This window comes from Pseudomonas taiwanensis DSM 21245, assembly GCF_000425785.1.
Taxonomy (GTDB): Bacteria; Pseudomonadota; Gammaproteobacteria; order Pseudomonadales; family Pseudomonadaceae; genus Aquipseudomonas; species Aquipseudomonas taiwanensis.
The window spans coordinates 1-56,527 of record NZ_AUEC01000033.1 but is presented as its reverse complement, the minus strand read 5'-3'; the positions used below and the strand labels follow the sequence as shown (position 1 = coordinate 56,527).

Below are 56,527 nucleotides of genomic sequence, written 5' to 3'. Positions count from 1 at the left end.
GCGTCGCCGATGTCTTTGTCGAAGCCAACCACGTTACCGCTGGCATCCTTGTTGTTGAAGGGTGGGTAGGCCGCTTCGATACCCATGCGCAGTTTTTCCGCGGCCATGGCGTTTGCCGACATCACCAGGGTGGCAGCAGCTGCCAGTAGGAACTTCTTGTAGGTCTGCATGTATTGCTCCGTTAGCGGTGGCTGGACATGAATTGCTTGCAACGCGCCGAGGTCGGGTTCTCGAAGACCTGCTGCGGCGATCCTTGCTCTTCGACCAGGCCCTGGTGCAGGAAGACGACTTCACTGGACACCTGGCGGGCAAAGTTCATCTCGTGCGTCACCAGCAGCATGGTACGGCCTTCTTCGGCCAATGCGCGGATAACGTTAAGCACTTCCTGGACCATTTCCGGATCGAGCGCCGAGGTCGGCTCGTCGAACAGGATGACTTTGGGCTTCATGGCCAGCGTGCGGGCGATGGCCGCGCGTTGTTGCTGGCCACCGGAAAGCTGGGCGGGGTAGCTGTGACGCTTGTCGTAGATGCCGACCTTGTTCAGCAGCGCTTCGGCGGATTCGATGGCTTCGGCCTTGCTCTGGCCAAGCACGCGGCGCGGCGCCTCGATGATGTTGTCGAGGATCGACATGTGCGGCCACAGGTTGAAATTCTGGAAGACAAAGCCGATTTCGCTGCGCAGGCGGTTGATCTGGCGATTGTCGGCGGCGATCAGGTCGCCATTCTTGGCAGCCTTGAGCTTGAGCGACTCACCGGCGACCAGGATTTCACCCTGGTGCGGGTTCTCCAGCAGGTTGATGCAGCGCAGCAGCGTGGACTTGCCGGAACCGGACGACCCCAGGATGGAGATCACGTCACCGTCGCGGGCGGTCAGCGAAATGCCCTTGAGAATTTCCTGATCGCCGTAGCGTTTATGCAGATTGCGGATTTCCAGCGCGGGCGTGGCCTGAGCCATGTGCGGTCCTCATGTGTACGGGTGCGTTCCCAGCTGTTGGCGGCCTTCCTGGCGAGCGCCACGCTAGCATAGCGGCAATATGGCGGCCAACCGGGTTGCAGGGGGCTTGGGGTGCTGGCGGGGCGGTTTGTCGCATCGTTGCAGTGCAACGTCGCGCAGATGTCCGCATAGGTTTTGTCCAGCACCGGAGCCTTGATGAAAAAAGGCGCGATGGTGCCAGCTTTGGACAGCCCTGAAAAGCCGTTTTTGGCCGGGTGGCGCTTTGCCGCCAGTTGTGTCTCGGTGCGGTTGCGCCTTCCGGTTGCGCTTTTGCCTGCCGCATTTTTGTGCACAGGTGTTACCGAGGAGCACCTCTGGTGCATTTGTAAGTGGGTATTTCAGTAATCCAGAAGTCGTATGGAAATTTGGCGGCCTTTCGGCCATTGGCTGGCCGAAGGGCCTGCAACCCGCGTTCTATACGGGTGCAACGGACGATCGGACGAATGCCTGGTGTACCTGGCCCGCTTATTGCCCTGGGGAAACCGCCGATTGCAGCGACGCCTAAATCAACCCCGGGCGCGCTTCGTTACAGCAATCGGGTGGTCCACTCCTTACAAAGGTAGTTTTATGAGCGGTAAGCACAATTCCAATGACCTCGCTCAGGGGCTCAAACAACGGCATGTGACCATGCTGTCCATTGCTGGCGTGATCGGCGCCGGTTTGTTCGTGGGCTCCGGCCATGCCATCGCTGCAGCCGGCCCGGCCGTGCTGCTGGCTTATGCCGCTGCCGGTACCCTGGTGGTGCTGGTGATGCGCATGTTGGGCGAAATGGCCGTCGCCTCGCCTGACACGGGTTCTTTCTCGACATACGCCGACCGCGCCATTGGCCGCTGGGCCGGTTTCACCATCGGTTGGCTGTACTGGTGGTTCTGGGTGCTGGTCATTCCACTGGAAGCCAACGCCGCTGCGGCAATCCTGCATGCCTGGTTCCCGGCTGTGGACCTGTGGGCCTTCTCGCTGGTCATTACCCTGGCGCTGACCCTGACCAACCTGTGCAGCGTCAAGAACTATGGCGAGTTCGAGTTCTGGTTCGCCCTGCTCAAGGTGCTGGCGATCATCGGCTTCATCGTCGTGGGCTGCGCGGCCCTGTTCGGCATGGTACCGAGCAGCCAGGTCAGCGGTGCCAGCCACCTGTTCGACACCCAGGGCTTCATGCCTAACGGCCTGGGCGCCGTGCTCGCAGCGATGCTGACTACCATGTTCTCCTTCATGGGTACCGAAATCGTCACTATCGCCGCTGCCGAGTCGAAAGACCCAGGCAAGCAGATCAGCCGTGCCACCAACTCGGTCATCTGGCGTATCTGCCTGTTCTACCTGGTGTCGATCTTCCTGGTCGTGGCCCTGGTACCGTGGAACGATCCAGCGTTGGCTGAACTGGGCTCTTACCAGACCGTGCTGAGCCGCATCGGCGTGCCGAACGCCAAGCTGATCGTCGACATCGTCGTGCTGATCGCGGTGACCAGTTGCCTGAACTCGGCGCTGTACACCTCGTCGCGCATGCTGTTCTCGCTGAGCAAGCGTGGGGATGCACCTGCCGTAGCGCAGCGCACCACCAAGGCCGGCACCCCGCACTGGGCGGTGCTGCTGTCTACCGCCGCAGCGTTCCTTTGCGTGTTCGCCAACTTCGTCGCGCCGGCCCAGGTGTTCGAATTCCTGCTGGCCAGCTCGGGCGCCATCGCGTTGCTGGTGTACCTGGTGATCGCCGTGTCGCAACTGCGCATGCGCAGCCAGCGTGAAGCCCGCGGCGAGAAGATCTCCTTCAAGATGTGGCTGTTCCCTGGGCTGACCTGGGCGACCATCGCGTTCATCATCGCCATTCTGGTGGTGATGGGGCTGCGTGAGGATCACCGTGTCGAGATCCTCGCGACTGCACTGTTGAGCATTGGTGTGGTGGCGGCTGGTTTGCTGGTGCATCGCAAGCGCGAAGCGGCTGGGCGAGTGGCGCTGGATAACTGATCCGGGCTGCTTGACATAAAAAGGCCGCGTCCTGTGAAGGGCGCGGCCTTTTTATTGGGCGCATCGCGAGCAAGGCTCGCTCCTACGTCTATCATCGGCGTTACTGTAGGAGCGAGCCTTGCTCGCGATGCGCCGCTCGGTCTCAACCAAACTGCTTCTGCTGCTGTTGCTGCTTGGCCACCAGCTCGGAAGCGGCGATGTACGCCTCCTGGAACTCGTCGCTCTCCAGCCAGGCCATGGTGGTGTCTTCGTCGGCGCCATCGAGCCAGGTGCGGTAGGCGTTGAACACCAGCACGATGTAGTCGGTGGCGTGCTCTTCCTTGTGGCCCTTGAGCACCAATGCCAGCAGCGGGTCGACCAGGAACACCGAGATCATCGCCACCAGGCTGGTTTCCTGCGCCACCTTCATCTTGGCGAACAGCTCCTTGTAGCTGTCCGACTCCATGGCCTTGTTGAACACCTGTTCGATGCTGGCGCTGTCACCGGCGCTGGCCTTCACGGCCTGGCCGCTGCGCACCATGCGGTTCTGCTTGGCCTTGGTGGCGGCGCGTTTGGCGCGTTTCTGTTGCTTGGTATTGGAGGCCATGGGGCGAATCCTTGGGTATGTCCGGAAATTGCGCGTATTGAAACGCAGACCCCCTAGGTATTCAACTGAGCCGGCTCATCCTCTTCGAAGCCCTTGGAGGCTTTGCCCACCAGCAAGGGATCTGGGGCGTGCGCGACGCTGTGGTCCTTGCCGGGGTAATCCAGTGAATGCAGGAAATGGCGGATGCAGTTGATGCGTGCGCGTTTCTTGTCGTCGGACTTGATCACCGTCCATGGCGCATCGGCTGTGTCGGTATGGAAGAACATCGCCTCCTTGGCGGCGGTGTAGTCCTCCCACTTGTCCAGCGACTTGATGTCGATCGGCGACAGCTTCCAGTGCTTGAGCGGGTCGTCGCGGCGTGAGATGAAGCGGCGTAGCTGTTCCTCGCGGTTTACCGAGAACCAGTACTTGAACAGCAGGATGCCGCTGTTGCACAGCATGCGTTCAAGGTCGGGCGCCTGGCGCATGAACTCCAGGTATTGCAGCGGTGTGCAGAAATCCATGACCTTCTCGACCCCGGCGCGGTTGTACCAGGAGCGGTCGAAGAACACCATTTCGCCTGCCGTGGGCAGGTGCTGGATGTAACGCTGGAAGTACCACTGGCCCTTTTCCTGTTCCGAAGGCTTCTCCAGTGCGACGATCCGGGCACCCCGTGGGTTGAGGTGCTCCATGAAGCGCTTGATGGTGCCGCCCTTGCCTGCCGCGTCCCGACCCTCGAACAGGATCACCACGCGCTGGCCGGTTTCCTTCACCCAGCTTTGTACCTTCAGCAACTCGATCTGCAGCGCGTGCTTGGCCTTCTCATAGTCCTGGCGGCGCAGGCGGGTGCGGTACGGGTAGGTGGCCGGCAGGCGCGCTGAAGTGCTGTCCTCGTTGCTGCCCTTGGGGGCCGTCGCCACCTCAAGCGCGGCGGGCTGCTGGCTGACACGGGTAATGGTGGGTTCGGGCTTGCGCTGGCGTGGCCGGCGGGGGCGAGGTGTCGGTTTGGCGCTTGGGGCGGATTCGCTGGGGGCGGGAAGGAGGAGGGGGGATTCTTCGCTCATGGAGGTCCTTGCGGGTCGACTCGGAGGGTTGAACCGCAGTGTAGGGATGAGCAATTGCTGGCGACTTGATACTGATCAAGGCTTACTGCCAGCTTGGCGAGCGCACTGCATCAGGCGCGTACAACAAGCGCTGCCTTTATCGGAGAAAATCCCAGACAACAAAAAACCCGCACTAGGCGGGTTTCTTGTTGTCGCTTCGGGTAACTTTGCAACCACCAGAAGCTTTAAGGTGGTGCCCAGAGACGGAGTCGAACCGCCGACACGAGGATTTTCAATCCTCTGCTCTACCGACTGAGCTATCTGGGCGACGAGGTGCATTAAATAGATTTCCAGACCGTCCGTCAACGACTTTTTGAAAAAATTTTAAATTAATTCCGTCGCTTACGTTTTCTGGGGTCATTCGGCCGGCGGAACGTAGCCTTCGGCCTGGGCGTATTCTTCGCCGGCGAAAAACTTGTCCATTTCGCCCTGGAGGTACTTGCGGTCTTCACCGTTCATCATGTTCAGGCGCTTTTCGTTGATCAGCATGGTCTGGTGCTTCTGCCAGTCGGCCCAGGCCTTCTGCGAGATGTGTTCGAAAATGTCCTGGCCTTTGGCGCCGGGGTAGGGCGGGCGGTCCAGGCCTGGCAGTTCTTCTTTGTATTTGCGGCACATCACGGTGCGGGTCATCGTGCTTCTCCTGCAATCAGTTCGTCGGCCGCGCGTTTGAGCAGCTTCTTGACCGGGGCGGCGAGGCCCAGGCGCGGCGGGGTGGCGAGGTTATACCAGAGCCAGTCGGCCTCGGCCACGGGCTGGCCGACCGGGTCGACGCGGACCAGCCAAGGCTCGATCGCCAGCTGGAAATGGCTGAAAGTGTGAGTCAGGCCTTCTAGCGCGCGGCTGTCGGCCAGGCGCAAGCCGTGTTGGTAGGCCAGGTCGTCGAGCTGTTCGATGTCGTCCAGTTCGGGCAGGCTCCACAGGCCACCCCACAGGCCGCTGGAGGGGCGGCGATACAGCAGAATGGCGCCTTCGTGGTTGGCCAGCAGCGGCATCAGCGTGCGGCGCTGGGGCAGGGCTTTGCGCGGCTTGGGTTCGGGGTAGCGGGTTTCTTCGCCGTGCAGGTGCGCCTCGCAGCCGCGCTGCAATGGGCAGATCAGGCAACTGGGCTTGCTGCGGGTGCACAGCGTTGCGCCCATGTCCATCATCGCCTGGGTGTAGTGGTTGGCGCGCTGCTGCGGGGTGAAGCGCTCGGCGGTGGCCCACAGTGCATTGGCCACTTTTGGCTCGCCTGGGTAGCCAGCTTGAGCGGTGTAGCGGGCGAGCACGCGCTTGACGTTGCCATCGAGGATCGGTGCGCGGATGCCCATGCTGATGCTGGCGATGGCGCCGGCCGTCGAGCGGCCGATACCCGGCAACTCGGTGAGCTGCTCGACGCTGCGCGGGAACTCGCCGCCGTACTGCTCGACCACCATTTTCGCGGCTTTCTGCAAGTTGCGGGCGCGGGTGTAGTAGCCCAGGCCCGTCCATAGGTGCAGCACTTCGTCCTCCGGCGCGGCCGCCAGGGCCTGCACGGTGGGCAGGGCCTGCATGAAGCGGTCGAAGTAGTTGAGCACGGTGCTCACCTGGGTCTGTTGCAACATGATTTCCGACACCCACACCCGATACGGGGTGATGCCCTGTTGCCAGGGCAGGTCATGCCGACCGTGCTGGTCGTACCAATCCAGCACGGCGCTGGAGAACTGCTCGGGGCTCATCGCTTGAACAGCCCCTTGAGCGCGTCTTTGAGTTCTGGGCTCACCTTGTCTCCGAGTTTTTCGTCAATCTTGTCTTTAAGGCGGTTACCGGCCAGCTTGGCGGCGACCTTGCCCAGGCCTTCCTGATCGAGGCGGCAGGCTTTGGCGCCCAGCTCCAGCGGGCCACGGCAACGCAACGGCACTTCAATGCCCACGAAACGCTCGTTGACCTGGCAGGCAGGGTCCGGCATGGCGCGCTGGTCACCTTCCACGATCACGCCAACGTTGTAGTCCATGCCCAGCACACGCAGGTCGAGGTCGCCCTGGCCATTGACGGTCAGGCCGGGAATGCGGGCCTTGAGGTCCGGGTTGCTGGCCACGCCGTTGCGTATCACCAGGCTGCCGCGCAGTTCTTCGAACGGGGTGTCCTTGCCGCGTGGCTCGCCGCTGAGCGACTTGCGGTTCAGCGTGGCGATGGCTTGGCACAGTTGCTGTTCGAGGTTGGCATTGACCAGCACACCGTCATTGATGGTGAAGTTGGCGGCGCCGTTGAGGGTGTCGATCAGCGCTTTCTGGCTGTTGCCGGTGGCGGTCAGGTCGCTGGACAGGGTGAGCAGCCCCTTGACTGGAGGTGCCTGTTCCTTGCCTTCAGCCTTGATGAAATGCTCGACCGGCACCCGGTTGATCTTGGTGCTGATGCCGATTTGCGGCACAGCGGGGCGCACGTCGACGGTGCCTTTGGCGTCGAAGCTGCCGTTGTACAGGCCGCCGCGCAGGGTCTGCAGAGTGACCAAGCCACCCTGGCCGGTGACGGCCAGCTGGGCGTCGCTGATGGGCAGCTTGTCCAGGGTCAGCGAGCCGAACGCAATGTCAGCCTGCAGGTCCAGGGCACGCAGGCGGTCCACCGGCAACAGTTTGTCGTTGCTCCAGGCTACCTGGGTCGGGGCATTGGGCAGCGGCGAGGTGCCGGCACCTGCGACGGCGCTGGCCTCCTGCTGCTTGACCTCGGCCTGGCGGGCGGCGGTGGCGCCCTTGGCCTCTTCGCTCTTGGCCGGCAAGTAGCGGTCGGCGTCGAAGGTGTCGCCTTTGAGTTGCAGGCGCAGGGCCTGCTTGGCGAAGTCTTCGATGGCCACCCGACCACTGAAGCCGCTGTCGTCGAGCTTCACCGCCAGGTCTTCCAGGGTCAGGCTATTGGGCGTGCCTTGCAGGCGGCTGACCAGTTCCAGCTTGCCGAAGACGGTCGGGTCGTTGGTGGCTGGCAGCGGGTGGCCGATGCCGTCGAGGAAGGTGCGCAGGTCGAACTGGGCGATGGACAGGCCGCCACTGAGCTGCGGTGTCTTGTCCAGGTCACGCACGTTCAGCTCGCCGAGCGCGCGCATCTGGTTGGCCGAGACCTTGAGCCCGCTCCAGGAGGCCACGTTGGCCGCCAGGTCCACCAGCAGCTGGCCTTGCGCGGAGAAGGTCATGGTTTTGCCGGCCAGGGGCTCGCCCGACGTTTCGCCAGAAAGTCGCATGTCCTCGAAGTTGTAACGCTTGAGCTTGCGATCGAAGCGCAGTTCACCCGCCAACTCGGTGCGGGCCTTGATATTCGGTTGGCTGGCACTGAGGAAGGCGCTGGCCTTGAGCGGGATGTTCGCGCCTTCGTGAACGGGGCCGGTGCTCAACTGGATGCTTTCGGCGCTGAAGGCCTGGCCGCTCTTGGCATCGGTGTACTGCACGCGCGCGTTGTTCACGGTCAGGCTGTCGATGTCGAGTTTGACCGAGCGTTCGCTACCGCTGTCCGAGGGTGTCGAGGTGGGTTCGGCGGGAGCTTGCGCAGGCGCGTCGGCGGGGGCGCCGGTCTGTGCGGGCAGGGGTTTGCCGATGTCTTCCCAGTTGCCGTGGCCGTGCTCGTCGCGGGCCAGGGTCAGGTTCAGGCCTTCTACACGGACATCGCTCATTTGTACTTCGCGGCGCAGCAGCGGCAGCACACGTACCGACAGGCCCAGCATCTGCAGGTCGGCGAACGGTTGCTTCGGCGCCGTGAGCGTAGCGATGCTGGCATCGTGCAGCTCCAGGCCCAACCAGGGGAACAGGCTCCAGCCGATGTCGCCATTGAGGGTCAGTTCAACGTGCGCCTTGTCGCGCGCCAGCTGGCGAATCTCGTCTTTATAGTCGTTGGGATCGAAGAGGTGGGTCAGGGCGAAGCCCAGCGCCACGATGATCAGCAGCAACCCGAGTAACCCAAGCCCCAGGATTTTGCCGAACGCTTTCATGGGCGAGTCCTTGTAGTCCGATTTTTGAATTCAAGCGGCAGAGTATAGCGCCGCACGGGTTGTGCCTGCGTATTCGACAAGAGGCACAGGGTATTTCCTACGAAGGAAGGGTGCAGCAATACCGATTCAGCGGTTCAAAAAATAACGATATCAGATTGCTTTCATGTCACTTGATCCTGTTAACCTTGCGCCGCTTCCACGGAGCGCCGCGACGGATTGTCGCGGACGTTGCCGCAAATGGCCGGGCCTTGCCTTGTGTGCAGCCAGAAGAGCCGGGCATTCAATCCGCGAGCATCGTCTACCTACAAAAGGATCGAATCCATGAACAGCAGTATCACGGCAGGAGCGGTCGCCACTGCGCCGAGCTTCCTGTCGAAGGAGCGCATCATCGCCCGTCCGGGCTTCAACCGCTGGCTGGTACCCCCGGCAGCCCTGGCCATTCACCTGTGCATCGGCATGGCCTATGGCTTCTCGGTATTCTGGTTGCCACTGTCCCAGGCCATCGGTATCAGTGCCCCAGTCGCCTGTTCGGCCGACATGGGCTTCATCGCCAAGTTGTTCACCGCTGAGTGCGATTGGCCTATCTCGATGTTGAGCTGGATCTACACCCTGTTCTTCGTTTTCCTCGGCTGCTCGGCCGCTGTGCTTGGCGGTTGGCTGGAACACGCCGGTCCGCGCAAGGCTGGCCTGGTATCGGCGCTGTGCTGGTGTGGTGGCATGCTGATCTCGGCGATTGGCGTGAAGACCCACCAATTGTGGCTGATGTGGCTGGGGTCCGGCGTCATCGGTGGCATCGGCCTGGGCCTGGGTTATATCTCTCCCGTGTCGACCCTGATCAAGTGGTTCCCGGACAAGCGTGGCATGGCGACCGGCATGGCGATCATGGGCTTTGGCGGTGGTGCGATGGTTGGCGCCCCGCTGGCGACTGCATTGATGGGCCACTTCGGCAACGCGCAGGAAGTGGGCGTATGGCAGAGTTTCGTGGCGATGGCCGCGATCTACTTCGTGTTCATGACCGCTGGCGCCCTGGCCTACCGCGTGCCGCCGACCGGCTGGAAGCCTGAGGGCTGGACCGCGCCGGTGAAGAAAGCCAACGCGATGGTCACCGACCGCCACGTTCACGTCAGCGTGGCCTGGAAGACCCCGCAGTTCGCGCTGATCTGGCTGGTGCTGTGCCTGAATGTTTCGGCGGGCATTGGCATCCTGGGCATGGCTTCGCCACTGCTGCAGGAAGTCTTCGCCGGCAAGCTGCTGGGCAACCAGCTCAGCTTCAGCGAACTCAATGCCGCGCAACTGGCGCAGATCGCCGCCATTGCCGCTGGCTTCACTGGTTTGCTGAGCCTGTTCAACATCGGTGGTCGCTTCTTCTGGGCTTCGTTCTCCGACTACATCGGCCGCAAGAACACCTATTTTGCCTTCTTCGCCCTGGGCGTGGGCCTCTACAGCCTGGTGCCGAACATGGGCCACCTGGGCAACGTGGCACTGTTCGTAGCGGCGTTCTGTATCATTCTGTCGATGTACGGTGGTGGTTTCGCCACGGTGCCGGCTTACCTGGCCGACCTGTTCGGTACACAGATGGTGGGTGCCATTCACGGTCGCCTGCTGACTGCCTGGGCGGCGGCGGGCGTGCTGGGGCCAGTGCTGATCACCTACCTGCGCGAATATCAGCTGGCAGCGGGTGTCGAACGTGCAGCGGCGTATGACATGACCCTGTACATCCTTGCCGGCCTGCTGGTGCTGGGTTTCATCTGCAACCTGCTGGTACGTCCGGTGGCGGACAAGCACTTCATGACCGACGCCGAGTTGGCCGCAGAGCGTGCGTTGAGCCATGACAAAGGCGCCGATGGCGCTCGCTCGCTGGAATGGCATGCGGCACCGGGCAGCCTGCCGCTGGTGCTGTTCGCCTGGGCGGTGGTGGTGATTCCGTTGGCCTGGGGGGTGTGGATCACCCTGCAGAAGACGGCCGTTCTGTTCCACTGATCGTCCGGCCGCTATCGCCGGCAAGCCGCCGCCTACCGGTGTCTGGTGGAGGCGTCGGCTTGCTGGTGATAGGGGCAACACAGCTTGTATAGACCTGTAGCGCATTCGGCCTTGCGAAATTGCTTTGCCTGCCATATGTCATCCGCGTTTCAAGCTGGCGCGTCTTGGGCCTATAATAGAGCCCTTTTCGCCCAATGATTTTGCGGAGCTGGTGATGGTCGAACGTAAGGCTTCCGTCGAGCGCAATACCCTGGAAACCCAGGTCAAGTGCTCGATCAACCTCGATGGCAGTGGCAAGGCCCGATTCGATATCGGCGTGCCTTTCCTTGAACACATGCTCGACCAGATCGCCCGACACGGGCTGATCGATCTGGATATCGAGTGCAAGGGTGACCTGCATATCGACGATCATCATACCGTCGAAGACGTCGGCATTACCCTGGGCCAGGCATTCGCCCAGGCCATCGGTGACAAGAAGGGTATCTTCCGCTACGGCCATGCCTACGTGCCGCTGGACGAAGCCCTGTCGCGCGTGGTCATCGACTTCTCGGGCCGTCCAGGCCTGCAGATGCATGTGCCCTATACCCGCGCCACCGTTGGCGGTTTCGACGTCGACCTGTTCCAGGAGTTCTTCCAGGGCTTCGTCAACCATGCCTTGGTGACCCTGCACATCGACAACCTGCGGGGCCATAACACCCACCACCAGATCGAAACCGTGTTCAAGGCCTTCGGCCGCGCGCTGCGCATGGCGGTGACGCTGGACGAGCGCATGGCCGGACAGATGCCTTCCACCAAGGGATGCCTGTAAATGCAGACGGTAGCCGTAATCGACTATGGCATGGGCAACTTGCACTCGGTGGCCAAGGCGCTTGAACACGTCGGCGCCGGCAAGGTGCTGGTGACCAGCGACGCCGCAGTCATCCGCGAGGCGGACCGCGTGGTGTTCCCGGGTGTGGGCGCGATTCGCGACTGCATGGCCGAAATCCGCCGCCTGGGCTTCGACAGCCTGGTGCGCGAGGTCAGCCAGGACCGCCCGTTCCTCGGGATCTGCGTCGGCATGCAAGCGCTGCTGGACCACAGCGAGGAAAACGACGGTGTCGACTGCATCGGCCTGTTCCCCGGCCAGGTGCGCTTTTTCGGCAAAGACCTGCAAGAAGACGGCGAGCACCTGAAGGTGCCGCACATGGGTTGGAACGAAGTCAGCCAGACCATCGACCACCCGCTGTGGCATGACATTCCCGACCGCGCACGGTTCTACTTCGTGCACAGCTATTACATCAACGCCGGCAAGCCCGGCCAGGTGGTCGGTCGTGGCCACTATGGCGTCGACTTCGCCGCAGCATTGGCTGATGGTTCGCGCTTTGCCGTGCAGTTCCACCCGGAGAAGAGCCACACCCACGGTCTGCAGCTGCTGCAGAACTTCGTGGCCTGGGACGGGCGCTGGTAAATGAGCAGGTCGCGGACCAAGGCCCCGGTCATCACCCTGGCACCCGAGCAGGAGCGCGAAGCGCTCGATACCTTGAAGCGCTTCCTTGAAGACCGCTTCGAGCTGGAGCTGGGGTCGTTCGAGGTGGCTGAGGTCCTCGAGCTGTTCAGCAAAGAAATTGCACCCCTTTACTACAACAGGGCGATTGCCGATGTTCAGCTGCACCTCAAGGAGCGGTTCGAGAGCATCGAAAGCGACCTGTGGGCGCTCGAGAAGCCCTGAACTCCACCGAATAGACAGGTTTCCAAGATGCTGATTATCCCCGCTATCGATCTCAAGGACGGTGCCTGCGTACGTCTGCGCCAGGGCCGTATGGAAGACTCCACGGTATTTTCCGACGACCCGGTGAGCATGGCCGCCAAGTGGGTCGAAGGTGGCTGCCGCCGCCTGCACCTGGTTGACCTCAACGGCGCCTTCGAAGGCCAGCCGGTCAATGGCGAGGTGGTGACTGCCATCGCCAAGCGTTACCCGAACCTGCCGATCCAGATCGGCGGTGGCATCCGCTCGCTGGAAACCATCGAGCATTACGTCAAGGCTGGCGTCAGCTACGTGATCATCGGCACCAAGGCGGTCAAGCAGCCTGAGTTCGTCGCCGAGGCCTGCAAGGCCTTCCCGGGCAAGGTCATCGTCGGCCTGGACGCCAAGGACGGTTTCGTCGCCACCGATGGCTGGGCAGAAGTCAGCTCGGTGCAGGTCATCGACCTGGCCAAGCGTTTCGAGGCCGATGGCGTCTCGGCGATCGTCTACACCGACATCGCCAAGGACGGCATGATGCAGGGCTGCAACGTGCCCTTCACCAAGGCCCTGGCCGAAGCCACGTCGATCCCGGTCATCGCTTCGGGTGGCATTCACAACCTGGGCGACATCAAGGCCCTGCTGGATGCCAAGGCCCCTGGCATCATTGGCGCCATCACCGGCCGTGCCATCTACGAAGGCACCCTCGATGTCGCCGAGGCCCAGGCCTTCTGCGACAACTACCAAGGCTGAGGACTGAACCATGGCACTGGCCAAGCGCATCATCCCTTGCCTGGACGTGGACAACGGCCGGGTGGTCAAGGGCGTCAAGTTCGAGAACATTCGGGATGCCGGCGACCCGGTGGAAATCGCCCGTCGCTACAATGAGCAAGGTGCCGACGAGATCACCTTCCTCGACATCACCGCCAGCGTCGACGGTCGCGACACCACCCTGCATACCGTCGAGCGCATGGCCAGCCAGGTGTTCATTCCGCTGACCGTGGGCGGTGGCGTGCGCACCGTGCAGGACATCCGCAACCTGCTCAATGCCGGTGCCGACAAGGTCTCGATCAACACCGCGGCGGTGTTCAACCCCGAGTTCGTCGGTGAAGCTGCCGACCGTTTCGGTTCGCAGTGCATCGTCGTCGCCATCGACGCGAAGAAGGTTTCCGGCCCCGGCGAAGCGCCGCGTTGGGAGATCTTCACCCACGGTGGCCGCAAGCCGACCGGCCTGGATGCCGTCGAGTGGGCGAAGAAGATGGAAGGTCTGGGGGCCGGCGAAATCCTGCTGACCAGCATGGATCAGGACGGCATGAAGAACGGTTTCGACCTGGGTGTGACCCGGGCCATCAGCGATGCGCTGGGGATTCCGGTGATCGCTTCGGGTGGTGTGGGTAACCTGCAGCACCTGGCCGACGGCATTCTGGAAGGGCATGCCAGTGCGGTTCTGGCGGCCAGTATCTTCCACTTCGGTGAGTACACGGTACCGGAAGCCAAGGCCTACATGGCTTCGCGCGGGATTGTGGTGCGCTGAACAATGATTGGGGCCGCTTTGCGGCCCATCTGCCGTAGCCGGCCCTCCAGAGGAGCCCGCTCGCCGGCGATGGGCCGCAAGGCGGCCCCAATTGCATCATCCGTGGGTCTTGCCCAGCAACGCGTGATACAACTCGGTATCCCCGAGAATCCCTACCACTTTGTCGTTATCCTGCAGCACCAGCTTGTTGCCCGTCTGATAACGAATCTGCAGCGCCTCACGCATGCCGATATCGGCGTGCACCACAGTTGGCCTGCGTTCGAGCAGCTCTACATCCTGCCCCGGTGCCCATTTCTGCATGTCCAGGCCGTTCTGGCCCTGGCGTGCGCGCTTGAGCGAGCCTCCTTCGCCAAGGTCCAGCCACGAGTCGATACCTGGGTCCAGGCAAACCGAGCCGTTGACCCGTTTGCAGTTGTCCAGGCTGCGCATCAGGCTGCGGCCGCACAGCACGTTGAGCGGGTTGGTGTGGGCGACGAAGGTGCGCACATACTCATCCGCCGGGTTGAGGACGATTTCCTCGGGCTTGCTGTACTGGATGATCCGGCCATCTTTCATGATGGCGATGCGGCTGCCCAGTTTCAGCGCCTCGTCCAGGTCGTGGCTGACGAACACGATGGTCTTGCTCAACTTGCTTTGCAGCGCCAGCAGCTCGTCCTGCAGGCCCTGGCGGATCAGCGGGTCAAGCGCGGAGAAGGGTTCGTCCATCAGCAGGATGTCGGCATCCATGGCCAGTGCGCGGGCCAGACCCACACGTTGCTGCATGCCGCCTGACAGTTCGTCCGGCTTCTTGTTGCGCCATTGGGTCAGGCCCACCAGTTCAAGCTTTTCGTCCACCAGCTTGCGCCGTTCCTTCTCCGGACGGCCCTGCATTTCGAGGCCGAAGCTGATGTTCTCGCGCACCGTCAGCCAAGGCATCAGGGCAAACTTCTGGAACACCATGGCGATGCGCTTGGTGCGCATCATTTTCAGCTCGGCCGGGGTGCAGTGGGCAATGTCGATGTTCCGGCCTTCATGCTCGACGAACAGTTTGCCGCGGCTGACGGTGTTCAGGCCGTTGATGCAGCGCAGCAGGCTCGACTTGCCCGAGCCCGACAGGCCCATGAGCACGCAGATCTCGCCTTTGTTGATATCCAGGTTGGCCTTTTCCACGCCCACCACGAGGCCGGTCTGCTTGAGGATCTGCTCGCGGGTCTTGCCCTGGTCGAGCAGGGCCAGCGCCTCGCGTGGCTTGTTGGAGAAGATGACGTCGACGTCTTCGAATCGAATGATGCTCATGCTTCACCCCTTACCGGCAGCTCCGGTTGCTTGCAGATACGGTCGAGCATGATCGCCAGCAGCACGATCGCCAGGCCCGCTTCGAAGCCCAGGGAAATATCAGCGGTGTTCAGTGCGTTGACCACAGGTTTGCCCAGGCCATCGGCCCCTACCAGTGCAGCGATCACCACCATCGACAGCGACAGCATGATGCACTGGGTCACGCCGGCGGCGATGCTCGGCATCGCGTGCGGCAGCTCGATGCGGGTCAGCAGTTGGCGGCGTGAGCAGCCGAATGCCTTGCCGGCGTCCATCAGCTCTTGCGGCACGTCGCAAATGCCCAGGTAAGTGAGGCGGATGGGGGCGGCGATGGCGAACACCACCGTCGAGATCAGCCCCGGCACCACTCCCAGCCCGAACAAGGTCAGGGTCGGGATCAGGTAAACGAAGGTGGGCACGGTCTGCATCAGGTCGAGGACCGGGCGCATGGCGGTATAGAACATTGGCTTGTGCGCGGCGACGATGCCCAGCGGCACGCCGATGGCCACGCAGACCACTGTGGCGAAGGTGACCTGTGCCAGGGTCTCCATGGTTTCCTGCCAGTACCCCAGGTTAAGGATCAGCAGGAAGGAAAGGGCAACGAAAGCGGTCAGCGCCCACTTGCGCTGAATCAGGTGCGCGAGGGCGGCGAATACAGCCACCAGAACGAACGGGTTGAACCACGTCAGGGCGCTGGTGACGCCGTGGATCATGAATTCCAGGCCTTGGGCGATGGCGTCGAAGTAGCTGGCGCCGTTCTGGGTCAACCATTCGACGAATGAGGCGATGTACTGCCCCAGGGGTATTTTCTGATCGATAAGCATGATAGCGAGCTTCCACCTGCAAAGATTGAAATCAGTCCGGGGCGGGAAGGTTCCCGCCCCGGCGGTGTTGCCATAGCGTCTTGCGTTATTGCGTCAGTTTGGCCTTGGCCGCCTCAAGGCCGGGTTTGCCATCAACGGTGGTAACGCCGGCCAGCCAGTTATCCAACTTGCCGGGGTTGGCCTTGAGCCATTTCTTGGCGGCGTCCTCGGGCTTCATCTTGTCGTCCAGGACATAGCCCATCATGGTGCTTTCATCCTTGAGCTCGAACGACAGGTTCTTCAACAGTTGCCCGACGTTGCTGCATTCCTGCGTATAGCCTTTGCGCGTATTGGTCAGCACGGTGGCCTTGCCGAAATCGGGACCGAAGAATTCGTCCCCTCCGGTCAGGTACTGCATCTTGAAGCGGGTATTCATCGGGTGCGGTTCCCAGCCCAGGAACACGATCGCTTCGCCGCGCTTCTGTGCCCTGTCTACTTGCGACAGCATGCCGGCCTCGCTGGACTGCACGATCTTGAAGCCTGCGTCCTTCAGGCCGAAGGCGTTCTTGTCGATCATGCTCTGGATGGTGCGGTTACCGTCGTTACCCGGCTCGATGCCGTAGATCTTGCCGTCCAGCTCTTTCTTGAACTTGGGGATGTCGGAGAAATCCTTCAGGCCCTTGTCATAGAGCGCCTGGGGGACGGCCAAGGTGTACTTGGCGTTCTCCAGGTTGGCGCGCACCGTTTCCACGGTACCGGCATCGCGGTACTGCTTGATGTCGTTTTCCATGGTCGGCATCCAGTTGCCGAGAAACACGTCCAGGTCCTTGCCGGTGGCCAGCGACTTGTAGGTCACCGGTACCGAGATCATGGTGGTGTGGGTCTTGTAACCCAGTGCTTCGAGCACAACGCTGGTGGTAGCGGTGGTTACGGTGATGTCAGTCCAGCCGACGTCGGAAAAACGTACCGTCTGGCACTGCTCAGGCTCTGCAGCCTGGGCCAGCATCGGTGCGGACAGCAACGCAACCAGCAACAGCGAGGGTGAACCTTTCATGGATGGACTCCTGTGATTTTATCTTCGGGTTCGCGTGGGTCTCCGGGCTTTCTGAGGGTCCGGTAGACCAGGCCTGCAGAGGGCAGGATGCGAGGCCGTGCAAAACGAGTCGCTTTCGATAATCCTCCAGCGCCGGTTAATCGCCTACTGGTAGGGTCGTAACCAGTACGGAACGGGTCGCATCCAGTATCGGCGACGTCGTTTATGGATTTCTCCACCCCGTCGGCCGCGTTTTTGCGTCACAAGGTCGCTTGAAAACGGCGCACGTGTGGCCGGATCGACAGCGGCGCTGCTGAGCAAAAGTACGTCGGTTGCAGACGGCGAGGGGAGGCATAAAAGCCCGATGATGCGTGCATTCGTGGCGGCTCGCAGCTTCAGCCTAGCAGTTGCCCCGCCCTGCGCATGGCGCGCAGAGACAAGCCCAGCAAGAGGTGAAGCGACAATGGCCATCAGCGTGTTCGACCTGTTCAAGATTGGTGTCGGGCCTTCCAGCTCCCACACCGTTGGCCCCATGCGTGCCGGCGCCCTGTTCGTCCAAGGGCTGCGCGAGCGCGGCGAGCTGGAACAGGTAAAACGGATCGAGGTGAGGCTGTACGGCTCGCTGTCGGCCACCGGTATCGGCCACGGCACCGACAACGCCACCATCATGGGCCTGATGGGCGAATGGCCTGACGCCATCGACCCCACCCAGATCGTCCCGCGCATCGCCGACCTGCGTGAAACCAACACCCTGCAGCTGGACGGGCGCCTGCCCATCGAGTTCGTCTGGGCCCGCGACATGCTGCTGCTGGATGAGAACCTGCCGTACCACCCCAACGCCATGACCCTGATCGCCGAAGGCGCGCAGGGCGAGCTGCACCGCGATACCTATTACTCGGTAGGCGGCGGCTTCGTGGTCGATGCAGCCCAGGCCGCCAGCGGTGTGCTGGACGCCGACCAGACGGTGTTGCCATACGATTTCAACAGCGCGGCCGAACTGCTGCGCCTGTGCAAACAAAACGACATGAGCGTGTCGCAATTGATGATGGCCAACGAGAAGGTCTGGCGCAGCGAAGAAGAGATTCGCGCCGGCTTGCACAAGCTCTGGGATGCCATGCAGGAATGCGTCAACAACGGCCTGAAATACGAAGGCACGCTGCCCGGCGGGCTCAACGTCCGCCGTCGCGCCGCCAAGCTGCATCGCAGCTTGAAGGAGATCGGCAAGCCCAACGTGATCGGCTCGACCATGAGCGCGATGGAGTGGGTCAACCTGTTCGCCCTGGCGGTCAATGAAGAGAACGCCGCAGGCGGGCGCATGGTCACGGCGCCCACCAACGGCGCCGCGGGCATCATTCCGGCAGTGTTGCACTACTACATGCGCTTCAGCGATGCGGTGAACGAGTCCAGCGTGGTCGACTTCTTCCTCGCCGCGGCAGCCGTGGGCATCCTGTGCAAGAAGAACGCTTCCATCTCTGGTGCCGAGGTCGGCTGCCAGGGCGAGGTGGGCTCGGCGTGCGCCATGGCGGCGGCAGGCCTTGCCGAAGTGCTGGGGGCAACGCCTCCACAAGTGGAGAACGCGGCGGAAATCGCCCTGGAGCATAACCTTGGCCTGACTTGCGACCCGGTTGGTGGGCTGGTGCAGGTGCCGTGCATCGAGCGCAACGCCATTGCCGCGGTGAAGGCGATCAACGCCGTGCAGATGGCTTTGCGTGGGGATGGCGAGCACTTCATTTCCCTCGACCAGGTGATCCGCACCATGCGAGACACCGGCGCCGACATGCACGACAAATACAAGGAAACCTCGCGTGGTGGCCTGGCGGTCAGTGCCATCGAATGCTGATGCGCTGATTTCGAACTGATGTGAGCTCTGCGCCCCTTTTTGGGGCGCTGTTTTTGGAAGTACCGGCTGTCGGCTGTCGCACTCAGTGTGGGTATTGTCGGTGACACTCAAATGTGTCGCTTCTGGGCATCCTTCCCAACCGTGCTACCGTTCTGCTCAGCAGTTACACGCAAAGGCGCTGGCGCGCCTGTTTGCGTTTTTCCGCAAGCGCGTACGAAACGCTTGATTTGCCGAAAGAAGACGTCGTTTTTGGTTTTTTTTGGATGCGCGTTCAATTTCCGGCACGCCGTTTGCGTTGAGATTGGCAAAGCCCCTGCATAACGAACGGGGGCACTAACAAGAAATCAGTGTCCGCCTGAGGCACACCCTGCATTTGTGTGAGGAGAAATCGCGATGACGTCGTACACCTCCGGGAACCCAACCCAGAACCGCACAGCCCCACAGTCCATCGGTTTTCTCCTGCTGGACAATTTCACCCTGATTTCCCTGGCATCGGCCGTCGAGCCGCTGCGCATGGCCAACCAGCTCTCCGGTCGTGAGCTGTACCGCTGGCATACGCTGACAGTCGATGGCGGCCAGGTATGGGCCAGCGATGGTCTGCAGATCACCCCGGATGCAGCCATCAACAACGCACCGCCCATGGACACCGTGATCGTCTGCGGTGGCGTGGGCATCCAGCGTTCGGTCACCCGCGAGCATGTCACCTGGCTGCAGGCCCAGGCCCGCCAGTCGCGCAGGCTTGGCGCGGTATGCACCGGCAGCTGGGCTCTGGCATGTGCCGGCCTGCTCGACGGCTTCGATTGCAGCGTGCACTGGGAATGTCTGGCGGCGATGCAGGAAGCCTTCCCTCGCGTGAACATGAGCACCCGTCTGTTCACCCTGGACCGTAACCGCTTCACCAGCTCGGGTGGCACTGCGCCGCTGGATATGATGCTGCACCTGATCAGCCGCGATCATGGTCGTGAACTGTCGGCAGCGATTTCCGAAATGTTCGTCTACGAGCGCATCCGCAACGAGCAGGATCACCAGCGCGTGCCGCTCAAGCACATGCTTGGTACCAACCAGCCGAAGCTGCAAGAGATCGTCGCGCTGATGGAAGCCAACCTGGAAGAGCCGATCGACCTGGACGAGTTGGCTGTTTATGTGTCGGTGTCGCGGCGCCAGCTCGAGCGCCTGTTCCAGAAATACCTGCACTGCTCGCCGTCGCGCTATTACCTCAAGCTGAGACTGATTCGTGCGCGGCAGTTGCTCAAGCAGACGCCGATGTCGATCATCGAAGTGGCGTCGGTGTGCGGCTTCGTTTCCACACCGCACTTCTCCAAGTGCTACCGCGAATACTTCGGTATTCCGCCGCGTGACGAGCGTGTCGGTTCCAACACCGCTCAGCAGGTAGCGATGATGCCGATCCCGCAGGCCATGACCCTGTCGCCGCACAGCGGGCCGATGGCCGCCCTGAGCCAGGCGCGCAACGAGTCGACGTTCGCCAGTGTGAGGATCTGACGCTCAATCGCCGGTCAGCCGGCGCCTACAGGTAACCCGCTAACCTGTAGGCGCCGGCTGGCCGGCGATGGGCGTGGGTGAAATCAGGTGCGCTTGTTGAACTGCGCCAACGCAGGCAGCAATTGCTTGTCGATCGCCTGGCGCACGGCCGGCAGAATCGTTGCGCTACCGGTATACATCTGTTCGACCATACCCTTCAGGGCACGGGCGTTGGGCTCGGTCAACCCGCGAACCACCACCTCGCACGCCTGCTCGGCGCTGGCACCGGCCGGAATGTCGAATCCCCGTGCGCGCAGGTGGCCCAACAGGTCGTCCTGATCAATCAAATCCGCATGCATCATGGCTGTTGTCCTTGTTTGCTGCTGTGATCGTCAGCCGATTCTGTGACGTGCCAGGCAAGGCGGCAAGGACAGAATGTCGCAATGGCTGCTTTGGCTAAGAACAGGTCGTTCCCGACTAAATCTGCGAGCGGGGAAGTCAGCACACTGAACTCATTCACGGTACCAGGGGGTTTGGTCACCCTCGCTCACACAGTGGATGTTTGCTCGCTCTTGGCCCCGGATGCTCACGGCTTTCCGGGGTTATTTTTTTGCGTCCAAGGGCCATTCGCGGAAAAACCCGCTCCTCTAGATACCCGCTGCTCTCGTGAGCCGTGGAACACCTGTAGGAGCGGGTTCAGCCGCGAGCGGGCAATGGAATCTATGCAGGAAGACCAATCACACGCCCGGCGAATTCAGGCGCTGGCAGGTCGCGCTGGTTCTCTACCCAGTCGTTGAGCAATGCCACGCTGCGCTCCCCGAACGGCGCCGATTTAGGCCCCGCCAGGTCTACATGCAGCAGCATCTGCTCGCTTGCCGCCAATGCTTCGTCGAACCCCGCCCGGTGCAGGCTGTGGTAAAGGTGCAGGCGCTTGCGGTCGAAACCGATGATCTGCGTCTGCACCCACACTTCGGTGCCCAGCTTCACTTCATGCAGGTAGTTGATGTGCGCCTCGAGGGTGAACAGCGAATGTCCGCTTTGCCCGCGGCTGTCGGCATCCAGGCCGATGCGCTCCATCAATGCGTCGGTGGCGTAGCTGAAGATCAGCAGGTAATAGGCATCGCGCAGATGCCCGTTGTAGTCGACCCAGTCCTCCTGGACCGGGGTACGGTAGGTGATCGAAGCGGGCATTGCGGTCTCCTCACTCGCCAAACGCCAGGCCGTGGCTGGCTTTGCTGTTTTTCACAGCTTCCAGTACTGCCAGCAGGGTGTCATCACGATAGCGCTCCAGCGCGGCGATGCTGCGCTCGCCCAGTTGCTCCGAGGTGCCTTCGACCACGTCGTCGATCAGTTTGTCCGTCAGCTCCGGTGCTGGCAGGTAGGTCCAGGGCAGCTTCAGCGCCGGGCCGAACTGGGACATGAAGTGGCGCATGCCAGCATCGCCGCCCGCCAGGGTGTAAGTGAGGAAGGTGCCCATGAACGACCAGCGCAGACCGGCACCGAAGCGGATGGCGTCGTCGATCTCGCCCGTCGTGGCTACGCCGTCGTTGACCAGGTGCAGGGCTTCGCGCCACAGCGCTTCGAGCAGGCGGTCGGCGATGAAGCCGGGGACTTCCTTGCGTACGTGCAGCGGGCGCATGCCCAAGGCCGTGTAGAAGGTCTTCGCGGCCTCGATGGCGTCCGGGGAAGTGCGGTTGCCACCGACGATCTCGACCAACGGCAGCAGGTACACCGGGTTGAACGGGTGGCCGACCACGCAGCGCTCGGGGTGGGTGGCCGACTCGTAGAACTCACTGGGCAGCAGCCCCGAGGTGCTGGAACCGATGATGGCGTTCGGTTTGGCCGCGGCGCTGATCTTGGCGTGCAGGTCGAGCTTGAGGTCGAGGCGTTCCGGGGCGCTTTCCTGGATGAAATCGGCGTCGCGAACGCATTCTTCGATGGTCGCGACGAACTTCAGCCGCTGCTGCGAAGCACCGGGCGCCAGGCCTTGTTTCTCAAGGGCCGGCCAGGCATTGGCGATGCGCTTGCGAAGCGCCTGTTCGGCACCGGGGGCCGGGTCCCAGGCGATGACATCCAGGCCATGGGCGAGGGCGCGGGCGACCCAGCCGCTGCCAATCACGCCGCTACCGAGGGCGGCGAAGGTCTTGATTTCGGTGATGAAGGGCATGTCGATCTCCTTGGCTCGGTATCAGCGGCGCTTGAGGTTCATTTTTTCCCGGCCTTCTGCCGGGGTGAGCACGCGGGCGCCCATGCGGGTGATGATTTCCGCTGCCCGCTCGACCAGCTGGCCGTTGCTCGCCAGTACGCCACGGTCCAGGTACAGGTTGTCTTCCAGGCCCACGCGAACGTTGCCGCCGAGCAGTACCGCCTGCGCCGCCATGGGCATCTGCATGCGGCCGATGCCGAAGCCTGCCCAGGTCACGTTCGCCGGCAGGTTGTCGACCATCGCCTTCATGGTGGTGGTGTCGGCCGGTGCCCCCCACGGGATGCCCAGGCACAGCTGGAACAGCGGGTCCTCTAGCAGGCCCTCCTTCATCATCTGCTTGGCGAACCACAGGTGGCCTGTGTCGAAGATCTCCAGCTCGGCTTTCACGCCCAGCTCGGTAATGCGCTTGGCGCCGGCACGCAGTTGCGCGGGGGTCGAGACGTAGATGGCGTTGCCATCGCCGAAGTTGAGGGTGCCGCAGTCGAGGGTGCAGATTTCCGGCAACAGTGCCTCGACGTGGGCCAGGCGTTCCAGCGGGCCGATCAGGTCGGTGCCTGGGCCGAATTCCATTGGCGACTCGCCTGGGCCGATTTCAAGGTCGCCGCCCATGCCGGCAGTGAGGTTGACGATGATGTCCACGTCGGCTTCGCGGATGCGTTCCATCACTTCGCGGTACAACGCTACATCGCGGCTGAAGCGGCCGGTTTGCGGGTCGCGGACGTGGCAGTGGACCACGGTGGCGCCAGCCTTGGCGGCTTCGACGGCGGATTCGGCGATCTGTTTGGGGGTGACCGGGACCAAGTGGCTCTTGGCAACGGTGTCGCCGGCACCGGTGAGGGCGCAGGTGATGATGACGTCATGGTTCATGGCGTGGTTCCTGGTGATATCGGGGGTGGATTTTTCGCGGGCAAGCCTGCTCCCACAGGATCGACGTGACCCTGAATGTAGCGCTGTACCTGTAGGCGCGAGCTTGCTGGCGAAGAGGCCGGATCAGTTGGCGCTGAGCTTGAGGTTCTCGGCAGCTGGCTGGCCGTCGAAGGTGGTCACACCCTCAAGCCAGCGGGCCTTGTCTTCGGGGTGGTCCTTGAGCCACTGGCGGGCCGATTCCAGGGCGTCCTTGTGGTCGAGCAACGGCTGCATCATGCGGCTCTCGTCCTCGGCACTGAAGTTCAGGTTGGTCAGCAGGCGGTGGGCATTGGGACAGCGTTGGGCGTAGTCTGGCGCCGTGACCGTCCACACCGTCGCCCGGCCTTCGTCAGGGCCCAGGGCATCCTGGCTGTCGCCCAGGTAGGCCATCTCGATGTTCACATTCATCGGGTGCGGCGCCCAGCCAAAGAACACTACCGCTTCCTTGCGCCGTACGGCGCGGTCGACAGCGGCGAGCATGCCTGCCTCACTCGATTCGACCAGCTGGAACTTGCCCAGGTCGAACTGGTTCTTGGTGATCATCGCCTTGATCTGGGTATTGGCGCCGGAACCCGGTTCAATGCCATAGATCTTGCCGCCCAGTTCTTTCTCGAACTTGTGGATGTCGGCGAAGGTTTTCAGGCCTTTGTCATAGAGGTATTTCGGCACGGCCAGGGTGGCGCGGGCGTCCTCCAGGCTTGGCTTGTCCAAGACCTTGACCTGGTTGGCATCGACGAACGGGGTGATGGTTTGGGTCATGAGCGGGTTCCAGTAACCCAGGAACATGTCCAGGCGCTTGTCGCGGATACCGGCGAAGATGATCTGCTGCGAGGCGCTGGTCTGCTTGGTCTGGTAACCCAGCCCATCGAGCAGCACCTGCGCCATGGCGCTGGTGGCGATGACGTCGGTCCAGTTGACCACGCCCAGGCGCACGTCCTTGCAGACGGCGGGTTCGGCGGCGAATACGGGGCTTGCAAGGGTGGTGCTCAGAGCGAGGGAAAACAGGCTGCGGCGGATCAAGCTGTGCATGGTGGCTCTCCAACGGCAGTGCATATTGTTATAGGGGCCGGTCTCTCTGGACCGTGTGTTTAAGCTACGCGGGTGGCACACTGGAAAATCGCACGCTGGCGACTCACACTTGCACCCTGGCGACCTGTCCTCATCAGAGAAACCTCGATGTCGCAAACTATCCAGTTCCTCCTGCTTCCAGGCTTTTCGGCCATGGGCTTCATCAGCGCCTTGGAGCCGCTGCGCGTGGCCAACCGCTTCCGTGGGCCACAGTACCGTTGGCAGGTTCTGAGCCTGGATGGCGGGGCGGTGCAGGCGAGCAACGGTATGTCGGTCAACGCCGATGGCGCGTTGGGCGATGAGCCGCACGGGCAGATGCTGCTGGTGGTCGCAGGGTTCGATCCGTTGGCCAGTTATGGCCATGGCTTGCAACAAGCGCTACGTCGTCTCGACCACGAGGGGGTGATTCTGGGCGGCATCGATACCGGCGCGATGGTATTGGCCGAAGCGGGCCTGCTGGATGGGCATCGGGCGACCTTGCATTGGGAGGCGCTGGAGGCTTTCAAGGAGCGTTATCCACGGTTGCAGGCGACGCAGGAGCTGTTCGAGATCGACCGCCGAAGAATTACCTGCGCGGGTGGCACGGCGTCGATCGACCTGATGCTCGACCTGATCGGCCAGGCCCATGGTAGCGAGTTGGCGGTGCAGGTTTCCGAGCAGTTCGTGCTGGGGCGTATCCGTCCGCGACAGGATCACCAGCGCATGCAGATCGCCTCCCGCTACGGCATCAGCAACAAGAAGCTGGTGAAGGTCATTGGCGAGATGGAGCGCAACACCGAGCAGCCGCTCAATACCCAGGTGCTGGCCGATGCCGTGCAGGTGACCCGGCGGCAGCTCGAGCGGTTGTTTCGCCTGTACCTGAACGACACGCCCAGTGGCTTCTATTTGCGGCTGCGCTTGGACAAGGCGCGGCAGTTGTTGCGTCAGACCGACATGAGCGTGCTGGAGGTCGGCGTGGCATGCGGGTTCGAGTCTGCGTCGTACTTTACCCGCTGCTACCGAACGCGGTTCGAGCGCTGCCCGCGGGAGGACCGGTTGGCTCGGGTGGTCTGAGGTCTTCCTGCGCTGGCCTCTTTGCGGGGTTGCCCGCGAAGAGGCCGTTACAGGGCTACTGCTGACCGATGGATTGCAGGTACTCCGAGCGGTCATCGCTGCGCTGTGCAACGCAGGTATCCCAGGCCGCCTGGAACGCTTTGCTGCCGGGTTTCTCGGCATAGGTTTCGACCTTGCAGTCGGCATCGCGCAGCTGCGTCCACAGTTTTTCGGCGGCATCCATGCGCCCGACCAGGGCTGTGGCCTTGTCGCCTTCATCGGCATATTGGTCGCGAATGCGCTGAATCAGGTCGTCATACGCCGACTTCAACTCGCGCTCGGCGGTCTGTTTATTGAACGCCGCGCAAGCGAAGGCCTGCTGGTCGCTCTCGACGTTATCGCAGGGCGTGCTTTCTTCCTCGCCGGCCTGGGCGCCCATCGCAAAGGCCATCAGAACCAGCCATGCCATTGATTTCATCCGTTATCTCCTCGAACCGGCTGACGAATCGCCGCGATTCTCGCTCAGCCCACGTCTGTGCGGTAGCTCCCTGACGAAATGTTCATAAACGCCTGGCGAATGTCGTTATCGAGACTGGCTCTCATCGGCGGATGGCGCGCCAGAGCGTGCCATGTCGCGCATTGACGCTTTCGGCAAACCCCCTGTCGTTTTTGCATCGGGGCGCCTCGGGGCACAGGCATATGCTGGCTCCAAAGCGCCGGCACAAGGTTTGGCGCGAGCCAACTCGATAAAAGGGGACAGCCTGATGAGCCCAGCCGAACTTCACGCCGACAGCATCGTCATCGACGGTCTGATCATTGCCAAATGGAACCGCGAGCTGTTCGAGGACATGCGCAAGGGCGGGCTGACCGCGGCCAACTGCACGGTGTCGGTGTGGGAGGGCTTCAAGGCCACCGTCGATAACATCGCCGCCAGCCAGAAGCTGATCCGCGAGAACAGCGACCTGGTAATGCCGGTACGTACCACCGCCGACATTCGCAAGGCCAAGGAACTGGGCAAGACCGGCATCCTCTTCGGTTTCCAGAACGCCCATGCGTTCGAAGACCAGATCGCCTACGTCGACGTGTTCAAGCAGCTGGGCGTGGGCATCGTGCAGATGTGCTACAACACCCAGAACCTGGTTGGCACCGGCTGCTACGAGCGTGACGGCGGCCTGTCGGGCTTCGGTCGCGAAATCGTCGCCGAGATGAACCGCGTCGGCATCATGTGCGACCTGTCCCACGTGGGCTCCAAGACCTCCGAGGAAGTCATCCTCGAATCGAAAAAGCCGGTCTGCTACTCCCACTGCCTGCCTTCTGGCCTGAAGGAGCACCCGCGCAACAAGTCGGACGAAGAGCTGAAGTTCATCGCCGACCACGGCGGCTTCGTCGGCGTGACCATGTTCGCACCGTTCCTGGCCAAGGGCATCGACTCGACCATCGACGACTACGCCGAGGCCATCGAGTACACCATGAACATCGTCGGCGAAGACGCTATCGGTATCGGTACCGACTTCACCCAAGGCCACGGCCAGGATTTCTTCGAATACCTGACCCATGACAAGGGCTACGCCCGTCGCCTGACCAACTTCGGCAAGATCATCAACCCGCTCGGCATTCGCACTGTCGGCGAGTTCCCCAACCTCACCGAAACCCTGCTCAAGCGCGGCCACTCCGAACGTGTGGTGCGCAAGATCATGGGCGAGAACTGGGTCAACGTCCTCAAGGATGTCTGGGGCGAGTAAGCCGCTCTCCAAGCCTGATAGCCCCTGCCAGCAACGCCGGGGCACCCACATAAAAATTTTTATGGAGTTGAGTTTCCATGGCCAAGATCGCCCCGCAATTGCCAATCGAAGTCGACAGCGAGACCGGTGTCTGGACCAGCGACGCCCTGCCGATGCTGTACGTGCCGCGCCATTTCTTCGTTAACAACCACATCGGCATCGAGGAAGTGCTGGGCGCCGAAGCCTACGCCGAGATTCTGTACAAGGCCGGCTACAAGTCCGCCTGGCACTGGTGTGAAAAAGAAGCCGAATGCCATGGCCTGGAAGGCGTCGCGGTGTTCGAGCACTACATGAAGCGCCTGTCCCAGCGTGGTTGGGGCCTGTTCGAAATCCAGGACATCGACCTCGACAAAGGCACCTGCAGCGTCAAGCTCAAGCACTCGGCGTTCGTGTACGTCTATGGCAAGTGCGGCCGCAAGGTCGACTACATGTTCACTGGCTGGTTCGCCGGTGCCATGGACCAGATTCTCGCCGCCCGTGGCAGTTCGATCCGCACCGTGGCCGAGCAGGTCTACGGCGGTTCGGAAGAAGGTCACGATGACGGCCTGTTCGTCGTCAAGCCGTTGTAAGTCGGAGAGAGCGTCATGGCATTCGAAGCAATGTTCCAGCCGATCCAGATCGGCAAACTGACCATCCGCAACCGCGTGCTCAGCACCGCGCATGCCGAGGTCTACGCCACCGACGGCGGCATGACTACCGACCGTTACGTGAAGTACTACGAAGAGAAGGCCAAGGGCGGCATCGGCCTGGCCATCTGCGGTGGCTCGTCGGTGGTCGCCATCGACAGCCCGCAGGAGTGGTGGTCGTCGGTGAACCTGTCCACCGACCGGATCATCCCGCACTTCCAGAACTTGGCCGACGCCATGCACAAGCATGGCGCCAAGATCATGATCCAGATTACCCACATGGGTCGTCGTTCGCGTTGGGACGGCTTCAACTGGCCGACCCTGATGTCGCCGTCGGGCATCCGTGAACCGGTGCACCGCGCTACCTGCAAGACCATCGAGGTGGAAGAGATCTGGCGCGTGATCGGCAACTACGCGCAAGCTGCGCGTCGTGCCAAGGAAGGTGGTCTGGACGGCGTCGAACTGTCGGCCGTGCACCAGCACATGATCGACCAGTTCTGGAGCCCTCGGGTCAACAAACGTACCGACGAATGGGGCGGTACCTTCGAAGGCCGCATGAAGTTCGGCCTGGAAGTGCTCAAGGCCGTGCGCAAGGAAGTCGGCGACGACTTCTGCGTGGGCATGCGTATCTGTGGCGACGAGTTCCACCCTGATGGCCTGAGCCACGAGGACATGAAGCAGATCGCTGCCTACTACGACGCCACTGGCATGATCGACTTCATCGGCGTGGTCGGCTCGGGTTGCGACACCCACAACACCTTGGCCAACGTCATCCCGAACATGAGCTACCCGCCGGAGCCGTTCCTGCACCTGGCGGCGGGCATCAAGGAAGTGGTCAAGGTCCCGGTGCTGCACGCGCAGAACATCAAGGACCCGAACCAGGCCACGCGTATCCTGGAAGGCGGCTACGTGGACATGGTCGGCATGACCCGCGCCCATATCGCCGACCCGCACCTGATCGCCAAGATCAAGATGGGCCAGGTCGACCAGATCAAGCAGTGCGTCGGTGCCAACTACTGTATCGACCGTCAGTACCAGGGCTTGGATGTACTGTGCATCCAGAACGCCGCGACTTCCCGTGAATACATGGGCGTGCCGCACATCATCGAGAAGTCCACCGGGCCCAAGCGCAAGGTGGTGGTGGTCGGTGCCGGCCCTGCCGGTATGGAAGCTGCGCGTGTCGCCGCCGAGCGTGGCCACGACGTGACCGTGTTCGAGAAGAAAGACCAGATCGGCGGGCAGATCACCATCGCCGCCAAGGCGCCGCAGCGCGACCAGATCGCCGGTATCACCCGCTGGTACCAGCTGGAGTTCGCCCGCCTGAAAGTCGACCTGCGCCTGGGCACTGCCGCTGACGTGGATGCCATCCAGGACCTGCGTCCGGACATCATCGTCCTGGCGGTGGGCGGCCATCCGTTCGTCGAACAGAACGAGCACTGGGGCGCTGCCGAAGGGCTGGTGGTCAGCAGCTGGGACGTACTCGACGGCAAGGTCGCGCCGGGCAAGAACGTGCTGGTGTACGACACCATCTGCGAATTCACTGGTATGTCTGCCGCGGACTTCCTGGCCGACAAGGGCAGTCAGGTGGAAATCGTCACTGACGATATCAAGCCGGGTGTCGCGATGGGGGGGACCACCTTCCCGACCTACTACCGCAGCATCTACCCGAAAGAAGTGATCATGACCGGCGACATGATGCTGGAAAAGGTCTACCGCGAGGGTGACAAGGTGGTGGCGGTGCTGGAGAACGAGTACACCGGCGCAAAGGAAGAACGGGTGGTCGACCAGGTGGTGATCGAGAACGGCGTGCGTCCTGACGAGCAGCTGTACTACGCGCTCAAGGAGGGTTCGCGCAACAAAGGCCAGATCGACATCGAGGCCCTGTTCGCGATCAAGCCGCAGCCGATCCTCAGCCAGCCGGGCGAAGGTTACCTGCTGTATCGCATCGGTGACTGCGTGGCCCAGCGCAACGTGCATGCTGCGATCTATGACGCCCTTCGCCTGTGCAAGGACTTCTGATCGCTCCGCCTCTCTAGAGGCGGACTGGCCCCCCTGTAGGAGCGAGTTCGCTCGCGATGGCGGCAGCCCTGGCAACCAGGTTGTCTGATCGGTCGCTATCGCGAGCACGCTCGCTCCTACAGGGGTCCGCGCCGACCTTCAGGGCGGCGCAAGAATTCAGCTGTTGTGGGAGCCTCCCATGTTGAACACCCTTCTACCCATCCTGCTGTTCGCTGCCCTTGGCCTGGCAGTGCTCGGCGCCCTGCGTCGCGTGCGCATGTGGCGGCGTGGTCGGGCCGCCAAGGTCGACTTGATCGGCGGCCTGCTGGCCATGCCAAGGCGCTACCTGGTGGACCTGCACCATGTGGTCGAGCGCGACAAGTACATGTCCAAGACCCACGTCGCCACCGCGGGCGGCTTCGTGCTGTCGGCCGTTCTGGCGATCCTTGTGCATGGCTTCGGCCTGCAGAGCAAGATTCTTGGCTATGCCTTGCTGGTAGCCACGGTGATCATGTTCAGCGGCGCCATCTTCGTCTTCAAACGCCGTCGCAACCCACCCGCACGCCTGTCCAAGGGCCCGTGGATGCGGCTGCCCAAGAGCTTGCTGGCGTTCGCCGCGAGCTTCTTCATCGCCACCTTGCCAGTCGCTGGCATCCTGCCGGCCGATACCGGCGGCTGGGTCATGGTCGCGGTTCTGGGCCTGGGCGTGCTGTGGGGCGTGTCGGAGCTGTTCTTCGGCATGACCTGGGGAGGCCCGATGAAGCACGCCTTCGCCGGGGCTTTGCACCTGGCCTGGCACCGGCGCGCAGAACGCTTTGGCGGTGGCCGCTCCACCGGCCTCAAGCCGCTGGACCTGGAAGACCCCAACGCACCGCTGGGCGTGGAAAAACCGGTGGACTTCACCTGGAACCAGCTACTTGGCTTCGATGCCTGCGTGCAGTGCGGTAAATGTGAAGCGATGTGCCCGGCGTTCGCCGCCGGTCAGCCGCTGAACCCGAAAAAACTGATTCAGGACATGGTCATCGGCCTGGCCGGTGGTACTGACGCCCAGTTCGCGGGCAGCCCATATCCGGGCAAGCCGATCGGCGAACACGGCGGCCACCCGCACCAGCCGATCGTCAACGGCCTGGTCGACGCTGAAACGCTGTGGTCGTGCACCACTTGCCGCGCCTGCGTCGAGGAATGCCCGATGATGATCGAGCACGTCGATGCCATCGTCGACATGCGCCGCCACCTGACCCTGGAAAAAGGTGCGACCCCCAACAAAGGCGCCGAGGTGCTGGACAACCTGATCGCCACCGACAACCCGGGCGGTTTCAACCCTGGCGGGCGCATGAACTGGGCGGCGGACCTCAACCTGAAGCTGCTGTCGGACGTGAAAGCCACCGAGGTGCTGTTCTGGGTCGGCGACGGTGCCTTCGACATGCGCAACCAGCGCACCCTGCGCTCGTTCGTGAAAGTGCTCAAGGCCTCTGGCGTGGACTTCGCCGTGCTCGGCCTGGAAGAGCGCGACAGCGGTGATGTGGCGCGGCGCCTGGGCGATGAAGCGACCTTCCAGCAGTTGGCCAAGCGCAACATCCAGACCCTGGCCAAGTACAAGTTCCAGCGCATCGTCACTTGCGACCCGCACAGCTTCCACGTACTGAAGAACGAGTATGGCGCGCTGGGCGGCGAGTACCAGGTGCAGCACCACAGCACCTACATCGCCGAGCTGATCGCCGCGAACAAGCTCAACCTCGGCCAGCACAAGGGCGGCAGCGTCACCTATCACGACCCATGCTACCTGGGGCGCTACAACGGCGAGTACGAAGCCCCGCGCGCGGTGCTCAAGGCGCTGGGTATCGAAGTGCGCGAGATGGAGCGTTCGGGCTTCCGCTCCCGCTGCTGCGGCGGTGGTGGTGGTGCGCCGATCACTGACATCCCTGGCAAGCAACGTATTCCGGACATGCGCATGGACGATATCCGCCAGACCGAAGCCGAGCTGGTGGCGGTTGGTTGCCCGCAGTGCACGGCAATGCTCGAAGGCGTGGTCGAACCGCGTCCACAGATCAAGGACCTCGCCGAGTTGGTGGCCGATGTGCTGATCGAAGAGGAAACCCCTGCAAGCGCAAAGTCGCAAGCGGCCAAACGTGAACCTGCGGAGGTGCACTGATGAGCGACATCATCCGCCGCGACCCACGCGCCGAGTGGATCGCCCGTAACCGTCTGCATCCGCTGCACGCGGCGATGCAGACGCAGCAGACCAGCTGGATGGGGCCCAACGGCCTCATCCGCAAGAACCCCCATGCCATTGCCGCAGGCTTCATCGGCCCCCATGGCATCAAGCGCATCGACCGCAGTGGCGCCCAGCAGGGCACTGGTGTGGGCGGGCGCCGCGCCGCCGCCGCGCAAGTGCAGCTGCCGCTGCACCAGGTGCCGGCCCCGGCGTTCTACATCGCCGTGGTTCCAGACATGGTCGGTGGTCGCCTGAGCAGCCACGACCGTGACCTGCTTGGCCTGGCCCATAGCCTGGCCGGCAGCGACGGTGCGGTGCTGGCGATCGTGTTTGGCGAGCACAAGGAAAGCAACTTTTCCACAGCCGGCGTCGACCGCTTGCTGGTCATCGAAGGCGAGCAGTACCAAGGTTATGCGCCGGAACAACTGGTACAAGCCCTGCGCGCTGTGGATAACCAATTCACCCCGCGCCATTGGTTGCTGCCCGACAGCCGCACCGGGGGCGGCGAACTGGGGCGGCGTCTGGGCGCGACGTTGGGCGAGCGCCCGGCAACGCGGGTCTGGCAGGTCAAGGACGGCCAGTGCATCGGCCGCGCCGGTGCCGGTCAGCAGGACCTGCAACGCAGTGTGCCTCGGTTGATCCTGGCCGCCGCGGAGTGCGCCGAGCCGGTCAGCGAAACCCGTCACGAAGCCTTGCCGGTGGAGTTGTCCACAAGCGTTGCGCGCAGCCTGTCGCGTATTGAAGACCTGGGTTCGGTCGCGGTCGATCCGGCCACCATCGCCATGGCCGAGGCCGAGTTCATCGTCTCGGGTGGCAATGGTGTCAAGGACTGGGACCTGTACCACAAGGCCACCGCAGCGCTCGGTGCCACCGAAGGCGCCTCGCGGGTGGCGGTGGACGACGGCTTCATGCCGCGCAACCGTCAGGTGGGTGCCACGGGTACCTGGGTAACCGCGCGGGTCTACGTGGCGGTGGGTATCTCTGGTGCGATCCAGCACCTGCAGGGCATCGGTGCCTGCGACAAGGTGGTGGCGATCAACATGGACCCTGGCTGCGACATGATCAAACGGGCGGACCTGTCGGTGATTGGCGACAGTTCGGCGATTCTCAAGGCACTGATCGAGGCTGTGGACAACTTCCGCAGCGGCGGCCAGCGCGACGCGGCATAAGGGCACGAGCATGAGTACGAAAGTCATCAGCCTGGTTTCCATCGGTGCCCACCCAAGCTCCGGCCGCGCCCGTCGCGCCGAGCAGGACGCCCGAGCCGTGGAACTGGGTTTGCAACTGGCTGGGGATAACTTGCAGGTGGTGCACGCAGGTGACCCTCGTGAGGAAGCGCTGCGTGCTTACCTGGGCATGGGGCTGGATCACCTGGATGTGCTGGAACAGCCTGCCGGCGCCGATGTGCTGGGAGTGTTGAGCGACTACCTGCGTGACGCAGGGGCCCAAATGGTATTGACCGGAAGCCAGGCCGAGACGGGTGAAGGTTCGGGCATGCTGCCGTTTCTGTTGGCTGAGAAGCTGGGTTGGCCGCTGGTGGTAGGGCTGGCCGAAGTCGAATCCATCGAGAACGGTACTGCCCAGGTACTGCAAGCGCTGCCGCGTGGTCAGCGACGCCGTTTGAAGGTACGCCTGCCGCTGCTGGCGACTGTGGATAACGCCGCACCTAAGCCCCGTCAGAGCGCCTTTGGGCCAGCGCGCCGGGGCGTGTTGGCGGCGCGCAATGTGGATATCCTCGAGGATGAACTGCTGGCGGACGCCGAGCTGCAACCGGCGCGGCCACGTCCAAAGCGGCTGAAGGTGATCAAGGCCAAGAGCGGAGCCGACCGGATGAAGGCGGCGACGGCCAAGGCCAGCGGTGGTGGGGGCAAGGTGTTGAAGGACGTTTCGCCGCAGGAAGGGGCCGAGGCCATCCTCAAGTTGCTGGTGGAGGAGGGGGTCTTGCGCTGAATCCAACGGCCCTGTCGCCGGCTTCTCGGCGATAGGGCCTTCAAGGCTGTTCCCGTATGACATTGAACGCCCAACAAGCGACTCCCTCTATCACCGGCTCGAACGATACCCGCTCTCCCTCCTGCAGGCTGCCCTGGCCACCCTCGATGATCGCAAGCTGAGTCACGAAGTAATCCACCTCTTCCTCATCGCTGCTGATAACACCCATCCCATGGTCTTCGTTGAACCACTTCACGGTACCCAGCAGACGATTGTGCATAAGTGCGCTCGCAGTGATGCCTTAATAGTGGCATCCACTTCATCACGCCCCTCCCAGGAGCGAAACTGGCAGAAATACCAGGTGAACCGCAATTTTGCCCACGGAATCTGTTCGCCAAGGTGTGGATAAAGTGTTGGTGCATGGCTGTGCGCCTTTGATCATGCGCCTTTCAGAGATTAGATCAAAAAATGATCAGCCTTCAGCGAGCGTGCTTGAGTCGTGATTCGCGGCATTGACCTGATATTGCCCACAATCCCTGTTAGCCGGTCTGTGGATAATATGTTCGCCCATCCCTGGATGCGGTGAAATCAAAGGGCTTCATGGAAACGATCATTTTTTGTCCAAATTCTCCTGTTACGCACACAAGCCACTGATTTCGGGAGTTCTAGACACTTTTCCACATCCCTTTTCGGCTGAACTGCTGTTTCCCACATTCTTTGTTGGTTGCTCTGTGGACAATGTGTTCGCAGAGGCTTCCAGGCCTTTGTTTACAGTGCCTGTAGAGGTTTGATCAGAAAATGATCAAACACACGGTCGTATGACGAGAGGTAGACGCGCGTTGTCTTTGTACTTGGGTTGTGGGTAAGTCTGTGAGTAAGAGGCTTCACACCTATCATTTTTGCTAGTTTTCAGCCGCTTCGAACTCCACTAGGTTGGGCACAACCATTCTCTGGAGCCTGTCACCATGAGCTTTGTGCAGTTGTTGGCGACTGATCGGCAGCATTCGGTCCTCAATGGTGCGCACAACCAAGCAAGAGCCTACACAGCCTATGGATCGACTGCCGCCCAGGGTGGGCCAATGAGTGCATTCTGTGGGGAGCCCAGAGATGAGCTGACAGCTTGCTACCACTTGGGCAATGGGTATCGTCAATTCAACCCAGCGATCATGCGTCTCCACTCGCCGGATTCACGCAGCCCCTTCGGTGAGGGGGGGGTGAACAGCTACGCCTATTGCGCGGGCGACCCGGTGAACAAATATGATCCGACAGGTCGCGTTCTGGAGTGGATCCCTGTGGGCACTCAGGCATTTTCCAGCCTGTCGACGGCGCTTGCCGCTGGCAATCGTAGGGCGCTGGTCGTGACTAAACAGCGGGTGCAAAGGGCACAAGGTGAGACGGTGAGCCAGGCGCCCTTGCTCCCCGAGCTTGCGGACAGTCTGATCGGTTACGCCGCAGCGCCCATGGGGGCTGTCGCCAATGTCACCCGAAATGTCCTCCAGACCCCCTCATCCCCTGCAGCGTCATTGGCAGGGCAGCTCGCCTGGGCCGGGGCCGCAAGCAGTGGTTTTGTCGCAGTGGGGACCAATTTGCACAGTTACCAGACATTCAGAACCTGGACCGCGCTGGCTGACCAGCACGGAATAAATAGATGGAGCGTAGCGATAGAGGCCATGGGCCAGGTGCTTCTCCCTTCTTTCGTGCGAAGGGCGGCCTTGCAGGCAGGGATCAGAACAGGGAAGGCGGCACTGGATACGGTGCACTGGGCCTATCGACTACCAGGGGCCGCGCTGGCCAGGCAGGTTTCTCGTGCAGATGAGGATGTGTTGAACAGCGTGATGGTTAGAAGCCGCTGACCGGGTCGGTGTCGTACCGTCCGGCGGGGCCCGGGTTGACCGCGCCTCGCCCAGTGTGGGCGAGGCGCGGCATCGATCACTGTGCCTGAACTTCCTTCAGATACGGCGCAGGCTCGGCCCCCAGATTGTTCAGCAACCGCTGGCTGTACCAATCGATGAAGTTCACCACGCCGAACTCATAGGTCTTCGAATACGGCCCAGGCTGGTAAGCGGTGGAGTTGATCCCGCGCTGGTTCTCTTCCGCCAGACGGCGGTCCTGGTCGTTGGTGGCGTCCCATACCTTGCGCATCTGCTCAGGGTCGTAGTCCACGCCTTCCACGGCATCCTTATGCACCAGCCACTTGGTGGTGACCATGGTTTCCTGGGCACTGATCGGCCACACGGTGAACACGATCATGTGGTCGCCCATGCAGTGGTTCCACGAGTGCGGCAGGTGCAGGATGCGCATCGAGCCCAGGTCCGGGTTCTTGATGCGGCCCATCAACTTCTTGCACGCCTGCTTGCCGTCCATGGTCATGGACACGGTGCCCTTGAGCAGCGGCATGCGCACGATGCGGTTACGCAGGCCATGGCTCTTGTGCAGGTACGGGATCTTCTCGGCTTCCCAGGCAGCGGCGGAGGCGGCCACGTGGTCCTTGAAGGCCTGGTCGGCGCGTGGGTCGTTGGTGTCGTCCCATTCCAGCAGGGTTTTCAGCAGCTCAGGGTGGGAGCCGTTGCAGTGATAGCACTCGCGGTTGTTTTCCAGCACCAGTTTCCAGTTGGCTTTTTCCATCAAGGTGGTCTGCACCGCCACCTTGGTGTTTTCCATGTCGTACGGTTCCATGTAGTGGTCCAGGGTGGCCAGGAACTCGTCGATGGCGGGTGGGTTTTCCGCCAGGCTGATGAAGATGTAGCCACCGGCGACCTTCACATTCACAGGCTTGAGGCCGTACTGGTTCATGTCGAAGTCGGCGCCCATTTCGGTGCCGGCGAACAGCAGGCGGCCGTCGAGCTCGTAGGTCCACTGGTGGTAAGGGCAGACCAGCTTGGCCACCTTGCCTTTTTCGCTGGTGCACAGACGCGAGCCGCGGTGACGGCAGACGTTGTGGAAGGCATGCACTTTGCCCTCGGCACCGCGGATCACGATGATCGGGTTCTTGCCGATCTGCAGGGTCAGGAAGTTGCCCTTGGTCGGGATCTCGCTGACAAGCCCCGCGATCAACCATTCCTTGTGGAAGATCTCCTGCATGTCGATCTGGAACAGACGCTCGTCGTTGTAGAACGGCTGGGGCAGCGAGAAGGTGCGCTCGCGGGTCTGCAGCATCTCGGCGGTGGCCTTGCGTGCAGGTTCCAGTGGATCGCCCAGGCTCAGTGTTGCGGTGACGTCCATCGTGTATTCCTCGGGGCCGTGTGCGGCCGGCAAAAGGTGGCTAATCGTTGTTGTGGTGCCGCAAGGCTGCTCGTCAAGAAACAGCATGTTGTTTTGCCGTGGAGTGTGCGTCCGAAGACGTCAGCAACCGTATCCATGGGCGACATGGCCGATTCGAATTCCGACGCGCCAACCCTTGTAGTGCGCGGCTGGTCGCGATAAGCACGCCGATGTCGCTGGCAGGAATGTACGTCGCCTTCAGCTTGCGCATTATCCAAGCCATAAAAGGCCAATAGTCGGCCGCTGGAGATGAACATGTCCGATACCTTCCTCAATCCGGTCACCACCCAGACCTGGGCCAACGGCCGCCACATCGTGCGCTGCGTCAAGGTCATCCAGGAGACCTGGGACGTGCGCACCTTCTGCTTCATGGCCGACCAGCCGATCATGTTCTTCTTCAAGCCAGGGCAGTTCGTCACCCTGGAGCTTGAAATCGACGGCAAGCAGGTAATGCGTTCGTACACCATCTCCAGCTCGCCATCGGTGCCCTACAGCTTCTCGATCACCGTCAAGCGCGTGCCGGGGGGGCTGGTGTCCAACTTCCTGCACGACACTATGCACGAAGGCCTTGAGGTGCCGGTGCACGGCCCTGTCGGGCTGTTCAACGCCATCGACTTCCCCGCGCCGAAAGTGCTTTACCTGTCGGGTGGCGTGGGCATTACCCCGGTGATGTCGATGGCGCGCTGGTTCTATGACACCAACGGCAATGTCGACATGGTGTTCGTCCACAGCGCCCGTTCGCCCAAAGACATCATCTACCACCGCGAGCTGGAGCAGATGGCGTCGCGCATCCCTAACTTCAGCCTGCACATCATTTGCGAGAAGCATGGTTTGGGCGAGCCGTGGGCGGGCTACCGTGGTTACCTGAACCAGCGGCTGATGGAGCTGATCGCCCCTGACTACATGGAGCGCGTGGTGTTCTGCTGCGGGCCGACGCCATACATGAGCGCGGTCAAGCGCATGCTCGAAGCGGTGGGCTTCGACATGAAGAACTACCACGAAGAGTCGTTCGGCGCCACGCCGCCAGAGGCCAAGGCCGATGCGGTCGAACATGCCGAACAGGCCGCCGACGCGCCGGAACTGGACGCATCGGACCTGAACCTGGTGGAGTTCGTCGGCAGCGACAAGAGCATCCGCGTCGCGCCGGGCGAGACAGTGCATGCGGCGGCGGCGAAGGTCGGGCTGATGATTCCCAAAGCCTGCGGCATGGGCATCTGTGGCACCTGCAAGGTACTCAAGCTCGGTGGCGAAGTGGAGATGGAGCACAACGGCGGTATTACCGAGGAAGACGAAGCCGAAGGCTACATCCTGTCGTGCTGCAGTGTGCCGAAGGGGGATGTACGGATCGAATACTGATCCGAAATGGCTGGCTCCTGCACCCTTTTGTGCAGGAGCCGGCTTGCTGCGATGGGCCGCGAGCGGCCCCGCTTTCTCAGGTGCGGAACCGCGCCACCAGTCCATTCAAATCCACTGCAAGGCGCGACAACTCCGCACTCGCCGCACTGGTCTGATGCGCTCCTGTCGCGCTTTGTACCGACAGGTCATTGATGTTGACCAGGTTGCGGTCCACTTCCCGCGCCACCTGGGCCTGCTCTTCCGCCGCGCTGGCGATCACCAGGTTTCGCTCATTGATCTGCGCCACTGCGCCGGCAATGGTATCCAGCGCCATACCGGCGCCACGGGCGATGTTGAGGGTGGACTCGGCGCGTTCGGTGCTGGTGCGCATCGACGCCACGGCCTCGTCGGTACCGCCCTGGATGCTACCGATCATGCGCTCGATTTCGCTGGTCGATTGCTGGGTACGATGGGCCAGCGCCCGCACTTCATCGGCCACCACCGCGAAACCACGGCCAGCTTCACCGGCGCGGGCGGCCTCGATGGCGGCATTGAGCGCCAACAGGTTGGTCTGGTCGGCCAGGCCCCGGATCACATCCAGCACCTTGCCGATGTCGCGTGATTGCTCGGCCAGGTGGGTGATCAGCTTGGCAGTGGCCTGCACATCGCCGCTCATGCGTTCGATGGCACCGACCGTCTCCATCACCAGGTCGCGGCCATCGCCTGCCGAACGGCTGGCCTCGCTGGAGGCTTCCGAAGTGCTGACCGCATTGCGCGCCACTTCTTCCACTGCGCTGGTCATCTCGGTGACGGCGGTGGCGGCCTGTTCGATTTCATTGTTCTGCTGCTGCAGGCCACGGGCGCTTTCGTCGGTAACGCTGTTCAACTCTTCGGCAGCCGACGCCAGCTGGGTGGCGGAGCCGGCGATCAATTGCAAAGTGTCGCGCAGTTTGTCCTGCATGCGGGCCATGGCACGCAGCAGGCGAGCAGCTTCGTCGGTGCCTTCGGCACGGATGGTGTGGGTCAGGTCGCCATCGGCCACCTGTTCGGCGCACTTGAGCGCTTCCTCGATAGGTTTGACGATGCTGCGGGTCAGTAGAAACGCGCAGAGGAAGGTCAGTACGGTGGCGGCAATCAACAGCCCGACCACCAGGGCGAAGGCGGTGTCGTACTGACTGGCGGCGGTTTCGTTGGTCGCGCGGGTCTGCTCGGTGTTGATCCGTACCAGGGTATCCATGACCTTGTTGATTTGTTCGGAGTTTGCCAACAGATCGCGATTGAGCAGGTCGCGCAGCTCGTCGGTGCGATTGGCCTGGCTCAGGCTGCGCATGCGGGCTTCGAGCTGACGGTACTGATTGAGCAGTTGCGTGTACTGGTCGAATGCGGCCTGTTCATCGGCTGCGCTGATCAGTGGCTCGTAGGCACGACGGGCCTGGTCGATCTGGGCATTGCGCTGGTCCAGCAGGGCCAGGGTGTCGCGCTGAGTTTCTGGCTCCCGGTTGGTCAACAGGCGGTACGAGAGGGTACGCAGGCGCAGGTTGAGCGATGTCAGCTCATCGAGGGTCTTGATGCTCGGCACGCTGATGTTCTCGATGGCGACGCCCGCCTGTCGGATGCTGCCCATCTGGATGAGCGAGAAAACACCGAGGCCGAGCATCAGCAGGCCGATCAGCGCGAACCCGAGGAGTGCGCGCGGGGCAATGTTCATGTTGCGTAGGGACATGGGAAAGGGGTCCAGGGAAATGAAGGCGCGGTCCGTGCGACAAAATATGACCTGACAAGCTATCGGACGTGACTGATCGGTCTTGAGTGCGACCGGACAATTATGTGAGGTCGCTAACGGTTTTCCTGACCGGCGGTTGACCCAGGTCGGAACAAGGTGCTGCTTACCCTGTCAATCTGCGCAGGCAATAGCCTTGAGAATCCGATATTTAATGGCGAGGGTTCGCGCTTTTCTTTATCGTGTGCGCCCTTTGCAACAACCCGAGATAGACCTATGTTGGAAGCCTCCCTGAATCAACTCGAGCAACTGGTCAGCGACCTGATGCAGAAAAACGCTCAGCTCACCGAGCAAAATACCGCCCTCGGCCAGCAATTGGCCCAAGCCAAGGAGGAAAACGAGACCCTGCAGCTGTCGCTGATGGAGCAGGAAGAAAAGCACGGTGCTACCGCTGCCCGTATCCAGGCATTGGTTGAGCGCGCCAGCGCAGGTGTCGTCGGCGCATGAGACTGCAAGCGCAGCCGATCAACGTCGTGTCGATCCTTGGCAACGACTATTCGATCAAGGCGCCCGAAGGCCAGGAGGAGACCCTGGCGCAGGCGGTACGGATGCTCAACACCGCCCTGGCCGAGACCAAGCGACAGTACCCGACCCTGATCGGTGACAAACTGCTGGTGCTGGCGGCCCTGAATCTGTGTTCCAAGCAGGTTGAACTGCAACGCGAACACCAGCAGACCCTTGAGCGTACCCAGGCGCAGATCGACGCCACCGTGGACGCGATCGTTCGGACCATTGCCGAGCAATAACTTCTGCACCGACCCTTTGTAGGAGCGGGTTTACTCGCGAATGCGGCGGTGAACGCAACATCGCATTCGCCGGCGAACCCGCTCCCACAAGGCGTAGCAGCTTGCGTCAGATCGCTGGATTAACTGGATACGTAAGTGTATACACTTCCCCCAAAACAATAATTGGTGGGAGAGTGGTGGCATGCGTATCTGGCGGCGCAGTATCCAGTTGCAGTTGATCGCGAGCATGGGCGCGGCCCTGCTGGCGAGCATCCTGGTGGTGGTGGCGATCTATACGGTGGCGGTCAACCGCCTGACCGACCGGTATTTGGTCGACACGGCATTGCCGGCCAGCATCGAAGCCATCCGCAACGACATCGAGCGTATGCTCGGGCAGCCGCTGACCGCAGCGGCCGACATCGCGGGCAACACCCTGCTGCGCGACTGGCTCGCAGCCGGTGAGAACCCCGCCGAAGCGCCCCGTTTCATCGAGTACTTGGAGGCTGCCAAGCAGCGCAACCGAGCCTTCACCACCCTGTTCGCCTCGACCGAAACTGGCCACTACTACAACGAGAAGGGCCTGGACCGAACCCTGAGCCGCGACAACCCCAAGGACACGTGGTTCTATGGCTACATCGACAGCGGCGCCGAGCGCCTGATCAATATCGACATCGACGGCTCCACCGGGGAGCTGGCGCTGTTCATCGACTATCGCGTGGAAAAGAACGGCCAACTGGTGGGTGTGGCGGGCATGGGCCTGCGCATGACCGAATTGTCGAAGCTGATCCATGACTTCAGCTTCGGCGAGCACGGACGGGTCATGCTGGTGCGCAACGATGGCCTGATCCAGGTGCATCCAGAGAACACGTTCAGCGGCAAACGCCAGCTTACGGAGCAGATCGGCGCCGAGGCCGCCAAGGCGGTCATGGCTGCAGGTGACAACCTGCACAGCACCCGCTTCAGCCGTGACGGTGAAGACTACCTGGCCCTGGGCCTGCCCCTGCGCGACTTGAACTGGACGCTGGTGGCCGAAGTGCCGGAAGCCGAGATCTACGCCCAGGCGCGCCAGGCCGTGTGGCTCACCAGCCTGATCGGTGGTGCCGTGGCGCTGGTTTCATTGCTGTTGGTGGTACTGATGGCGCGCGGGCTGGTGCGGCCAATCCGCCAGGTCACTGCGGCATTGGTGCAGATCGGCAGTGGCGGGGGAGACCTCAGCCAGCGCCTGGATGACTCGCGTGAAGATGAGCTTGGCGACCTGGCGCGCGGCTTCAACCAGTTCGTCGACAGCCAGCGCGCACTGATCGGCGAGGTGCTGCGCACCACCGAGCGCCTGCACCTGGCGGTCGGGCAAGTGACACGGGTAGTGGACAACACCGCCGAGCGCTCGGGGCGGCAGCAGGAAATGACCGAGATGGTCGCCACGGCTGTGCACGAGATGGGCCTGACCGTGCAGGACATCGCCCGCAACGCCGGTGATGCAGCCCAGGCATCGCAGTCGGCTCGTGACGAAGCCTTGCAGGCGCGCGAGGTGGTGCGCCGGTCGATACAGGGCATCGAGGGCATGTCCGGCGATATCGGCAAAGCGGCGGATGCAGTTGCGCAGTTGGCGGATGAAGTCTCCTCTATCGACGAAGTTCTTGCCGTTATCCGCAGCATTTCCGAGCAGACCAACCTGCTGGCGCTGAACGCTGCCATCGAAGCGGCGCGGGCGGGGGAAATGGGCCGTGGTTTCGCGGTGGTCGCCGACGAGGTACGCACGTTGGCGCGGCGTACGCAGGTGTCCACCGACGAAGTCCAGCACATGATCCAGCGCCTCAAGCATGGCGCCGGCATGGCCGTGAGTTCGATGCAGGCCGGGCAGCAGGCGACCGGTAGCGGTGTCGAGTCCAGCCAGCGCACCGGGACATCGCTGGGCGCGATTACCGATCAGGTCGAGCACATCAGCGACATGAACAGCCAAGTGGCCACGGCGACCGAAGAACAGTCGGCGGTGACCGAGGAAATCAATCGGACAGTGCAGGGGATTTCCGACTTGGCCAGGGAGACGGCGGCCGAGGTGCAGGGCTGTAGGCAAGAGTGTCAGGCCTTGCGCGGGTTGACCGATGACCTGGCGCGGCAAATGGGCGGGTTCAAGCTTTAGATTGGTGCTGCGTTCATCGCCGGCAAGCGGTTCCTACAGGTGCTGTCCGCTCTCTGTAGGAGCCTGCTTGCCAGCGATGCTGCCTCGACGACGCAACGAACAGGCCTGCTGTTCGGGCGAAAGCGTAATTCAGTTGTGTCAGAGCGATTCGAGGTTAAGGTTTACAAAGGCGAAACCCTGCTCGCTAAAGTAAGCATATTGATAGAGTTTCACTCGATACTTTTTGCTGCTGAAGGCGATTCTTCGATCCGCTGACTGGGCCAATGTGGTGAGCACGTCATAAACAGTTATTTTATCTTGGATTATGATGCCTTCATTATCGACCGTGAGTGTGAGGCTATTTCCGTTTGGGGTTGGACTGCGTTGTGCAAGTTCAAGTAGAGGCGCGGGTGCCTCGGTGGTTACTCCGCCATTTGTAGAAGTTAGGTTGAGCCTTGTACTCCAGTCTGCCTCCTGCTTTTTTTGTACTTCCTTGAGAATGAAAGTCTGAAAGTCTCCGCCCGTCACATAAGTGAACCAGTCATTGGCGGTCAGGCAGAACAAGGGTAACCCGGCAAACTCATCTAATGTATAGGGGGTATGGTCGATGATGACTAAATTTTTATCGATTTTTTTATTCGCACTTGGCATCTGGCACCTTCCTGTGGGTATTCGGTCACGTCACGAGGCATATCAAAATAGGGCGCCCGTCGGAAAGTGCACAACTGTCAGAACTGCCAGTTGCAGCTTGCAACTAATTAACCGGTATTGAGGCCCGATGTGCCGAGCCTCAATAGTGGGCTCGATCAATGGCCCATGATGGCTCTGATATCCGCCGCCAACGCGCGAACTCTGGCCTCTTCGGTATCCCACGAGCACATGAAGCGCGCCCCACCGTTACCAATGAAGGTGTAGAACCGCCAGCCCTTTTGACGCAGCGCTTCGATGGCGGGTTCCGGCATCTGCAGGAAGACCCCGTTGGCCTCCACCGGGAACATCAGCTCCACCCCAGGCAAATCACTGACCAGCGACGCCAGCAACTGTGCGCAGCGGTTGGCGTGGGCGCCGTGGCGCAGCCAGGCGCCATCCTCCAGCAGCCCGACCCATGGCGCCGACAGGAAACGCATCTTCGAAGCCAGTTGCCCGGCTTGCTTGCAGCGGTAGTCGAAGTCTTCGGCCAGGGCGCGATTGAAGAACAGGATCGCCTCACCGACGGCCATGCCGTTCTTGGTGCCGCCAAAGCACAACACGTCGACGCCGGCCTTCCAGGTCAGCTCGGCCGGCGAGCAGCCGAGGAACGAACAGGCATTGGTGAAGCGCGCCCCGTCCATGTGTAGGTTAAGGCCCAGCTCCTTGCAGGTGGCGCTGATCGCCTTGAGCTCGTCGGGGCGGTACACGGTGCCCACTTCGGTGGCCTGGGTAATGGTGACCACACGTGGCTTGGGGTAGTGGATGTCCTGGCGCTTGAGGGCCACTTCGCGGATCGACGCCGGGGTCAGCTTGCCTTCGATGCTAGGCGCGGTGAGCAGCTTGGAGCCGTTGGAGAAGAACTCCGGCGCGCCGCATTCGTCGGTTTCGACGTGGGCGGTCTCAGAGCAGATCACACTGTGGTAGCTCTGGCACAACGAGGCCAGGGCCAGGGAGTTGGCGGCAGTGCCGTTGAAGGCGAAAAACACTTCGCAGTCGGTTTCGAACAGTTTGCGGAAGTACTCCGAGGCACGCTCGGTCCACTGGTCGTCGCCGTAGGCGCGTTCGTGGCCATGGTTGGCCTTTTCCATCGCCGCCCAGGCTTCGGGGCAGATTCCGGAGTAGTTGTCGCTGGCGAATTGTTGGCTGTTATCTGGCATGACACGGTCCTGTGAACGACGCAGAACAGCACTCTAAACCATCGCTTCGGCGGTTGCCTATACAAGCTGCGCATCGGTTGATATGTGTGGTGGCCGGGCTGGCCTTCTCGCGGGTAAACCCGCTCCCACAGCGATACCACAGGCCTTCAGCACACCGCACTGGCTGTGGACGCGGATTCGCCCGTGACAGGGCCGGCATAAACAGCACAACGACGAATGTCGTAAACGCGCCATTGCAAGGCGTGCGCAGGCATCTGAGTCACCCCGGCCAGTCATACCATCGCCATAAAGGGCCACAGTGCCTTACAGACAAGAAACGATCGCTGCCGGGAGAAACAAGATGTTCAGCAAGCAAGACCAGATCCAAGGTTATGACGATGCACTGCTGGCGGCGATGAATGCCGAAGAACAGCGTCAGGAAGATCACATCGAGCTGATCGCCTCGGAGAACTACACCAGCAAGCGCGTGATGCAGGCCCAGGGCAGCGGCCTGACCAACAAGTACGCCGAGGGCTACCCAGGCAAGCGTTACTACGGCGGCTGCGAGCATGTCGACAAAGTCGAAGCGCTGGCCATCGAGCGCGCCAAGCAGCTGTTCGGCGCCGACTACGCCAACGTCCAGCCACACTCTGGCTCCTCGGCCAACGGCGCTGTCTACCTGGCCCTGCTGCAGGCCGGCGACACCATCCTGGGCATGAGCCTGGCCCATGGCGGCCACCTGACCCACGGCGCCAAGGTGTCGTCCTCGGGCAAGCTGTACAACGCCGTCCAATACGGCATCGACACCAACACCGGCCTGATCGACTACGACGAAGTCGAGCGCCTGGCTGTCGAGCACAAGCCGAAGATGATCGTTGCTGGCTTCTCGGCCTACTCCAAGACCCTCGACTTCCCACGCTTCCGCGCCATCGCCGACAAAGTGGGCGCGCTGCTGTTCGTCGACATGGCCCATGTGGCCGGCCTGGTCGCCGCTGGCCTGTACCCGAACCCGATTCCGTTCGCCGATGTGGTCACCACCACCACCCACAAGACCCTGCGCGGCCCTCGTGGCGGCCTGATCCTGGCCAAGTCGAACGAAGAGATCGAGAAGAAACTCAACGCGGCCGTCTTCCCAGGCGCCCAGGGCGGTCCGCTGATGCACGTCATCGCTGCCAAGGCCGTGTGCTTCAAGGAAGCGCTGGAACCTGAATTCAAGGCCTACCAGAAACAAGTCATCGAGAACGCCCAGGCCATGGCCCAGGTGTTCGTCGATCGCGGCTACGACGTGGTCTCCGGCGGCACTGACAACCACCTGTTCCTGGTCAGCCTGATTCGTCAGGGCCTGACCGGCAAAGACGCCGACGCCGCCCTGGGTCGCGCCCACATCACCGTCAACAAGAACGCCGTACCGAACGACCCGCAGTCGCCGTTCGTCACCTCTGGCCTGCGCATCGGTACCCCGGCCGTCACCACCCGCGGCTTCAAGGTTGCCCAGTGCGTGGCCCTGGCCGGCTGGATCTGCGACATCCTCGACAACCTCGGCGATGCCGACGTCGAAGCCGATGTGGCCAAGAACGTCGCCGCCCTGTGCGCCGATTTCCCGGTTTACCGCTGAGGGAGTAACCCACCATGCAACGTTATTCGGGCTTCGGCCTCTTCAAACACTCTCTCAGCCACCACGAGAACTGGCAGCGCATGTGGCGCACGCCGACCCCTAAGAAGGTCTACGACGTGGTCATCGTCGGCGGTGGCGGCCACGGCCTGGCCACGGCCTACTACCTGGCCAAGGAGCACGGCATCACCAACGTGGCGGTAGTCGAGAAGGGCTACCTGGGCGGCGGCAACACTGCCCGTAACACCACCATCGTGCGTTCCAACTACCTGTGGGACGAGTCGGCGCACCTGTACGAGCACGCCATGAAGCTGTGGGAGGGCCTGTCCCAGGACCTCAACTACAACGTGATGTTCTCCCAGCGCGGCGTCTACAACCTGTGCCACACCCTGCAGGACATGCGTGACTCCGAGCGTCGTGTCAGCGCCAACCGCCTCAACGGCGTGGATGGCGAGCTGCTCAACACCGCCCAGGTCGCGGCCGAGATCCCGTACCTGGACTGCTCGAAGAACACCCGTTACCCGATCCTCGGCGCGACCGTTCAGCGCCGTGGCGGCGTGGCCCGTCACGACGCCGTGGCCTGGGGCTTCGCCCGTGCCGCCGATGCCCTGGGCGTGGACCTGATCCAGCAGACCGAAGTGATCGGTTTCCGCAAGGAAAACGGCGCGGTCATCGGCGTGGAAACCAACAAGGGCTTCATCGGCGCCAAGCGCGTCGGCGTGGTCACCGCCGGTAACTCCGGGCACATGGCCAAACTGGCCGGCTTCCGCCTGCCGCTGGAATCGCACCCGCTGCAAGCACTGGTGTCCGAGCCGATCAAACCGATCATCGACAGCGTGATCATGTCCAACGCCGTGCACGGCTACATCAGCCAGTCCGACAAGGGCGACCTGGTGATCGGTGCGGGTATCGACGGCTGGGTCGGCTACGGCCAGCGTGGTTCTTACCCGATCATCGAGCACACCCTGCAAGCGATCGTCGAAATGTTCCCGAACCTGTCCCGCGTGCGCATGAACCGTCAGTGGGGCGGCATCGTCGACACCACCCCGGATGCGTGCCCGATCATCTCCAAGACCCCGGTCAAGAACATGTTCTTCAACTGCGGTTGGGGTACCGGCGGCTTCAAGGCCACCCCGGGTTCGGGCAACGTCTTCGCGGCGAGCCTGGCCAAGGGCGAGATGCACCCGCTGGCTGCGCCTTTCTCCATCGACCGTTTCTACAACGGCGCACTGATCGACGAACACGGCGCTGCTGCCGTCGCCCACTAACCGGAGACAACCGTCATGTTGCAAATTTTCTGTCCCCACTGCGGCGAGCTGCGCTCCGAAGAAGAGTTCCACGCCTCTGGCCAGGCGCACATCGCCCGCCCGCTGGACCCCAACGCCTGCTCCGACGAGGAGTGGGGCACCTACATGTTCTTCCGCGATAACCCTCGCGGTATTCACCACGAACTGTGGGACCACGTTGCCGGCTGCCGTCAGTACTTCAACGTCACCCGTGACACCGTGACTTACGAAATTCTGGAAACCTACAAGATTGGCGAGAAGCCACAGGTGACCGCCAACGGCAAGGCCAACAGCGCACCGTCGACCGTCAAAGGCCAAGGGGAAAAAGTATGAGCCAGACCTATCGCCTCGCCAGCGGCGGCCGTATCGACCGCAGCAAGGTCCTGAACTTCACCTTCAACGGCAAGACCTACCAGGGCTATGCCGGTGACACCCTGGCCGCCGCGCTGCTGGCCAACGGCGTCGACATCGTCGGTCGTAGCTTCAAGTATTCGCGCCCTCGCGGGATCATCGCCGCCGGGACCGAAGAGCCGAACGCCATCCTGCAGATCGGCTCCAGCGAAGCCACCCAGATCCCTAACGTGCGTGCCACCCAGCAGGCGCTGTACGCAGGCCTCGTCGCGACCAGCACCAACGGCTGGCCGAACGTCAACAACGACGTCATGGGCATTCTCGGCAAGGTTGGCGGCAGCATGATGCCGCCGGGCTTCTACTACAAAACCTTCATGTACCCGAAATCGTTCTGGATGACTTACGAGAAGTACATCCGCAAGGCAGCCGGCCTGGGCCGCGCGCCGCTGCAGAACGACCCGGACAGCTACGACTACATGAACCAGCACTGCGACGTGCTGATCGTCGGTGCCGGCCCTGCTGGCCTGGCCGCCGCACTGGCCGCCGCCCGTAGCGGTGCCCGTGTGATCCTGGCCGACGAACAGGAAGAGTTCGGTGGCAGCCTGCTCGACAGCCGCGAAACCCTCGACGGCAAGCCTGCCGCGGACTGGGTCAACAGCGTCGTCAAAGAGCTGGAAAGCCTGCCGGAAGTGACCCTGCTGCCGCGTGCCACGGTCAACGGCTACCACGACCACAACTTCCTGACCATCCACGAGCGCCTCACCGACCACCTCGGTGACCGTGCCCCGATCGGTCAGGTGCGTCACCGCGTCCACCGTGTCCGCGCCAAGCGCGTGGTGCTGGCGGCCGGTGCCCACGAGCGCCCACTGGTGTACGGCAATAACGACGTGCCGGGCAATATGCTGGCCGGTGCCGTTTCCACCTACGTACGCCGCTACGGCGTGGCCCCAGGCCGCAAACTGGTGCTGTCGACCAACAACGACCACGCCTACCGCGCCGCGCTGGACTGGCACGACGCCGGCCTGCAAGTGGTGGCGATCGCCGACGCGCGCCACAATCCACGCGGTTCGCTGGTCGAGGAAGCGCGCGCCAAGGGCATTCGCATCCTCACCTCCAGCGCTGTGATCGAGGCCAAGGGCAGCAAGCACGTCACCGGCGCCCGTGTCGCCGCCATCGACGTCCAAGCGCACAAGGTCACCAGCCCTGGCGAAGTGCTCGAATGCGACCTGATCGCTACCTCCGGCGGCTACAGCCCGGTCGTTCACCTGGCCTCGCACCTGGGCGGCCGTCCGGTATGGCGTGAAGATATCCTCGGCTTCGTGCCGGGCGACGCACCGCAGAAGCGCGTGTGCGTAGGCGGCGTGAACGGCGTGTACCCACTCGGTGACGTGATTGCCAATGGTTTCGAAGGTGGTGTGCAAGCCGCCACCGAAGCCGGCTTCAAGGCTACCGTCGGCACCCTGCCAAAAGCCGTGCAGCGCAAGGAAGAAGCGACCGTCGCGCTGTTCCAGGTTCCGCACGACAAGGGCACTGCCCGTGCGCCGAAGCAGTTCGTCGATCAGCAGAACGACGTCACTGCCGCGGCCATCGAACTGGCCACTCGCGAAGGCTTCGAGTCGGTCGAGCACGTCAAGCGCTACACCGCGCTGGGCTTCGGTACCGACCAGGGCAAGCTGGGCAACATCAACGGCCTGGCCATTGCTGCCCGTTCGCTGGGTATCGGCATTCCGGAAATGGGCACCACCATGTTCCGCCCGAACTACACCCCGGTGACCTTCGGTGCGGTAGCCGGTCGCCACTGCGGCCACCTGTTCGAGCCTGTGCGTTTCACCGCCCTGCATGCCTGGCACGTGAAGAACGGCGCCGAATTCGAAGACGTCGGCCAGTGGAAACGTCCGTGGTACTTCCCCAAGGCGGGTGAAGACATTCACACCGCCGTGGCCCGTGAATGCAAGGCCGTGCGCGACAGCGTGGGCCTGCTGGACGCCTCGACCCTGGGCAAGATCGACATCCAGGGCCCGGATGCCCGCGAGTTCCTCAACCGCGTGTACACCAACGCCTGGACCAAGCTCGACGTGGGCAAGGCTCGCTACGGCCTGATGTGCAAGGAAGACGGCATGGTCTTCGACGACGGCGTGACCGCCTGCGTTGGCGACAACCACTTCTACATGACCACCACCACCGGCGGCGCCGCCCGTGTGCTGCAGTGGTTGGAGCTGTACCACCAGACCGAATGGCCAGAGATGAAGGTGTACTTCACCTCGGTCACCGACCACTGGGCCACACTGACCCTGTCCGGCCCCAACAGCCGCAAGCTGCTGAGCGAGCTGACCGACGACATCGACCTGGACAAGGAAGCCTTCCCGTTCATGACCTGGAAGGAAGGCACCGTCGGCGGCGTGCCGGCCCGTGTGTTCCGAATCTCGTTCACCGGTGAGCTCTCGTACGAAGTGAACGTCCAGGCCAACTACGCCATGGGTGTGCTGGAGAAGATCGTCGAGGCAGGCAAGAAGTACAACCTGACCCCGTACGGCACCGAGACCATGCACGTGCTGCGTGCCGAGAAGGGCTTCATCATCGTTGGCCAGGATACCGACGGCTCGATGACCCCGGACGACCTGAACATGAGCTGGTGCGTGGGCCGCAACAAGCCGTTCTCGTGGATCGGCCTGCGTGGCATGAACCGCGAAGACTGCGTGCGCGAAAACCGCAAGCAGCTGGTGGGCCTCAAGCCCGTGGACCCAACCAAGTGGCTGCCGGAAGGTGCTCAGTTGGTGTTCGACCCGAAACAGCCGATCCCGATGGACATGGTCGGGCACGTCACTTCCAGCTACGCGGCCAACTCCCTGGGCTACTCGTTCGCCATGGGTGTGGTCAAGGGCGGCCTCAAGCGCATGGGCGAGCGTGTCTACTCGCCGCAGGCCGACGGCAGCGTGATCGAGGCGGAAATCGTGTCTTCGGTGTTCTTCGATCCGAAGGGTGAGCGGCAGAACGTTTGACTCTGGGCCCTGTGGGGGGTGGCTTGCCGGCGATAGTGCCGGTGGCCACACCACAGAAGCTGCTTCGCATCGACGAACAAGAATTCAAGGCAGGTAAGAAATGAGCGCTATCAACGTCTTCCAGCAAAACCCCGGCGCCGAGGCCAAGGCCCAGTCGCCACTGCACCACGCCGACCTGGCCAGCCTGGTGGGCAAAGGCCGCAAGAACGCAGGCGTGACCCTGCGTGAGAAGAAATTCCTCGGTCACCTGACCATCCGTGGCGATGGCCATGACCCAGAATTCGCCGCAGGCGTGCACAAGGCCCTGGGCCTGGAGCTGCCGGTGGCGCTGACCGTGGTCGCCAATGGCGAAATGTCGCTGCAATGGATGGGCCCAGATGAGTGGCTACTGATCGTCCCAGGCGGCCAGGAGTTCGCAACCGAGCAGAAACTGCGTGCGGCCCTCGAAGGCCAGCACATTCAAGTGGTCAACGTCAGCGGCGGACAGAGCGTGCTGGAGCTACGCGGCCCGAACGTGCGCGACGTGCTGATGAAGTCAACCAGCTACGATGTTCACCCGAACAACTTCCCGGTGGGCAAGGCGGTCGGTACCGTGTTCGCCAAGTCGCAACTGGTGATCCGCCGTACTGCCGAGGACACCTGGGAACTGGTGGTTCGCCGCAGCTTCTCCGACTACTGGTGGCTGTGGCTGCAGGACGCTTCGGCCGAGTATGGCCTGAGCATCGAAGCCTAAGGAGAACTGAACATGAGTCGGGCACCGGATACTTGGATTCTCACCGCCGACTGCCCGAGCATGCTCGGCACCGTCGATGTGGTGACGCGTTACCTCTTCGAGCAGCGTTGCTATGTCACGGAGCACCACTCCTTCGATGATCGGCTGTCGGGGCGCTTTTTCATTCGCGTCGAGTTCCGCCAGCCGGACGATTTCGACGAAGCCGGTTTCCGTGCCGGCCTTGCCGAGCGTAGCGATGCGTTCGGCATGACGTTCGAGCTGACCGCGCCGAATCACCGCCCCAAGGTGGTGATCATGGTGTCCAAGGCCGACCACTGCCTGAACGACCTGCTGTATCGCCAGCGCATCGGCCAGTTGGGCATGGACGTGGTCGCGGTGGTGTCCAACCACCCCGACCTCGAACCGCTCGCGCAGTGGCACAAGATCCCCTACTACCATTTCGCCCTCGACCCCAAGGACAAGCCTGCGCAAGAGCGCAAGGTGTTGAACGTGATCGAGGAAACTGGCGCCGAGCTGGTCATTCTTGCGCGTTACATGCAGGTACTGTCGCCTGAGCTGTGCCGGCGCCTGGATGGCTGGGCGATCAATATCCACCACTCGTTGTTGCCTGGTTTCAAAGGCGCAAAGCCGTACCACCAGGCCTACAACAAGGGCGTGAAGATGGTGGGTGCCACCGCGCACTACATCAACAACGACCTCGACGAGGGGCCGATCATCGCCCAGGGCGTCGAGGTGGTGGACCACAGCCATTACCCGGAAGACCTGATCGCCAAAGGGCGTGATATCGAGTGCCTGACCCTGGCGCGAGCGGTGGGCTATCACATCGAGCGGCGGGTGTTCCTGAACGCCAATCGGACTGTCGTTCTCTAACGGCTGTTCCAGCTTCTTCCCGACTGACGCCGCTCCCGCACGGATATCATGCCTTCAGGGGCAACGTGGTACCTGTAGGAGCGGCCTTGGCCGCGAAGAGGCCCGAACAGTTCACCCCCTCGGTTTCATCCCGCCGGTTTCCCCGCGACACTGCTGCCGCTAAAAGGCATCTGCTTGTCGCTCCCAGTCAGTGCACCCTGCGGTATCAGGCCCACAATTCTCTGCATTCCAGTAACACAAGCCGCCCATGGATGGTGGCGCTTCAACCAACGCTGCATAAATACAAATCAAGCGAGGTAAGAGCATGTCTGGCAATCGTGGAGTGGTGTATCTCGGCGCTGGCAAGGTCGAAGTACAGAAGATCGACTACCCGAAAATGCAAGACCCACGCGGCAAGAAGATCGAGCACGGCGTGATCCTCAAGGTGGTTTCCACCAACATCTGCGGCTCCGACCAGCACATGGTCCGTGGCCGCACGACTGCCCAGGTCGGCCTGGTTCTGGGCCACGAAATCACCGGTGAAATCGTCGAGAAGGGCCGCGACGTCGAGCGCATGCAGATCGGCGACCTGGTCTCGGTACCGTTCAACGTTGCCTGCGGCCGCTGCCGCTCCTGCAAAGAGATGCACACCGGTGTCTGCCTTACCGTCAACCCGGCCCGCGCCGGCGGTGCCTACGGCTACGTCGACATGGGCGACTGGACCGGCGGCCAGGCTGAGTACGTGCTGGTGCCCTACGCCGACTTCAACCTGTTGAAACTGCCACAGCGCGACAAGGCGATGGAGAAGATCCGTGACCTGACCTGCCTGTCCGACATCCTGCCAACCGGCTACCACGGTGCCGTGACTGCCGGCGTAGGCCCAGGCAGTACCGTCTACGTTGCCGGTGCCGGCCCGGTCGGCCTGGCTGCTGCAGCCTCGGCACGCCTGCTGGGCGCTGCTTGCGTCATTGTCGGCGACCTCAACCCAGCCCGCCTGGCCCACGCCAAGTCCCAGGGCTTTGAAGTGGTCGATCTGTCCAAGGACACCCCGCTGCACGAGCAGATCGTCGACATCCTCGGCGAGCCGGAAGTGGACTGCGCCGTCGACGCCGTAGGCTTCGAGGCACGTGGCCATGGCCACGAAGGTGCCAAGCACGAAGCCCCGGCCACGGTGCTGAACTCGCTGATGCAGGTTACCCGCGTCGCCGGCAACATCGGTATCCCGGGCCTGTACGTGACCGAAGACCCGGGCGCGGTAGATGCCGCTGCCAAGATCGGTGCGCTGAGCATCCGCTTCGGCCTGGGCTGGGCCAAGTCGCACAGCTTCCACACCGGCCAGACCCCGACCATGAAGTACAACCGCCAGCTGATGCAGGCGATCATGTGGGACCGCATCAATATTGCCGAAGTGGTGGGCGTGCAGGTGATCAACCTGGATCAGGCGCCGGAAGGCTACGGCGAGTTCGATGCCGGTGCGCCGAAGAAATTCGTGATCGACCCACACAAGATGTGGGGCGCGGCGTGAAGTGACTGACAAGACAAAGCCCCTCCCGTGAGGGGCTTTGTTTTTTCTGGGTTGTCCGAGGGCGGTGGAGCGGGTCAGTTCGCCTGGTCATTGCGGGTGGTGGAGCTTTCGCTTTCTTTGCCTTGCACCACGAATACAGAGCCTTTGTCATCGGTTGCCAGCAACCCTGTGCTCGATACCACGTCTACTCGCTGCTCGGCCAAGGGCATATCGGCATGTCGAATGATGATGTGGTAGCAGTCGCCTTCTTTTACGGTAGTTGGCTTGTCGGTGTTGTAGAAGAAAAGCTTGCGTTTCGATGATGTGCTCATGATTCAAGTCCCTGCCGTATCGGTTGAATGGAGGCTGCTCGAAGCCCATTTTGAACAGCCGCAGGAATTTTGATACTGGCAGAATTAACAGTTTTTTATGCGTTCGCGGGCCTGCACGAAATTGCTCGCTCGGGGCGCTTTGCAATGGAGGTCTCTGGTATGTCCTTGCGGATCATATCTGCGGCTGTAGCTTTGACTGTTACTAAAGTCGGCGGTGGTCTGCACCTAGTAGGGCTGATTTGGAGTCTGAGTAGGGCTGGCTGATCGGCTGCTACGCGGAGTCGAGTCCCTGGACGTATCAGATGACGATGGCTCGGGTGGATCCGAGCGTAGTTGCCAGCTCGACTCTTGCGTGGATGGCATAGCCTTGATGGTGGCCGTGGGTTTACCACCAGCAGTTGATCTAGGCAAAAGAGGTTCGTGCCTTGCATCCCGGATTACCCACTCGACTAAGTGTTGGGGGGTGTCAGGACGGTATGGCGATACACGCTGGAGGGGTATCTTTTTTGTGGGTGTTGAAGGAGTGGCGGCTTGCTCGGACATAGGGCTGGCACCTGAGAATGACGCTCGCCTGGTTTGGTTTGAAGGTGGGGAGAGGTTCAACGTCTTGAGCGAAGCGGTTCTCGTGAGAGTTGAAGGGCTCATCCAGTGGCCTGCCGGGGTTGCCATATTTCGACTGCGCCGCATTATCTGGCCGTTTGGCAGGAAAACAAGGGAGCGCCCGCTAGGATCTATATTGTTCACAGGATCACCCATGCAATAGCAATACGCGTTGAGCCCACCTCTTCCGAATGGGCTCAAACTGTCCGGTGAATTGAAGCGCATCCTCGCAGGGCTGAACGATCGATGGCCATTGCCCAATGCGTAGTCGGACTGTAATGAGGTGGAGGCTTCGCCATTGAACCCAAGCAGTGTCAGCAATGATGGCAGTCTTGGGTCATGGCCGTAGGCGGAGTACCTGTGAGTTTCGCCTTGGCCATTCTGTTGGACCTGCAATACCGTACCCTTGCCATCTATCGCCAGCAGGCCAGGCTTATGGCTATCGGATTGCTGTTGGGCTAATGGCATGTCGACGGTGCGGAAGATTGTGCGGTGCTGGTTGCCCTGTTTTATCGCGATGAGCCTGGTGGCTTGGTAGAAGTAAAGCGAACAGGTTGATTCTGTAGTCATGACGCAAATCTCTGCTGCACCGAATGAATGGGGCTATCAAGAGCCATTTTGAACAGCCGCAGAAATTTTGATACTGGCAGAATTAACAGTTTTAACATCTCACGCGGAACCTGTGGCTTGCCCCGCGAAGAGGCCAGCCCTGGCGACCCATGGATCAGCGCATCATCCCCAGTTCGGCATCATCCAGCAGCGCCTTGGCCAATGCGCTCAGATAATGTGAAGCCCAGAGCAACTGCGGCTTGTTGTCCATCAGCCCGTCAATGGTCAAATCCCGGACATAGCCCATCAGCTCCGAAGCCTGTTCGCGGGCACTCTGGCAGGGAATGCCCGGTGCAATGCAGAACAACGGGTGGTTGTGGCCTTCGGCCTGGTAGAAAAAGGTCTTGCCGACGGTGGTCTTGGTGTCGTCGCTGGTCATCATTCAACCTCCCTGCAGTTTCTCGACTGCCAGGCCCGGCCCTATCGCGGCTAAAGCCGCTCCTACAGGCCCAGCGCAATTCTTGTAGGAGCGGCTTTAGCCGCGATAGGGCCAGCCCAGCCAACACAAGTCTCACGCCTTAATGCAGCGTTCGCGGTTCCGCTGGCATCTGCACCTGGATCAACGCCGTCTCCAGCAGTACGCGCAGCGCTTCAAGCTCATGCATCGTGGCCATGAT

General features: G+C 62.1%; 52 protein-coding genes, 1 tRNA gene and 2 pseudogenes (1 of these 55 cut by a window edge). 29 read left to right on the top strand and 26 right to left on the bottom strand.

Features of this window, described 5'->3' with window-relative positions:
- Positions 1-170: the start of an ABC transporter substrate-binding protein gene (locus H620_RS0115500; protein ID WP_023382807.1), read on the bottom strand. It extends 583 nt beyond the left edge of the window; the window shows 170 of its 753 coding nt (coding positions 1-170); it begins with the start codon at positions 168-170; its stop codon lies off the left edge, out of view.
- An 11-nt stretch (positions 171-181) separates the two neighbouring features.
- The gene (locus tag H620_RS0115495) at positions 182-955 is read right to left on the bottom strand and encodes an ABC transporter ATP-binding protein (protein ID WP_023382806.1); all 774 of its coding nucleotides are present in this window, start codon (positions 953-955) and stop codon (positions 182-184) included.
- 606 nt (positions 956-1,561) lie between these two features.
- Here H620_RS0115495 and gabP point away from each other — a divergent pair.
- Positions 1,562-2,950: a GABA permease gene (gabP, locus tag H620_RS0115490; protein ID WP_023382804.1), complete on the top strand. Its 1,389-nt coding sequence runs from the start codon at positions 1,562-1,564 to the stop codon at positions 2,948-2,950.
- Between the two features lie 142 nt (positions 2,951-3,092).
- Here gabP and H620_RS0115485 read toward each other — a convergent pair whose 3' ends face one another.
- From H620_RS0115485 to H620_RS0115460, 6 genes are all read right to left on the bottom strand, one after another.
- On the bottom strand, positions 3,093-3,536 hold the full coding sequence (locus tag H620_RS0115485) for a hypothetical protein (protein ID WP_023382803.1): 444 nt from the start codon (positions 3,534-3,536) through the stop codon (positions 3,093-3,095).
- A gap of 53 nt (positions 3,537-3,589) precedes the next feature.
- Positions 3,590-4,579 (bottom strand): polyphosphate kinase 2, encoded by a 990-nt coding sequence (gene ppk2 / locus H620_RS0115480; protein WP_023382802.1) that lies wholly within the window; start codon positions 4,577-4,579, stop codon positions 3,590-3,592.
- Between the two features lie 230 nt (positions 4,580-4,809).
- Positions 4,810-4,885: transfer RNA gene (locus tag H620_RS0115475), tRNA-Phe, on the bottom strand.
- 90 nt (positions 4,886-4,975) lie between these two features.
- Entirely contained in the window at positions 4,976-5,248 is a 273-nt protein-coding gene (locus H620_RS0115470; RefSeq protein ID WP_023382801.1) for an oxidative damage protection protein, read from the bottom strand.
- A complete protein-coding gene (mutY, locus tag H620_RS0115465) occupies positions 5,245-6,312 on the bottom strand; it encodes an A/G-specific adenine glycosylase (RefSeq protein ID WP_027907597.1) in 1,068 nt (355 codons plus the stop codon). Before mutY ends, H620_RS0115470 begins: the two co-directional genes overlap by 4 nt.
- Positions 6,309-8,546 (bottom strand): AsmA family protein, encoded by a 2,238-nt coding sequence (locus tag H620_RS0115460; protein ID WP_023382799.1) that lies wholly within the window; start codon positions 8,544-8,546, stop codon positions 6,309-6,311. The genes mutY and H620_RS0115460 overlap by 4 nt, the downstream gene beginning before the upstream one ends.
- Before the next feature lie 321 nt (positions 8,547-8,867).
- Here H620_RS0115460 and H620_RS0115455 point away from each other — a divergent pair, with 321 nt between their 5' ends.
- From H620_RS0115455 to hisF, 6 genes are all read left to right on the top strand, one after another.
- Positions 8,868-10,526 (top strand): OFA family MFS transporter, encoded by a 1,659-nt coding sequence (locus H620_RS0115455; RefSeq protein WP_023382798.1) that lies wholly within the window; start codon positions 8,868-8,870, stop codon positions 10,524-10,526.
- Between the two features lie 214 nt (positions 10,527-10,740).
- A complete protein-coding gene (gene hisB, locus H620_RS0115450; protein ID WP_027907596.1) occupies positions 10,741-11,334 on the top strand; it encodes an imidazoleglycerol-phosphate dehydratase HisB in 594 nt (197 codons plus the stop codon).
- Complete coding sequence (gene hisH, locus H620_RS0115445) at positions 11,335-11,973, top strand: imidazole glycerol phosphate synthase subunit HisH (RefSeq protein WP_023382796.1); 639 nt, start codon at positions 11,335-11,337, stop codon at positions 11,971-11,973. It begins immediately after the preceding gene.
- Positions 11,974-12,234, top strand: coding sequence for a DUF2164 domain-containing protein (locus H620_RS0115440; RefSeq protein WP_023382795.1), 261 nt, complete (start codon positions 11,974-11,976; stop codon positions 12,232-12,234).
- Positions 12,235-12,261: 27 nt separating this feature from the next.
- A complete protein-coding gene (hisA, locus tag H620_RS0115435) occupies positions 12,262-12,999 on the top strand; it encodes a 1-(5-phosphoribosyl)-5-[(5-phosphoribosylamino)methylideneamino]imidazole-4-carboxamide isomerase (protein ID WP_023382794.1) in 738 nt (245 codons plus the stop codon).
- 10 nt (positions 13,000-13,009) lie between these two features.
- On the top strand, positions 13,010-13,780 hold the full coding sequence (hisF, locus tag H620_RS0115430; protein ID WP_011536177.1) for an imidazole glycerol phosphate synthase subunit HisF: 771 nt from the start codon (positions 13,010-13,012) through the stop codon (positions 13,778-13,780).
- A gap of 96 nt (positions 13,781-13,876) precedes the next feature.
- On the opposite strand, the gene choV is transcribed toward hisF, so the two are convergent.
- From choV to H620_RS0115415, 3 genes are all read right to left on the bottom strand, one after another.
- Positions 13,877-15,055, bottom strand: coding sequence for a choline ABC transporter ATP-binding protein (gene choV / locus H620_RS0115425; protein ID WP_023382793.1), 1,179 nt, complete (start codon positions 15,053-15,055; stop codon positions 13,877-13,879).
- Positions 15,052-15,900: a choline ABC transporter permease subunit gene (gene choW / locus H620_RS0115420; RefSeq protein ID WP_177325271.1), complete on the bottom strand. Its 849-nt coding sequence runs from the start codon at positions 15,898-15,900 to the stop codon at positions 15,052-15,054. Before choW ends, choV begins: the two co-directional genes overlap by 4 nt.
- A gap of 82 nt (positions 15,901-15,982) precedes the next feature.
- Positions 15,983-16,930, bottom strand: a complete 948-nt coding sequence (locus tag H620_RS0115415; protein WP_023382791.1) for a choline ABC transporter substrate-binding protein — start codon at positions 16,928-16,930, stop codon at positions 15,983-15,985.
- A 442-nt stretch (positions 16,931-17,372) separates the two neighbouring features.
- On the opposite strand from H620_RS0115415, the gene H620_RS0115410 reads away from it, so the two are divergent.
- Both H620_RS0115410 and gbdR read left to right on the top strand, forming a co-directional pair.
- A complete protein-coding gene (locus H620_RS0115410; protein WP_023382790.1) occupies positions 17,373-18,749 on the top strand; it encodes an L-serine ammonia-lyase in 1,377 nt (458 codons plus the stop codon).
- 393 nt (positions 18,750-19,142) lie between these two features.
- Entirely contained in the window at positions 19,143-20,249 is a 1,107-nt protein-coding gene (gene gbdR, locus H620_RS0115405) for a choline metabolism transcriptional regulator GbdR (protein ID WP_023382789.1), read from the top strand.
- An 83-nt stretch (positions 20,250-20,332) separates the two neighbouring features.
- Here the strand turns inward: gbdR and H620_RS0115400 are convergent, their stop codons facing one another.
- The 5 genes from H620_RS0115400 to choX all read right to left on the bottom strand — a co-directional run bounded on the left by H620_RS0115400 (position 20,333) and on the right by choX (position 24,369).
- Positions 20,333-20,590 carry a hypothetical protein gene (locus H620_RS0115400; protein ID WP_023382788.1) on the bottom strand — a complete coding sequence of 86 codons (258 nt, stop codon included), beginning with the start codon at positions 20,588-20,590 and terminating at the stop codon, positions 20,333-20,335.
- A gap of 358 nt (positions 20,591-20,948) precedes the next feature.
- Positions 20,949-21,419: a thioesterase family protein gene (locus H620_RS0115395; protein WP_023382787.1), complete on the bottom strand. Its 471-nt coding sequence runs from the start codon at positions 21,417-21,419 to the stop codon at positions 20,949-20,951.
- Positions 21,420-21,429: 10 nt separating this feature from the next.
- A complete protein-coding gene (locus H620_RS0115390; RefSeq protein ID WP_023382786.1) occupies positions 21,430-22,395 on the bottom strand; it encodes an L-carnitine dehydrogenase in 966 nt (321 codons plus the stop codon).
- Positions 22,396-22,416: 21 nt separating this feature from the next.
- A complete protein-coding gene (gene cdhC, locus H620_RS0115385) occupies positions 22,417-23,301 on the bottom strand; it encodes a 3-dehydrocarnitine:acetyl-CoA trimethylamine transferase CdhC (protein WP_023382785.1) in 885 nt (294 codons plus the stop codon).
- A gap of 123 nt (positions 23,302-23,424) precedes the next feature.
- On the bottom strand, positions 23,425-24,369 hold the full coding sequence (gene choX / locus H620_RS0115380; protein ID WP_023382784.1) for a choline ABC transporter substrate-binding protein: 945 nt from the start codon (positions 24,367-24,369) through the stop codon (positions 23,425-23,427).
- Positions 24,370-24,516: 147 nt separating this feature from the next.
- Here choX and H620_RS0115375 point away from each other — a divergent pair, with 147 nt between their 5' ends.
- Positions 24,517-25,461 carry a GlxA family transcriptional regulator gene (locus tag H620_RS0115375; protein ID WP_023382783.1) on the top strand — a complete coding sequence of 315 codons (945 nt, stop codon included), beginning with the start codon at positions 24,517-24,519 and terminating at the stop codon, positions 25,459-25,461.
- A gap of 55 nt (positions 25,462-25,516) precedes the next feature.
- Here H620_RS0115375 and H620_RS0115370 read toward each other — a convergent pair whose 3' ends face one another.
- The gene (locus H620_RS0115370; protein ID WP_023382782.1) at positions 25,517-25,918 is read right to left on the bottom strand and encodes a lysozyme inhibitor LprI family protein; all 402 of its coding nucleotides are present in this window, start codon (positions 25,916-25,918) and stop codon (positions 25,517-25,519) included.
- Between the two features lie 286 nt (positions 25,919-26,204).
- On the opposite strand from H620_RS0115370, the gene H620_RS0115365 reads away from it, so the two are divergent.
- From H620_RS0115365 to etfB, 6 genes are all read left to right on the top strand, one after another.
- Positions 26,205-27,182, top strand: a complete 978-nt coding sequence (locus H620_RS0115365) for a dipeptidase (RefSeq protein ID WP_023382781.1) — start codon at positions 26,205-26,207, stop codon at positions 27,180-27,182.
- A 77-nt stretch (positions 27,183-27,259) separates the two neighbouring features.
- Positions 27,260-27,790: a DUF5943 domain-containing protein gene (locus H620_RS0115360; RefSeq protein ID WP_023382780.1), complete on the top strand. Its 531-nt coding sequence runs from the start codon at positions 27,260-27,262 to the stop codon at positions 27,788-27,790.
- A 15-nt stretch (positions 27,791-27,805) separates the two neighbouring features.
- The gene (gene dgcA / locus H620_RS0115355; RefSeq protein WP_023382779.1) at positions 27,806-29,866 is read left to right on the top strand and encodes a dimethylglycine demethylation protein DgcA; all 2,061 of its coding nucleotides are present in this window, start codon (positions 27,806-27,808) and stop codon (positions 29,864-29,866) included.
- Between the two features lie 178 nt (positions 29,867-30,044).
- Positions 30,045-31,997, top strand: a complete 1,953-nt coding sequence (gene dgcB, locus H620_RS0115350; RefSeq protein ID WP_023382778.1) for a dimethylglycine demethylation protein DgcB — start codon at positions 30,045-30,047, stop codon at positions 31,995-31,997.
- Positions 31,997-33,229 carry an electron transfer flavoprotein subunit alpha gene (etfA, locus tag H620_RS0115345; RefSeq protein ID WP_023382777.1) on the top strand — a complete coding sequence of 411 codons (1,233 nt, stop codon included), beginning with the start codon at positions 31,997-31,999 and terminating at the stop codon, positions 33,227-33,229. Before dgcB ends, etfA begins: the two co-directional genes overlap by 1 nt.
- Positions 33,230-33,239: 10 nt before the next feature.
- On the top strand, positions 33,240-34,010 hold the full coding sequence (gene etfB, locus H620_RS0115340) for an electron transfer flavoprotein subunit beta (RefSeq protein ID WP_023382776.1): 771 nt from the start codon (positions 33,240-33,242) through the stop codon (positions 34,008-34,010).
- A 40-nt stretch (positions 34,011-34,050) separates the two neighbouring features.
- On the opposite strand, the gene H620_RS25810 is transcribed toward etfB, so the two are convergent.
- Positions 34,051-34,269: a cold-shock protein gene (locus tag H620_RS25810; protein WP_049818792.1), complete on the bottom strand. Its 219-nt coding sequence runs from the start codon at positions 34,267-34,269 to the stop codon at positions 34,051-34,053.
- 685 nt (positions 34,270-34,954) lie between these two features.
- On the opposite strand from H620_RS25810, the gene H620_RS27860 reads away from it, so the two are divergent.
- Positions 34,955-35,842 carry an RHS repeat-associated core domain-containing protein gene (locus H620_RS27860; protein ID WP_049818791.1) on the top strand — a complete coding sequence of 296 codons (888 nt, stop codon included), beginning with the start codon at positions 34,955-34,957 and terminating at the stop codon, positions 35,840-35,842.
- 76 nt (positions 35,843-35,918) lie between these two features.
- On the opposite strand, the gene gbcA is transcribed toward H620_RS27860, so the two are convergent.
- Positions 35,919-37,211 (bottom strand): glycine-betaine demethylase subunit GbcA, encoded by a 1,293-nt coding sequence (gene gbcA / locus H620_RS0115325; RefSeq protein WP_023382773.1) that lies wholly within the window; start codon positions 37,209-37,211, stop codon positions 35,919-35,921.
- A gap of 294 nt (positions 37,212-37,505) precedes the next feature.
- Between gbcA and gbcB the strand changes: the two genes are divergently transcribed.
- Entirely contained in the window at positions 37,506-38,606 is a 1,101-nt protein-coding gene (gene gbcB / locus H620_RS0115320) for a glycine-betaine demethylase subunit GbcB (protein WP_023382772.1), read from the top strand.
- 76 nt (positions 38,607-38,682) lie between these two features.
- Here gbcB and H620_RS27855 read toward each other — a convergent pair whose 3' ends face one another.
- The gene (locus H620_RS27855; RefSeq protein ID WP_374373902.1) at positions 38,683-39,546 is read right to left on the bottom strand and encodes a methyl-accepting chemotaxis protein; all 864 of its coding nucleotides are present in this window, start codon (positions 39,544-39,546) and stop codon (positions 38,683-38,685) included.
- Positions 39,538-40,293, bottom strand: a pseudogene (locus H620_RS27850) (MCP four helix bundle domain-containing protein); the annotation flags it as partial. The gene H620_RS27855 and the pseudogene H620_RS27850, both read right to left, overlap by 9 nt.
- Before the next feature lie 288 nt (positions 40,294-40,581).
- On the opposite strand from H620_RS27850, the gene H620_RS0115310 reads away from it, so the two are divergent.
- From H620_RS0115310 to H620_RS27840, 4 genes and pseudogenes are all read left to right on the top strand, one after another.
- The gene (locus H620_RS0115310) at positions 40,582-40,812 is read left to right on the top strand and encodes a hypothetical protein (RefSeq protein ID WP_023382770.1); all 231 of its coding nucleotides are present in this window, start codon (positions 40,582-40,584) and stop codon (positions 40,810-40,812) included.
- Positions 40,809-41,111 (top strand): cell division protein ZapA, encoded by a 303-nt coding sequence (locus H620_RS0115305; RefSeq protein ID WP_023382769.1) that lies wholly within the window; start codon positions 40,809-40,811, stop codon positions 41,109-41,111. Before H620_RS0115310 ends, H620_RS0115305 begins: the two co-directional genes overlap by 4 nt.
- A 181-nt stretch (positions 41,112-41,292) precedes the next feature.
- A pseudogene (locus tag H620_RS27845) lies at positions 41,293-42,366 on the top strand (HAMP domain-containing protein); the annotation flags it as partial.
- Between the two features lie 126 nt (positions 42,367-42,492).
- Positions 42,493-43,230, top strand: coding sequence for a methyl-accepting chemotaxis protein (locus H620_RS27840; protein WP_374373899.1), 738 nt, complete (start codon positions 42,493-42,495; stop codon positions 43,228-43,230).
- Positions 43,231-43,368: 138 nt separating this feature from the next.
- Here the strand turns inward: H620_RS27840 and H620_RS0115295 are convergent, their stop codons facing one another.
- Positions 43,369-43,860: a hypothetical protein gene (locus H620_RS0115295; RefSeq protein ID WP_027907594.1), complete on the bottom strand. Its 492-nt coding sequence runs from the start codon at positions 43,858-43,860 to the stop codon at positions 43,369-43,371.
- Positions 43,861-44,015: 155 nt separating this feature from the next.
- Positions 44,016-45,056 carry a threonine aldolase family protein gene (locus H620_RS0115290; RefSeq protein ID WP_023382766.1) on the bottom strand — a complete coding sequence of 347 codons (1,041 nt, stop codon included), beginning with the start codon at positions 45,054-45,056 and terminating at the stop codon, positions 44,016-44,018.
- A gap of 340 nt (positions 45,057-45,396) precedes the next feature.
- Between H620_RS0115290 and H620_RS0115285 the strand changes: the two genes are divergently transcribed.
- The 7 genes from H620_RS0115285 (at position 45,397) to fdhA (ending at position 54,390) form a co-directional block, all read left to right on the top strand.
- Positions 45,397-46,650, top strand: coding sequence for a serine hydroxymethyltransferase (locus H620_RS0115285; protein ID WP_023382765.1), 1,254 nt, complete (start codon positions 45,397-45,399; stop codon positions 46,648-46,650).
- A gap of 14 nt (positions 46,651-46,664) precedes the next feature.
- Positions 46,665-47,915: a sarcosine oxidase subunit beta family protein gene (locus H620_RS0115280; RefSeq protein WP_023382764.1), complete on the top strand. Its 1,251-nt coding sequence runs from the start codon at positions 46,665-46,667 to the stop codon at positions 47,913-47,915.
- A 15-nt stretch (positions 47,916-47,930) separates the two neighbouring features.
- Positions 47,931-48,266, top strand: a complete 336-nt coding sequence (locus tag H620_RS0115275) for a sarcosine oxidase subunit delta (RefSeq protein ID WP_027907593.1) — start codon at positions 47,931-47,933, stop codon at positions 48,264-48,266.
- Complete coding sequence (locus H620_RS0115270) at positions 48,263-51,283, top strand: sarcosine oxidase subunit alpha (protein ID WP_023382762.1); 3,021 nt, start codon at positions 48,263-48,265, stop codon at positions 51,281-51,283. The genes H620_RS0115275 and H620_RS0115270 overlap by 4 nt, the downstream gene beginning before the upstream one ends.
- 100 nt (positions 51,284-51,383) lie before the next feature.
- Positions 51,384-52,016 carry a sarcosine oxidase subunit gamma gene (locus tag H620_RS0115265; protein ID WP_023382761.1) on the top strand — a complete coding sequence of 211 codons (633 nt, stop codon included), beginning with the start codon at positions 51,384-51,386 and terminating at the stop codon, positions 52,014-52,016.
- Between the two features lie 12 nt (positions 52,017-52,028).
- Positions 52,029-52,886 carry a formyltetrahydrofolate deformylase gene (gene purU / locus H620_RS0115260; protein ID WP_023382760.1) on the top strand — a complete coding sequence of 286 codons (858 nt, stop codon included), beginning with the start codon at positions 52,029-52,031 and terminating at the stop codon, positions 52,884-52,886.
- A 304-nt stretch (positions 52,887-53,190) separates the two neighbouring features.
- A complete protein-coding gene (gene fdhA, locus H620_RS0115255; protein ID WP_023382759.1) occupies positions 53,191-54,390 on the top strand; it encodes a formaldehyde dehydrogenase, glutathione-independent in 1,200 nt (399 codons plus the stop codon).
- A 74-nt stretch (positions 54,391-54,464) separates the two neighbouring features.
- On the opposite strand, the gene H620_RS0115250 is transcribed toward fdhA, so the two are convergent.
- The 3 genes from H620_RS0115250 to H620_RS0115240 all read right to left on the bottom strand — a co-directional run bounded on the left by H620_RS0115250 (position 54,465) and on the right by H620_RS0115240 (position 56,289).
- Positions 54,465-54,701, bottom strand: coding sequence for a hypothetical protein (locus H620_RS0115250; RefSeq protein ID WP_027907592.1), 237 nt, complete (start codon positions 54,699-54,701; stop codon positions 54,465-54,467).
- 225 nt (positions 54,702-54,926) lie between these two features.
- Positions 54,927-55,622: an RHS repeat-associated core domain-containing protein gene (locus tag H620_RS26530; protein ID WP_244880962.1), complete on the bottom strand. Its 696-nt coding sequence runs from the start codon at positions 55,620-55,622 to the stop codon at positions 54,927-54,929.
- Positions 55,623-56,025: 403 nt separating this feature from the next.
- Complete coding sequence (locus H620_RS0115240) at positions 56,026-56,289, bottom strand: DUF3077 domain-containing protein (RefSeq protein WP_023382755.1); 264 nt, start codon at positions 56,287-56,289, stop codon at positions 56,026-56,028.
- Between the last annotated feature and the right edge of the window lie 238 nt (positions 56,290-56,527).

Bases quoted from the DNA above. Each gene is read 5' to 3' on its own strand.
- gbcB (WP_023382772.1), top strand. From the start codon at position 37,506: ATGTCCGATACCTTCCTCAATCCGGTCACCACCCAGACCTGGGCCAAC.
- choX (WP_023382784.1), bottom strand. From the start codon at position 24,369: ATGCACAGCTTGATCCGCCGCAGCCTGTTTTCCCTCGCTCTGAGCACC.
- H620_RS0115250 (WP_027907592.1), bottom strand. From the start codon at position 54,701: ATGAGCACATCATCGAAACGCAAGCTTTTCTTCTACAACACCGACAAG.
- H620_RS0115280 (WP_023382764.1), top strand. From the start codon at position 46,665: ATGCAACGTTATTCGGGCTTCGGCCTCTTCAAACACTCTCTCAGCCAC.
- H620_RS0115395 (WP_023382787.1), bottom strand. From the start codon at position 21,419: ATGCCCGCTTCGATCACCTACCGTACCCCGGTCCAGGAGGACTGGGTC.
- gabP (WP_023382804.1), top strand. From the start codon at position 1,562: ATGAGCGGTAAGCACAATTCCAATGACCTCGCTCAGGGGCTCAAACAA.
- H620_RS25810 (WP_049818792.1), bottom strand. From the start codon at position 34,269: ATGCACAATCGTCTGCTGGGTACCGTGAAGTGGTTCAACGAAGACCAT.
- H620_RS0115390 (WP_023382786.1), bottom strand. From the start codon at position 22,395: ATGCCCTTCATCACCGAAATCAAGACCTTCGCCGCCCTCGGTAGCGGC.
- H620_RS0115375 (WP_023382783.1), top strand. From the start codon at position 24,517: ATGTCGCAAACTATCCAGTTCCTCCTGCTTCCAGGCTTTTCGGCCATG.
- etfA (WP_023382777.1), top strand. From the start codon at position 31,997: ATGAGCGACATCATCCGCCGCGACCCACGCGCCGAGTGGATCGCCCGT.
- H620_RS0115470 (WP_023382801.1), bottom strand. From the start codon at position 5,248: ATGACCCGCACCGTGATGTGCCGCAAATACAAAGAAGAACTGCCAGGC.
- choV (WP_023382793.1), bottom strand. From the start codon at position 15,055: ATGAGCATCATTCGATTCGAAGACGTCGACGTCATCTTCTCCAACAAG.
- H620_RS0115495 (WP_023382806.1), bottom strand. From the start codon at position 955: ATGGCTCAGGCCACGCCCGCGCTGGAAATCCGCAATCTGCATAAACGC.
- H620_RS0115485 (WP_023382803.1), bottom strand. From the start codon at position 3,536: ATGGCCTCCAATACCAAGCAACAGAAACGCGCCAAACGCGCCGCCACC.
- hisB (WP_027907596.1), top strand. From the start codon at position 10,741: ATGGTCGAACGTAAGGCTTCCGTCGAGCGCAATACCCTGGAAACCCAG.
- H620_RS0115265 (WP_023382761.1), top strand. From the start codon at position 51,384: ATGAGCGCTATCAACGTCTTCCAGCAAAACCCCGGCGCCGAGGCCAAG.
- purU (WP_023382760.1), top strand. From the start codon at position 52,029: ATGAGTCGGGCACCGGATACTTGGATTCTCACCGCCGACTGCCCGAGC.
- H620_RS27855 (WP_374373902.1), bottom strand. From the start codon at position 39,546: ATGCAGGACAAACTGCGCGACACTTTGCAATTGATCGCCGGCTCCGCC.
- H620_RS27840 (WP_374373899.1), top strand. From the start codon at position 42,493: ATGACCGAGATGGTCGCCACGGCTGTGCACGAGATGGGCCTGACCGTG.
- H620_RS0115305 (WP_023382769.1), top strand. From the start codon at position 40,809: ATGAGACTGCAAGCGCAGCCGATCAACGTCGTGTCGATCCTTGGCAAC.
- dgcA (WP_023382779.1), top strand. From the start codon at position 27,806: ATGGCATTCGAAGCAATGTTCCAGCCGATCCAGATCGGCAAACTGACC.
- H620_RS0115275 (WP_027907593.1), top strand. From the start codon at position 47,931: ATGTTGCAAATTTTCTGTCCCCACTGCGGCGAGCTGCGCTCCGAAGAA.
- hisF (WP_011536177.1), top strand. From the start codon at position 13,010: ATGGCACTGGCCAAGCGCATCATCCCTTGCCTGGACGTGGACAACGGC.
- hisH (WP_023382796.1), top strand. From the start codon at position 11,335: ATGCAGACGGTAGCCGTAATCGACTATGGCATGGGCAACTTGCACTCG.
- H620_RS0115290 (WP_023382766.1), bottom strand. From the start codon at position 45,056: ATGCCAGATAACAGCCAACAATTCGCCAGCGACAACTACTCCGGAATC.
- H620_RS0115400 (WP_023382788.1), bottom strand. From the start codon at position 20,590: ATGATGCATGCGGATTTGATTGATCAGGACGACCTGTTGGGCCACCTG.
- H620_RS0115365 (WP_023382781.1), top strand. From the start codon at position 26,205: ATGAGCCCAGCCGAACTTCACGCCGACAGCATCGTCATCGACGGTCTG.
- hisA (WP_023382794.1), top strand. From the start codon at position 12,262: ATGCTGATTATCCCCGCTATCGATCTCAAGGACGGTGCCTGCGTACGT.
- ppk2 (WP_023382802.1), bottom strand. From the start codon at position 4,579: ATGAGCGAAGAATCCCCCCTCCTCCTTCCCGCCCCCAGCGAATCCGCC.
- H620_RS27860 (WP_049818791.1), top strand. From the start codon at position 34,955: ATGAGCTTTGTGCAGTTGTTGGCGACTGATCGGCAGCATTCGGTCCTC.
- gbdR (WP_023382789.1), top strand. From the start codon at position 19,143: ATGACGTCGTACACCTCCGGGAACCCAACCCAGAACCGCACAGCCCCA.
- H620_RS0115295 (WP_027907594.1), bottom strand. From the start codon at position 43,860: ATGCCAAGTGCGAATAAAAAAATCGATAAAAATTTAGTCATCATCGAC.
- H620_RS0115415 (WP_023382791.1), bottom strand. From the start codon at position 16,930: ATGAAAGGTTCACCCTCGCTGTTGCTGGTTGCGTTGCTGTCCGCACCG.
- H620_RS0115360 (WP_023382780.1), top strand. From the start codon at position 27,260: ATGGCCAAGATCGCCCCGCAATTGCCAATCGAAGTCGACAGCGAGACC.
- H620_RS0115285 (WP_023382765.1), top strand. From the start codon at position 45,397: ATGTTCAGCAAGCAAGACCAGATCCAAGGTTATGACGATGCACTGCTG.
- H620_RS0115270 (WP_023382762.1), top strand. From the start codon at position 48,263: ATGAGCCAGACCTATCGCCTCGCCAGCGGCGGCCGTATCGACCGCAGC.
- dgcB (WP_023382778.1), top strand. From the start codon at position 30,045: ATGTTGAACACCCTTCTACCCATCCTGCTGTTCGCTGCCCTTGGCCTG.
- mutY (WP_027907597.1), bottom strand. From the start codon at position 6,312: ATGAGCCCCGAGCAGTTCTCCAGCGCCGTGCTGGATTGGTACGACCAG.
- H620_RS0115310 (WP_023382770.1), top strand. From the start codon at position 40,582: ATGTTGGAAGCCTCCCTGAATCAACTCGAGCAACTGGTCAGCGACCTG.
- etfB (WP_023382776.1), top strand. From the start codon at position 33,240: ATGAGTACGAAAGTCATCAGCCTGGTTTCCATCGGTGCCCACCCAAGC.
- H620_RS0115455 (WP_023382798.1), top strand. From the start codon at position 8,868: ATGAACAGCAGTATCACGGCAGGAGCGGTCGCCACTGCGCCGAGCTTC.
- fdhA (WP_023382759.1), top strand. From the start codon at position 53,191: ATGTCTGGCAATCGTGGAGTGGTGTATCTCGGCGCTGGCAAGGTCGAA.
- H620_RS0115460 (WP_023382799.1), bottom strand. From the start codon at position 8,546: ATGAAAGCGTTCGGCAAAATCCTGGGGCTTGGGTTACTCGGGTTGCTG.
- H620_RS0115370 (WP_023382782.1), bottom strand. From the start codon at position 25,918: ATGAAATCAATGGCATGGCTGGTTCTGATGGCCTTTGCGATGGGCGCC.
- gbcA (WP_023382773.1), bottom strand. From the start codon at position 37,211: ATGGACGTCACCGCAACACTGAGCCTGGGCGATCCACTGGAACCTGCA.
- H620_RS0115440 (WP_023382795.1), top strand. From the start codon at position 11,974: ATGAGCAGGTCGCGGACCAAGGCCCCGGTCATCACCCTGGCACCCGAG.
- cdhC (WP_023382785.1), bottom strand. From the start codon at position 23,301: ATGAACCATGACGTCATCATCACCTGCGCCCTCACCGGTGCCGGCGAC.
- H620_RS0115240 (WP_023382755.1), bottom strand. From the start codon at position 56,289: ATGACCAGCGACGACACCAAGACCACCGTCGGCAAGACCTTTTTCTAC.
- H620_RS0115410 (WP_023382790.1), top strand. From the start codon at position 17,373: ATGGCCATCAGCGTGTTCGACCTGTTCAAGATTGGTGTCGGGCCTTCC.